The organism is Pantoea sp. y20 (genome assembly GCF_054903455.1).
Genome location: NZ_CM142816.1, coordinates 3,682,990 through 3,740,660, shown reverse-complemented (window position 1 = coordinate 3,740,660; position 57,671 = coordinate 3,682,990). Strand labels below are relative to the sequence as shown.

Annotated in this window: 53 protein-coding genes and 3 tRNA genes (2 of these 56 only partly in view); 38 read left to right on the top strand and 18 right to left on the bottom strand. The window is 55.1% G+C overall.

Annotated features, from left to right (window positions below):
* The 5 genes from accC to msrP form a co-directional block, all read right to left on the bottom strand.
* A protein-coding gene (gene accC / locus ACYAC5_RS17285; RefSeq protein WP_008101999.1) for an acetyl-CoA carboxylase biotin carboxylase subunit crosses the window boundary here: on the bottom strand, positions 1–420 show its start. Its footprint begins 930 nt before the window's first position; only the first 420 of its 1,350 coding nucleotides appear in the window; it begins with the start codon at positions 418–420; its stop codon lies off the left edge, out of view.
* 11 nt (positions 421–431) lie between these two features.
* The gene (gene accB, locus ACYAC5_RS17280; protein WP_101762834.1) at positions 432–902 is read right to left on the bottom strand and encodes an acetyl-CoA carboxylase biotin carboxyl carrier protein; all 471 of its coding nucleotides are present in this window, start codon (positions 900–902) and stop codon (positions 432–434) included.
* 21 nt (positions 903–923) lie between these two features.
* The gene (gene aroQ, locus ACYAC5_RS17275) at positions 924–1,376 is read right to left on the bottom strand and encodes a type II 3-dehydroquinate dehydratase (RefSeq protein WP_101762835.1); all 453 of its coding nucleotides are present in this window, start codon (positions 1,374–1,376) and stop codon (positions 924–926) included.
* A 232-nt stretch (positions 1,377–1,608) separates the two neighbouring features.
* Complete coding sequence (msrQ, locus tag ACYAC5_RS17270; protein ID WP_462062055.1) at positions 1,609–2,211, bottom strand: protein-methionine-sulfoxide reductase heme-binding subunit MsrQ; 603 nt, start codon at positions 2,209–2,211, stop codon at positions 1,609–1,611.
* Positions 2,212–3,216 (bottom strand): protein-methionine-sulfoxide reductase catalytic subunit MsrP, encoded by a 1,005-nt coding sequence (gene msrP / locus ACYAC5_RS17265; RefSeq protein ID WP_101762837.1) that lies wholly within the window; start codon positions 3,214–3,216, stop codon positions 2,212–2,214.
* Between the two features lie 324 nt (positions 3,217–3,540).
* Here msrP and csrD point away from each other — a divergent pair, with 324 nt between their 5' ends.
* The 8 genes from csrD (at position 3,541) to tldD (ending at position 15,953) form a co-directional block, all read left to right on the top strand.
* Positions 3,541–5,487 (top strand): RNase E specificity factor CsrD, encoded by a 1,947-nt coding sequence (csrD, locus tag ACYAC5_RS17260; protein WP_137386621.1) that lies wholly within the window; start codon positions 3,541–3,543, stop codon positions 5,485–5,487.
* A 310-nt stretch (positions 5,488–5,797) separates the two neighbouring features.
* On the top strand, positions 5,798–6,841 hold the full coding sequence (gene mreB / locus ACYAC5_RS17255; RefSeq protein ID WP_007891976.1) for a rod shape-determining protein MreB: 1,044 nt from the start codon (positions 5,798–5,800) through the stop codon (positions 6,839–6,841).
* Between the two features lie 156 nt (positions 6,842–6,997).
* Positions 6,998–8,032 carry a rod shape-determining protein MreC gene (mreC, locus tag ACYAC5_RS17250; RefSeq protein ID WP_008101989.1) on the top strand — a complete coding sequence of 345 codons (1,035 nt, stop codon included), beginning with the start codon at positions 6,998–7,000 and terminating at the stop codon, positions 8,030–8,032.
* Positions 8,029–8,517: a rod shape-determining protein MreD gene (gene mreD, locus ACYAC5_RS17245; RefSeq protein ID WP_101762839.1), complete on the top strand. Its 489-nt coding sequence runs from the start codon at positions 8,029–8,031 to the stop codon at positions 8,515–8,517. Before mreC ends, mreD begins: the two co-directional genes overlap by 4 nt.
* A gap of 8 nt (positions 8,518–8,525) precedes the next feature.
* Positions 8,526–9,119, top strand: coding sequence for a Maf family protein (locus ACYAC5_RS17240; protein ID WP_192412295.1), 594 nt, complete (start codon positions 8,526–8,528; stop codon positions 9,117–9,119).
* Entirely contained in the window at positions 9,109–10,578 is a 1,470-nt protein-coding gene (gene rng / locus ACYAC5_RS17235; protein WP_101762841.1) for a ribonuclease G, read from the top strand. Before ACYAC5_RS17240 ends, rng begins: the two co-directional genes overlap by 11 nt.
* Before the next feature lie 46 nt (positions 10,579–10,624).
* Positions 10,625–14,443 (top strand): AsmA2 domain-containing protein YhdP, encoded by a 3,819-nt coding sequence (gene yhdP / locus ACYAC5_RS17230; protein ID WP_309832954.1) that lies wholly within the window; start codon positions 10,625–10,627, stop codon positions 14,441–14,443.
* Positions 14,444–14,507: 64 nt separating this feature from the next.
* Complete coding sequence (gene tldD / locus ACYAC5_RS17225) at positions 14,508–15,953, top strand: metalloprotease TldD (RefSeq protein WP_110867445.1); 1,446 nt, start codon at positions 14,508–14,510, stop codon at positions 15,951–15,953.
* A 41-nt stretch (positions 15,954–15,994) separates the two neighbouring features.
* On the opposite strand, the gene aaeR is transcribed toward tldD, so the two are convergent.
* Positions 15,995–16,912, bottom strand: a complete 918-nt coding sequence (gene aaeR, locus ACYAC5_RS17220; protein ID WP_101762846.1) for an HTH-type transcriptional activator AaeR — start codon at positions 16,910–16,912, stop codon at positions 15,995–15,997.
* 258 nt (positions 16,913–17,170) lie between these two features.
* Here aaeR and aaeX point away from each other — a divergent pair, with 258 nt between their 5' ends.
* The 5 genes from aaeX to ACYAC5_RS17195 all read left to right on the top strand — a co-directional run bounded on the left by aaeX (position 17,171) and on the right by ACYAC5_RS17195 (position 22,139).
* Positions 17,171–17,374, top strand: a complete 204-nt coding sequence (aaeX, locus tag ACYAC5_RS17215) for a p-hydroxybenzoic acid efflux pump operon protein AaeX (RefSeq protein ID WP_021508145.1) — start codon at positions 17,171–17,173, stop codon at positions 17,372–17,374.
* A gap of 10 nt (positions 17,375–17,384) precedes the next feature.
* Positions 17,385–18,314 (top strand): p-hydroxybenzoic acid efflux pump subunit AaeA, encoded by a 930-nt coding sequence (gene aaeA, locus ACYAC5_RS17210; RefSeq protein WP_101762847.1) that lies wholly within the window; start codon positions 17,385–17,387, stop codon positions 18,312–18,314.
* An 11-nt stretch (positions 18,315–18,325) separates the two neighbouring features.
* Complete coding sequence (gene aaeB / locus ACYAC5_RS17205; RefSeq protein WP_222234931.1) at positions 18,326–20,278, top strand: p-hydroxybenzoic acid efflux pump subunit AaeB; 1,953 nt, start codon at positions 18,326–18,328, stop codon at positions 20,276–20,278.
* 111 nt (positions 20,279–20,389) lie between these two features.
* On the top strand, positions 20,390–21,844 hold the full coding sequence (locus ACYAC5_RS17200) for an NAD-dependent succinate-semialdehyde dehydrogenase (RefSeq protein ID WP_350261198.1): 1,455 nt from the start codon (positions 20,390–20,392) through the stop codon (positions 21,842–21,844).
* A 25-nt stretch (positions 21,845–21,869) separates the two neighbouring features.
* Positions 21,870–22,139, top strand: a complete 270-nt coding sequence (locus tag ACYAC5_RS17195; protein ID WP_217549797.1) for a barstar family protein — start codon at positions 21,870–21,872, stop codon at positions 22,137–22,139.
* 50 nt (positions 22,140–22,189) lie between these two features.
* Here ACYAC5_RS17195 and yhcN (ACYAC5_RS17190) read toward each other — a convergent pair whose 3' ends face one another.
* From yhcN (ACYAC5_RS17190) to argR, 4 genes are all read right to left on the bottom strand, one after another.
* Positions 22,190–22,456, bottom strand: coding sequence for a peroxide/acid stress response protein YhcN (gene yhcN / locus ACYAC5_RS17190; protein WP_008101968.1), 267 nt, complete (start codon positions 22,454–22,456; stop codon positions 22,190–22,192).
* A gap of 101 nt (positions 22,457–22,557) precedes the next feature.
* Positions 22,558–22,824: a YdgH/BhsA/McbA-like domain containing protein gene (locus ACYAC5_RS17185; protein ID WP_462062054.1), complete on the bottom strand. Its 267-nt coding sequence runs from the start codon at positions 22,822–22,824 to the stop codon at positions 22,558–22,560.
* Positions 22,825–22,914: 90 nt separating this feature from the next.
* Entirely contained in the window at positions 22,915–23,178 is a 264-nt protein-coding gene (gene yhcN / locus ACYAC5_RS17180) for a peroxide/acid stress response protein YhcN (protein ID WP_101762851.1), read from the bottom strand.
* A gap of 489 nt (positions 23,179–23,667) precedes the next feature.
* Entirely contained in the window at positions 23,668–24,138 is a 471-nt protein-coding gene (argR, locus tag ACYAC5_RS17175; protein ID WP_008101964.1) for a transcriptional regulator ArgR, read from the bottom strand.
* 424 nt (positions 24,139–24,562) lie between these two features.
* Between argR and mdh the strand changes: the two genes are divergently transcribed.
* Positions 24,563–25,498 (top strand): malate dehydrogenase, encoded by a 936-nt coding sequence (mdh, locus tag ACYAC5_RS17170; RefSeq protein ID WP_097095873.1) that lies wholly within the window; start codon positions 24,563–24,565, stop codon positions 25,496–25,498.
* 52 nt (positions 25,499–25,550) lie between these two features.
* On the opposite strand, the gene mscM is transcribed toward mdh, so the two are convergent.
* The 3 genes from mscM to rsgA all read right to left on the bottom strand — a co-directional run bounded on the left by mscM (position 25,551) and on the right by rsgA (position 30,935).
* Entirely contained in the window at positions 25,551–28,886 is a 3,336-nt protein-coding gene (gene mscM / locus ACYAC5_RS17165; protein WP_462062053.1) for a miniconductance mechanosensitive channel MscM, read from the bottom strand.
* A gap of 15 nt (positions 28,887–28,901) precedes the next feature.
* Positions 28,902–29,798 (bottom strand): archaetidylserine decarboxylase, encoded by an 897-nt coding sequence (gene asd / locus ACYAC5_RS17160; RefSeq protein WP_101762854.1) that lies wholly within the window; start codon positions 29,796–29,798, stop codon positions 28,902–28,904.
* 93 nt (positions 29,799–29,891) lie between these two features.
* On the bottom strand, positions 29,892–30,935 hold the full coding sequence (rsgA, locus tag ACYAC5_RS17155; protein WP_101762855.1) for a small ribosomal subunit biogenesis GTPase RsgA: 1,044 nt from the start codon (positions 30,933–30,935) through the stop codon (positions 29,892–29,894).
* Positions 30,936–31,038: 103 nt separating this feature from the next.
* Between rsgA and orn the strand changes: the two genes are divergently transcribed.
* From orn to ACYAC5_RS17135, 4 genes are all read left to right on the top strand, one after another.
* Positions 31,039–31,587, top strand: a complete 549-nt coding sequence (gene orn / locus ACYAC5_RS17150) for an oligoribonuclease (RefSeq protein ID WP_462062052.1) — start codon at positions 31,039–31,041, stop codon at positions 31,585–31,587.
* A 299-nt stretch (positions 31,588–31,886) separates the two neighbouring features.
* Positions 31,887–31,962: transfer RNA gene (locus tag ACYAC5_RS17145), tRNA-Gly, on the top strand.
* 28 nt (positions 31,963–31,990) lie between these two features.
* Positions 31,991–32,066, top strand: a tRNA-Gly gene (locus ACYAC5_RS17140).
* Positions 32,067–32,263: 197 nt separating this feature from the next.
* Positions 32,264–32,339, top strand: a tRNA-Gly gene (locus ACYAC5_RS17135).
* A gap of 435 nt (positions 32,340–32,774) precedes the next feature.
* On the opposite strand, the gene queG is transcribed toward ACYAC5_RS17135, so the two are convergent.
* Positions 32,775–33,914: a tRNA epoxyqueuosine(34) reductase QueG gene (gene queG / locus ACYAC5_RS17130; RefSeq protein ID WP_192236113.1), complete on the bottom strand. Its 1,140-nt coding sequence runs from the start codon at positions 33,912–33,914 to the stop codon at positions 32,775–32,777.
* Here queG and nnr point away from each other — a divergent pair.
* The 15 genes from nnr to ACYAC5_RS17055 all read left to right on the top strand — a co-directional run bounded on the left by nnr (position 33,913) and on the right by ACYAC5_RS17055 (position 52,047).
* Positions 33,913–35,430 carry a bifunctional ADP-dependent NAD(P)H-hydrate dehydratase/NAD(P)H-hydrate epimerase gene (gene nnr / locus ACYAC5_RS17125; RefSeq protein WP_462062051.1) on the top strand — a complete coding sequence of 506 codons (1,518 nt, stop codon included), beginning with the start codon at positions 33,913–33,915 and terminating at the stop codon, positions 35,428–35,430. The genes queG and nnr overlap by 2 nt on opposite strands.
* Positions 35,431–35,433: 3 nt before the next feature.
* Entirely contained in the window at positions 35,434–35,910 is a 477-nt protein-coding gene (gene tsaE / locus ACYAC5_RS17120; protein WP_101762859.1) for a tRNA (adenosine(37)-N6)-threonylcarbamoyltransferase complex ATPase subunit type 1 TsaE, read from the top strand.
* A complete protein-coding gene (amiB, locus tag ACYAC5_RS17115; protein ID WP_137386609.1) occupies positions 35,907–37,565 on the top strand; it encodes an N-acetylmuramoyl-L-alanine amidase AmiB in 1,659 nt (552 codons plus the stop codon). The genes tsaE and amiB overlap by 4 nt, the downstream gene beginning before the upstream one ends.
* Positions 37,566–37,608: 43 nt before the next feature.
* Positions 37,609–39,462, top strand: coding sequence for a DNA mismatch repair endonuclease MutL (gene mutL / locus ACYAC5_RS17110; RefSeq protein ID WP_192412265.1), 1,854 nt, complete (start codon positions 37,609–37,611; stop codon positions 39,460–39,462).
* Complete coding sequence (gene miaA / locus ACYAC5_RS17105; protein WP_110867436.1) at positions 39,455–40,396, top strand: tRNA (adenosine(37)-N6)-dimethylallyltransferase MiaA; 942 nt, start codon at positions 39,455–39,457, stop codon at positions 40,394–40,396. The genes mutL and miaA overlap by 8 nt, the downstream gene beginning before the upstream one ends.
* A gap of 110 nt (positions 40,397–40,506) precedes the next feature.
* Positions 40,507–40,824, top strand: coding sequence for an RNA chaperone Hfq (gene hfq / locus ACYAC5_RS17100; protein WP_101762863.1), 318 nt, complete (start codon positions 40,507–40,509; stop codon positions 40,822–40,824).
* Positions 40,825–40,904: 80 nt separating this feature from the next.
* Positions 40,905–42,185 carry a ribosome rescue GTPase HflX gene (gene hflX, locus ACYAC5_RS17095; RefSeq protein WP_007892011.1) on the top strand — a complete coding sequence of 427 codons (1,281 nt, stop codon included), beginning with the start codon at positions 40,905–40,907 and terminating at the stop codon, positions 42,183–42,185.
* 227 nt (positions 42,186–42,412) lie between these two features.
* Positions 42,413–43,648 (top strand): FtsH protease activity modulator HflK, encoded by a 1,236-nt coding sequence (gene hflK, locus ACYAC5_RS17090; protein ID WP_101762864.1) that lies wholly within the window; start codon positions 42,413–42,415, stop codon positions 43,646–43,648.
* Between the two features lie 3 nt (positions 43,649–43,651).
* Positions 43,652–44,656, top strand: coding sequence for a protease modulator HflC (gene hflC, locus ACYAC5_RS17085; protein WP_101762865.1), 1,005 nt, complete (start codon positions 43,652–43,654; stop codon positions 44,654–44,656).
* Between the two features lie 57 nt (positions 44,657–44,713).
* Positions 44,714–44,911, top strand: coding sequence for a DUF2065 domain-containing protein (locus ACYAC5_RS17080; protein WP_008103612.1), 198 nt, complete (start codon positions 44,714–44,716; stop codon positions 44,909–44,911).
* A gap of 180 nt (positions 44,912–45,091) precedes the next feature.
* Complete coding sequence (locus ACYAC5_RS17075; RefSeq protein ID WP_192412263.1) at positions 45,092–46,390, top strand: adenylosuccinate synthase; 1,299 nt, start codon at positions 45,092–45,094, stop codon at positions 46,388–46,390.
* Between the two features lie 191 nt (positions 46,391–46,581).
* Entirely contained in the window at positions 46,582–47,025 is a 444-nt protein-coding gene (gene nsrR, locus ACYAC5_RS17070) for a nitric oxide-sensing transcriptional repressor NsrR (protein ID WP_008103609.1), read from the top strand.
* A 16-nt stretch (positions 47,026–47,041) separates the two neighbouring features.
* On the top strand, positions 47,042–49,492 hold the full coding sequence (gene rnr, locus ACYAC5_RS17065; protein WP_192412261.1) for a ribonuclease R: 2,451 nt from the start codon (positions 47,042–47,044) through the stop codon (positions 49,490–49,492).
* Positions 49,493–49,600: 108 nt separating this feature from the next.
* Positions 49,601–50,335: a 23S rRNA (guanosine(2251)-2'-O)-methyltransferase RlmB gene (rlmB, locus tag ACYAC5_RS17060; RefSeq protein ID WP_101762868.1), complete on the top strand. Its 735-nt coding sequence runs from the start codon at positions 49,601–49,603 to the stop codon at positions 50,333–50,335.
* Positions 50,336–50,418: 83 nt separating this feature from the next.
* Positions 50,419–52,047 (top strand): isovaleryl-CoA dehydrogenase, encoded by a 1,629-nt coding sequence (locus ACYAC5_RS17055; RefSeq protein WP_462062050.1) that lies wholly within the window; start codon positions 50,419–50,421, stop codon positions 52,045–52,047.
* On the opposite strand, the gene bsmA is transcribed toward ACYAC5_RS17055, so the two are convergent.
* Positions 52,021–52,347 (bottom strand): biofilm peroxide resistance protein BsmA, encoded by a 327-nt coding sequence (gene bsmA, locus ACYAC5_RS17050; protein WP_192236131.1) that lies wholly within the window; start codon positions 52,345–52,347, stop codon positions 52,021–52,023. The two genes, ACYAC5_RS17055 and bsmA, sit on opposite strands and share 27 nt — an antisense overlap.
* A 54-nt stretch (positions 52,348–52,401) precedes the next feature.
* Positions 52,402–54,333 (bottom strand): methyl-accepting chemotaxis protein, encoded by a 1,932-nt coding sequence (locus tag ACYAC5_RS17045; protein WP_192412257.1) that lies wholly within the window; start codon positions 54,331–54,333, stop codon positions 52,402–52,404.
* Between the two features lie 158 nt (positions 54,334–54,491).
* On the opposite strand from ACYAC5_RS17045, the gene yjfP reads away from it, so the two are divergent.
* Positions 54,492–55,241, top strand: coding sequence for an esterase (yjfP, locus tag ACYAC5_RS17040; RefSeq protein ID WP_110867431.1), 750 nt, complete (start codon positions 54,492–54,494; stop codon positions 55,239–55,241).
* A 46-nt stretch (positions 55,242–55,287) separates the two neighbouring features.
* Here yjfP and ACYAC5_RS17035 read toward each other — a convergent pair whose 3' ends face one another.
* A complete protein-coding gene (locus ACYAC5_RS17035; protein ID WP_192412255.1) occupies positions 55,288–55,497 on the bottom strand; it encodes a hypothetical protein in 210 nt (69 codons plus the stop codon).
* A gap of 386 nt (positions 55,498–55,883) precedes the next feature.
* Here ACYAC5_RS17035 and rpsF point away from each other — a divergent pair, with 386 nt between their 5' ends.
* Genes rpsF through rplI form a run of 4 tightly spaced genes read left to right on the top strand, consistent with a single transcriptional unit; the run spans position 55,884 to position 57,324 of the window.
* On the top strand, positions 55,884–56,279 hold the full coding sequence (gene rpsF / locus ACYAC5_RS17030) for a 30S ribosomal protein S6 (protein WP_101762874.1): 396 nt from the start codon (positions 55,884–55,886) through the stop codon (positions 56,277–56,279).
* Between the two features lie 6 nt (positions 56,280–56,285).
* Positions 56,286–56,603, top strand: a complete 318-nt coding sequence (priB, locus tag ACYAC5_RS17025; protein ID WP_007892027.1) for a primosomal replication protein N — start codon at positions 56,286–56,288, stop codon at positions 56,601–56,603.
* A 4-nt stretch (positions 56,604–56,607) separates the two neighbouring features.
* On the top strand, positions 56,608–56,835 hold the full coding sequence (rpsR, locus tag ACYAC5_RS17020; RefSeq protein ID WP_002210155.1) for a 30S ribosomal protein S18: 228 nt from the start codon (positions 56,608–56,610) through the stop codon (positions 56,833–56,835).
* A 39-nt stretch (positions 56,836–56,874) separates the two neighbouring features.
* Positions 56,875–57,324: a 50S ribosomal protein L9 gene (rplI, locus tag ACYAC5_RS17015; RefSeq protein WP_008103594.1), complete on the top strand. Its 450-nt coding sequence runs from the start codon at positions 56,875–56,877 to the stop codon at positions 57,322–57,324.
* 179 nt (positions 57,325–57,503) lie between these two features.
* Here the strand turns inward: rplI and ACYAC5_RS17010 are convergent, their stop codons facing one another.
* A protein-coding gene (locus tag ACYAC5_RS17010; RefSeq protein WP_158238609.1) for a LysM-like peptidoglycan-binding domain-containing protein crosses the window boundary here: on the bottom strand, positions 57,504–57,671 show its 3' portion. Its footprint extends 486 nt past the window's final position; the window shows 168 of its 654 coding nt (coding positions 487–654); its start codon lies beyond the right edge, outside the window; it ends in the stop codon at positions 57,504–57,506.

Sequence of the window (57,671 nt, the reverse complement as noted above, 5' to 3'; positions counted from 1 at the left end):
GTCGGTCAGCGAGCCATCAGAACCTGGCACGGTGGGTACGCCTGCTTTCTTCATGGCGGTGATGGCAGACACTTTGTCGCCCATCAGGCGAATGGTGTCGGCTTTCGGGCCAATGAAGATAAAGCCTGAACGCTCAACCTGCTCGGCGAAATCGGCGTTCTCAGAGAGGAAGCCGTAACCCGGGTGGATCGCGACCGCGCCGGTAATTTCAGCGGCGGAGATCAGTGCCGGGATGTTCAGGTAGCTTTTGACTGAAGGTGGCGGGCCGATGCAGACGGTCTCGTCTGCCAGCAGCACGTGCTTCAGGTCACGGTCCGCGGTGGAGTGCACGGCAACAGTCTTAATGCCCAGCTCTTTGCAGGCACGCAGAATGCGCAGCGCGATCTCACCACGGTTAGCAATGACAATTTTATCCAGCATGCTTCGCCTCGTTATTCGATGATGACCAGCGGCTCGTCAAATTCAACCGGTTGGCCGCTTTCGACCAGAATCGCCTTCACAACGCCGGATTTGTCGGCTTCGATCTGGTTCATCATTTTCATCGCTTCAACGATGCACAGGGTATCGCCGGCATTCACTTTCTGGCCAACTTCAACGAAAGCTTTCGCGTCTGGGCTTGGCGTGCGATAGAAAGTGCCGACCATTGGTGAACGCACGATGTGGCCACTGATTTCTGGTTTAGCGGCTTCTGCTGCAACCGGTGCGGCAGGCGCCACCGCGGTGGACAGCGCAGGCTGCTGCTGCATCATTGGCGCAGCATAAGCCTGCTGCATCATTGGGTAGCCGGCATTTGCAGGTGAACGGCTGATACGAACGGACTCTTCGCCCTCGGAGATTTCCAGCTCGGAGATGCCAGACTCTTCAACCAGTTCGATCAGTTTCTTAATTTTACGAATATCCATGAGTGTGGTTCCGTACTCTGTTTAATTGGAATGTGACAGGCGTTTTACTGCCGTTTGTAAAGCCCACGCGTATCCATCAGCGCCAAGTCCACAGATGACGCCGGCAGATACATCGGAAAGATAGGAGTGATGTCGGAACGGTTCGCGTGCATGCACGTTCGAGAGATGCACCTCAATAAAAGGAATGCTAACCGCCAACAGGGCATCACGCAGTGCAACGCTGGTATGCGTGAACGCAGCAGGATTGATGATGATGTAATCCACGTTGCCGCGGGCTTCGTGAATACGGTCAATCAACTGAAACTCTGCGTTCGATTGCAAATGACTCAATTTCACATGGTGCTGATCGGCCTGTTGCGTTAGATCGCCGACGATTTGCGCCAGCGTAGTGTGACCATACTTATCAGGCTCGCGCGTTCCCAGTAGATTCAGGTTGGGACCGTTCAAAAGCAGTATGTGAAATTTGTGCGCCATCTTGCTGCTATCTCCTGCAATCAGTAAGGCATCGCGTAAAATACCGCGACATCTTGCGTTTGTCACCCTTGCGGATGAAAAACCAGACTTCGCTTGCAATAAAGCCGGGCATTATATCCGTTTCGTCGACATTCGCAGCAAAATACTGGTCTTATCTGCGAAGTTGATCGAATGCGGCCCGAAGGCCACACTTTTTAACAGATCTCGCGGGAGGAACACAACCGTGCGGGAATTATCTGGGGAGACGTTTACGCAACTTATTGTAACGCCACGCTAACAGCGCAATGGCCAGCACGGCGTAGATCACCGGCTGCGGGGAGAGCACTTTCACTGACCAGATATAGTGTATCGGCACGAGGATCGCGACCAGATAGACGCCGTTATGCACCGTTTGCCAGCGACGACCCAGTTTGCGCTGCATGCGCTGAAATGAGGTGATGGCGAGGGCGAAGAGAATAATCCAGCTGATCATCCCCAGTAACAAATAAGGACGCGAAACCAGCTCGCTGCCGAGTAAACGCAGATTATCGTAGCCAAGTTCCAGCAGGTAGTAGCTGGTAAGGTGCAAACTGGCCCAGGCGAAACACCACACGCCGAGCAGGCGGCGAGTGCGAATCAGCAGCGGCTGTTTCAGGTAGCGTGTCAGCGGGCTGACCAGCAGCGTGGCGAGCAGCAACTTTAGCGCCATTCTGCCGGTAAAATGCTGGATATCTTTCGCCGGATCAGCGCTCAGCCAGCCCTGACTCGCTGCCATAAACAGATAAACAAACGGCAGAAAAGCCGCCAGATGCAGCACCACTTTTAACGCGGTGATGTGGCGTAAAGAGAGGCGCACTCAATAGTTCTCCCGTAAATCCAGGCCGCGATACAGCGACGCCACCTCTTTCGCGTAGCCGTTGAACAGCAGCGTAGGTTGGCGATCAACCTTCAGAATGCCGCCCGCACCGATAAAGCGCTCGGTTGCCTGCGACCAGCGCGGATGATTCACATGCGGGTTCACATTGGCGTAGAAACCATACTCATTGGCGGCGATCTGGCTCCAGGTCGTTGGCGGGCGATCGTGCGTCAGCGTAATCTTCACAATCGATTTAATCCCTTTAAAGCCATATTTCCACGGCACCGTCAGGCGAATCGGTGCGCCATTCTGCGGCGGCAGCGCTTTGCCATACACGCCGGTACTCAGCAGCGTCAGCGGATGCATCGCTTCATCAAGCCGCAAGCCTTCCACATAGGGATAATCCAGCCCGCCGCCGATAAAGCGATCTTTCTGACCCGGCATTTGGTCAGGTGCGTACAGCGTTTCAAACGCCACAAAGCGCGCATTGCTGGTGGGTTCAGCCAGTTTGAGCAGCTTGTTGAGTTCAAAACCGACCCACGGAATCACCATCGACCAGGCTTCGACACAGCGCATGCGGTAGATGCGCTGCTCCATGGCAAAACGCTTGAAGATGTCATCCATATCCAGCGTGATCGGTTTGGCAACTTCGCCTTCGATACGCAGCTTCCACGGATCGGTTTTCAGCGTGCCAGCGTTGGCAGCAGGATCGGCTTTATCAAGGCCAAATTCATAGAAGTTGTTATAACCTGACACCTTATCAAACGGCGTGAGCGGCAAATCGGCTTGCCATTCAGCCGGTTTAGTAAAATCTAAATCACGGCCAGCGGGCGCGGGCGGACGATCATTGCCTTTAAACCAGCTCAGCACATCGGCTTGCGCGGTGCCGGGTAAACTGGCTGCTGCTGCGCCTAATCCCAACGCTTTCAGCACCTGACGGCGGCGCATATTAAAGACGCTTTCTGGCGTGACGTCGGCTTCTGTGAGCAAGTGCTTCAGGTTCATGACGTTCTCCTGTGAATAGTAAATTATGACCAGCATGCTCAACTTCAGTGTCAGGCGCGAACTTGCGGGGAAAAATGTGAAATTTCCTGGCGCATCGCCCTCTTTGAGAATAGGACGAAAAAGCCCATAGCAAAGTCAGGCCATCACGGTTTAACGCTATACTCGCGCCGTAGCGCTTATCATGCTGTGTTATGTGCGATTTTGATGCCAGTCTGGCGCTGAATCACACCTTGATTTGTGCTATTTTGCTCAGGTTTGCGCCAGGGGTAAGCGTGGCGCCGACGGATTAACACCGTTCATAACCGCAGTGATGCAGGCACAGGGATGCGATTAACAACTAAATTTTCTGCGTTTATCACCTTATTAAGTTTACTGGCGATGATATTGATGCTGGTGGGCTGCGCTTTTAGTTTTATCTGGCTATCGCAGCAGCGCGTGGAAACGCGGATGCAAACGCTGGCGACTGAAGTGGATAAAGCACTGGCTTCACAATCGCCGCAGGAAATCACGCAGTGGCTGACGCGCATGATGCCGGTGGTCAATGCCGAACAGGTGCAACTGCTGAACGGCGATACGTTAGTGTTCAGTTTAGCCCGCCATGAAAATCCGATGTTAGAAGATGAGCCTAATCGCTTTGTGCAGTTCGATTTGCCCCTGACGCATTCGCCGGGCCTCGAACTGCGCGTGGTGGTGCTGGATCCGGCCAAAACGCTGTTTCGCTCCTTTACCGGCACTTATACGCTGGTGGTCCTGTTTACGGTCGTCGCGATCATGTGCGTGCTGCTGGTCATGACCAACCGTTGGCTCAAGCGGCGCTGGCAGGATATGGAACAGTTAGAAGCGCGCGCCGATCGCATTCTGACCGGTGAACGTCATTCGCAGGGTGACCATGCGGCGGAATGGCCGCCGAAAGCCAGTCGCGCCATCGATGCGCTGCTGGGCGATTTGCAGGAAGCGGGCGAGCAGCGTTTACGCATCGATACCTTAATTCGCACCTTTGCGGCGCAGGATCCGCGTACCGGCCTGAACAATCGTTTGTTCTTTGATAACCAATTGGCGACATTGCTGGAAGATCAGGAAGATGTCGGCACGCACGGCGTGGTGATGATGGTGCGTCTGCCGGACCTCGATATGCTGCACGAAACCCTCGGCCCAACGCTGGTGGAAGAGTATCTGTTTGATTTGATTAATATGCTATCGACCTTTGTGCTGCGCTATCCGGGCGCGCTGCTGGCGCGATATTTCCGCAGTGACTTCGCCGTCTTGCTGCCGCATCGCACTTTAAAAGAAGCCAACAGCATTGCCGATCAACTGATTAATGCCGTCGATTCACTGCCGCCGATGCGCATGGTCGATCGTGATGATTTGATCCACATCGGCATCAGCGCGTGGCGCAGCGGTCAGAGCGTGTCGCAGGTGATGGAAAATGTGGAGATGGCTACGCGGCGTGCGGCATTGCAGGGCGGTAATAGCTGGTCGGTTGGCGAAGGCAATACGCTGGATATGGGGCGTGGCAGTGTGCGCTGGCGGACCTTGCTGGAGAACACGCTCAATCGTGGTGGTCCGCGACTGTACCAAAAGCCGGCGGTGTTGCTGGATGGAAAAGTCCATCATCGTGAATTACTGACGCGTGTGTTTGATGGCGACAAAGAAGTGGTGTCGGCTGAGTTTATGCCGCTGGTATTGCAGCTGGGTATGACTGACAGCTGGGATCGTCAACTGGTGACGCGCATCGCGGCGCTTTCGGAAGTGTGGCCGGACGAAACTCTGGCACTTCCCGTGAATATTGATTCGCTGTTGCAGCGGCCTTTTCAGCGCTGGCTGCAAAAACTGCTGCTGCAGTGCAGCAAATCGCAAAGAAAACGTTTTTTATTTGAACTTGCTGAGGCCGACGTTTGTCAACACATCAGCCGTTTAGTGCCGGTTTTTCACATGTTAACCGCATTTGGCTGTCGCATTGCGGTGGATCAGGCTGGTTTGACGGTGGTGAGCAGCGCTTATATCAAACAATTCCCGATAGAAGTGATTAAACTTGCGCCGGGTTTGGTACGCAATATTGAACGACGCACCGAGAACCAGCTGTTTGTGCAGAGCTTGCTGGAAGTGTGTAAGTCATCGCCAACTCAAGTTTTCGCCGCGGGTGTGCGAACACGCGCGGAGTGGCAAACGCTGTCGGGATTAGGTGTTTCGGGCGGGCAGGGCGATTTCTTTGCGCCTTCGTTGCCGGTCAACAGTAATGTAAAGAAACACTCGCAACGTTATCGAATTTAGACCTTCAGCGCGCGAAGTGCAGGCTGATGGCTGTTTTTATCGCTTATTAGTGCCGGAGCGCGCGATGCTGGCGGCTGGAAATGTTAGATTTTATGTCGAAATTCGCCGGCTAGCGCCGGGGCAATTTAGGTTAAAACGGCGAGTTAACGCCATTTAACTGCGGCAAAAGACCCTACGATCAGGCCAAAAAAGTATTCAGCGTATTTTTTCACCGAAGCCGAACGTTTTTGCGCCTTGTAGCGGCTTCGCGTGGTTGGTAAAGTAGGCGGATTTTATTTTCCGCCCCCAGCTTGCAGGATTATCCCTTAGTATGTTTAAAAAATTTCGTGGCATGTTTTCCAATGACTTGTCCATTGACCTGGGTACCGCGAATACCCTGATTTACGTGAAAGGACAAGGCATCGTGTTAAACGAGCCTTCTGTGGTTGCCATTCGTCAGGATCGTGCCGGCTCCCCAAAGAGCGTAGCGGCTGTCGGTCATGACGCTAAGCAGATGCTGGGCCGTACGCCGGGCAACATCGCTGCTATCCGTCCTATGAAAGATGGCGTGATCGCCGACTTCTTCGTTACCGAAAAAATGCTGCAGCACTTCATTAAGCAAGTGCATAGCAATAGCTTTATGCGTCCAAGCCCGCGTGTGCTGGTCTGCGTACCGGTGGGTGCGACCCAGGTTGAGCGTCGCGCCATCCGTGAATCTGCACAGGGTGCAGGCGCACGCGAAGTGTTCCTGATTGAAGAGCCAATGGCGGCGGCGATTGGTGCAGGTCTGCCGGTTTCTGAAGCAACCGGTTCTATGGTGGTGGATATCGGTGGTGGTACCACTGAAGTAGCAGTGATCTCGCTGAACGGCGTGGTTTACTCCTCTTCTGTGCGTATTGGTGGTGACCGCTTCGATGAAGCTATCATTAATTATGTTCGCCGCAACTACGGTTCACTGATTGGTGAAGCGACTGCAGAGCGTATCAAGCATGGTATCGGTTCTGCTTATCCGGGCGATGAAGTACACGAGATTGAAGTTCGCGGCCGTAACCTGGCAGAAGGTGTGCCACGTGGCTTTACCCTGAACTCGAACGAGATTCTTGAAGCGCTGCAGGAACCGCTGACCGGCATAGTGAGCGCGGTGATGGTTGCACTGGAACAGTGCCCGCCAGAGCTGGCCTCTGACATCTCCGAGCGCGGTATGGTGCTGACCGGAGGTGGCGCATTGCTGCGTAACCTCGATCGCCTGCTGATGGAAGAGACCGGTATTCCGGTGGTCGTGGCAGAAGATCCGCTGACCTGCGTAGCACGCGGCGGTGGTAAAGCGTTGGAAATGATCGACATGCATGGCGGCGATTTGTTCAGCGAGGAGTAATTCCTCAACGGCTGAGGCCCTGGTCAAATTGCGCAGGGAATAGCGCCTATGCTGACGCTGCTGCTGCAACGCACGACGGCGAAATGCGTCCAGCCCTGAGGCGTTGGTGATTTAGGCTAACGCTTCTTCCCTGATGTCGAGGAACACGCAGAATTTATGAAGCCGATTTTTAGCAGGGGACCTTCCCTGCAGTTGCGCCTCTTTCTGGCAGTCATTGTGGCTATCGCGATTATTATCGCCGATAGCCGCGTGAGCTCCTTTTCCCAGATCCGCAACTACCTGGACACATCGGTCAGTCCATTTTATTTTTTGGCCAACGGGCCAAGACAACTTCTTGATGGCGTTTCCGAAACCCTGGCGTCACGTCAGCAATTGGAACTGGAAAATAAAGCACTGCGCCGTGAGCTCTTCCTGAAAAACAGTGACTTGCTGATGCTGGGGCAATATAAGCAGGAAAACGCGCGTCTGCGCGAACTGCTTGGCTCGCCGCTGCGCCAGGATGAGCACAAGATGGTAACGCAGGTGATCTCCACCGGCACCGATCCTTATACCGATCAGGTGGTTATCGACAAAGGCAGCGTAAACGGCGTTTACGAAGGCCAGCCGGTGATCAGTGATAAAGGTGTAGTCGGTCAGGTGGTCGCGGTCGGTCAGGTGACCAGCCGCGTACTGTTGATTTGCGACGCGTCGCATGCGTTGCCGATTCAGGTGCTGCGTAATGATATTCGTGTTATAGCCGCCGGTAATGGCTGCAGCGAAGATCTGCAGCTGGAGCATCTACCGGGCAACACCGATATTCGCGTGGGCGATGTGTTAGTCACGTCTGGCCTGGGCGGCCGCTTCCCGGAAGGTTATCCGGTTGGCGTGGTCTCTTCGGTGAAAGTCGATACGCAGCGCGCTTACACGGTGATTCAGGCGCGTCCAGCCGCTGGCTTGCAGCGATTGCGCTATCTGCTGCTGCTGTGGGGCGCGGATCGCAACGGCGTCGCACCGATGGCACCGGACGAAGTGCATCGCGTGGCCAACGAACGTTTAATGCAGATGATGCCGCAGGTGCTGCCGCCAGCAGGCGAAATGGGCCCACCGGCACCGGATACTTTGCAGTCTTCGCAGCAAATGGGGCCACCGCAACCCGCTAACAGCAGTCGTTCGCAAGGGAATTCTGCGAACACACGCGGAGGCCAGCCTTGAGTCGATATCGCAGCCAGGGCCGATGGGTTATCTGGCTGTCCTTTCTGATTGCCCTCATCCTGCAAATCATGCCGTGGCCGGAACAGATCTATATGTTCCGGCCATCATGGCTATTGCTGATCCTCATTTATTGGGTGCTGGCGCTGCCGCATCGGGTGAATGTTGGTACCGGTTTTTGTCTTGGTGCCATTATGGATCTGGTGGCGGGTTCAACGCTGGGCGTGCGCGCATTAGCCTTTAGCATCATCGCGTATCTGGTGGCCTTTAAATTTCAGTTATTCCGAAACTTAGCGTTGTGGCAGCAGGCATTAATGGTTATGGTGCTGTCCCTTGCGGTGGATGTGATTGTTTTCTGGGCAGAATTCCTGGTGATCAACGTCTCTTTCCGCCCGGAAATCTTCTGGAGTAGCGTGGTCGACGGCGTCCTGTGGCCCTGGCTATTCTTATTGATGAGAAAGATTCGCCGTCAATTCGCTGTTCAGTAAGGAATACTATGATAAGCCTGTACCTCGCATCCGGTTCACCGCGTCGACGTGAGCTGTTAACGCAGCTTGGTCTGCAATTTGAACGCCTGATTACCCACGTAGAAGAGCAGCGTCAGCCTGAAGAAGCGGCTGACGCTTACGTGCGTCGTCTGGCGTCAGATAAGGCGCGCGCGGGCGTTGCGGTGGCACCGCAGGATCTGCCGGTGCTGGGTGCTGATACCATCGTGGTGCTGAACGGTGAAGTTCTGGAAAAACCGCAGGATGCCGCGCACGCCGCCGCGATGCTGAGCAAGCTGTCGGGACAAACTCATCAGGTGATGACCGCGGTGGCGCTGGCCGATACGCAGCGTGAGCTGGATTGTCTGGTGACCACGGACGTGACCTTCCGCACGATGACGGCGGAGGAAATTTCGCACTATATTGCCAGTGGCGAGCCGATGGATAAAGCCGGCGCGTACGGAATTCAGGGCCTTGGCGGCAATTTTGTCCGCAAGATTAATGGAAGTTATCACGCCGTGGTGGGATTGCCGCTGGTTGAGACCGGTGAGCTGCTGAGTCGTTTTCAGTCACTGCGGGCGTTAAGGGGACAAGATGACGGCTGAACTGCTGGTAAATGTGACACCTTCAGAAACCCGTGTTGCCTACATTGATGGCGGCATTCTGCAGGAAATCCACATTGAGCGTGAAGCACGACGTGGCATCGTGGGCAACATCTATAAAGGACGCGTCAGTCGCGTCTTACCTGGCATGCAGGCGGCCTTTGTCGATATCGGCATGGAAAAAGCCGCCTTTCTGCACGCTTCCGACATCATGCCGCACACCGAATGCGTGGCGGGTGATGAGAAGAAAAATTTTGTGGTGCGCGACATTGGCGAGCTGGTGCGTCCCGGCCAGGATCTGATGGTGCAGGTGGTGAAAGATCCGCTGGGCACCAAAGGTGCGCGCCTCACCACCGACATTACTTTGCCCTCGCGCTATCTGGTGTTTATGCCTGGCGCGTCACACGTCGGCGTCTCGCAGCGTATTGAGAGCGAGGCCGAGCGTGAACGACTGAAAACGGTGGTTGCAGCGCACTGTGACGATCTCGGCGGCTTTATTATTCGTACCGCTGCGGAAGGCATTGGTTCAGAAGAGTTGTCGCAGGATGCCGCTTTCCTGAAACGTTTGTGGACCAAAGTCAGCGAGCGTAAAAAGCGTAATCAGACGCGCTGCCTGCTCTACGGTGAACTGGCATTAGCGCAGCGCGTGCTGCGTGATTTCGCCGGTGCCGCGCTGGATCGCATTCGCGTGGACTCACGTTTGACCTGTGATTTGCTGGTGGAATTTACCAGCGAATATATTCCGGAAATGGCCAGCAAGCTGGAGCTTTACAGCGGCAAACAGCCGATTTTTGATCTGTTCGACGTTGAGAACGAAATCCAGCGTTCGCTGGAGCGTAAGGTCGAGCTAAAATCCGGCGGCTATCTGATTATCGATCAAACCGAAGCCATGACCACGGTGGATATCAACACCGGTGCGTTTGTCGGACACCGCAATCTCGACGAGACCATCTTCAACACCAACATTGAAGCGACGCAAGCGATCGCGCGTCAGCTGCGACTGCGCAACCTCGGCGGCATCATCATTATCGATTTCATCGACATGAGTAACGACGAGCATCGCCGCCGCGTGCTGCATTCGCTGGAGAGCGCGCTGAGCAAAGATCGGGTGAAAACCGGCATCAATGGTTTCTCGGCGCTCGGTTTGGTGGAGATGACGCGTAAACGCACGCGTGAAAGTATTGAACATGTGCTGTGCGCCGATTGCCCGGTGTGTAAAGGGCGCGGCACCTTGAAAACGGTGGAAACCGTCTGCTATGAGATCATGCGTGAAATTGTGCGCGTGCATCACGCCTACGATTCCGACCGTTTCCTGGTGTACGTTTCCCCGGCGGTGGGCGACGCGCTGAAGGGCGAAGAGTCACACGCGCTGGCGGAAGTGGAGATTTTCGTCGGGAAACAGGTCAAAGTTCATGTTGAACCGCTCTATACCCAAGAGCAGTTTGATGTCGTCATGATGTGATTTTGAGGTTGAGTTCCGCAAGCCAACGGACAGCAAGGAGAGGTGTGTGAGGCGGTTGCCGAGGATTTTGTTACTGCTGCTCGCCGCAATCATCGTAATTGTGGCGCTGCTGGTCAGCGGGTTGCGCCTCGTGATGCCGCACCTCAACAGTTATCGCAGCGATATTCTGCAGACGATCTCACGCGTCAGCGGCGTCACGGTGACGGCCAGCGAACTGCAGGGCAAATGGGAGAATTTTGGCCCGACGCTGCAGATGCGCAATCTCAACGTCGCGATGCAGGAAGATGGGCAACTGACCATCGGCCGCGTCAATCTGGCGCTCAATGTGTGGCAATCGCTGCTGCACTGGCGCTGGCAATTCCGCGATCTCACCTTCTGGCAGCTGCATCTCGAAACCAACCATCCGCTGTTCACCAGTGACGAACAGAAGAACAGCTTCAAACCGGCGCAAATTAACGATCTGTTTTTGCGTCAGTTCGATCACTTCGATCTGCGCGACAGCAGCATCCGTTTTCTGACGCCGTCCGGCCAGCATGCTGAACTGGCGATTCCACGCCTTACCTGGCTGAACGAAAATACCCGTCACCGCGCCGAGGGCGAAGTGAGCCTCTCCAGTTTTACCGGCCAGCATGGCGTGGTGCAGGTGAGGCTCGATCTCAACGACAGCAACGGTTTACTCAGCGATGGCCGCATCTGGATGCAGGCCGATGATGTGGATGTGCGACCGTGGATTGGTCCGTGGCTGCGTGATAACACCAGCCTTGAAAGCGCGCGCTTCAGTCTGGCCGCGTGGGCGAATTTGCGCGATGGCGATCTCTACGCCGGTGATTTGCTGTTGAGCAAAGGTGGCGCGCGCTGGCGCGGCGAGCAGGGCGATCATCAATTAGAGGTTGATGGCTTAACCGCGCACTTGTCGCGCTACCAGAATGGCTGGAGCCTTTCGGTACCGCAAACCCGCTTGAGAACGGATGGCATCGCATGGGCGCCAGGACATTTTTCCCTGCTGTGGAAGCCAGAAGATAAGCAGATGCTCGGCGCCAACAGTGCGCCGGAGATGCGCGTGCGTGCCACGCAGCTGGATTTAGAACGTCTGGCGCCCGTCGTTCCGCTGTTTGCACCGCTTTCCCCAACCTTGCTGGATAACTGGCGTGCGCTACAGCCACGCGGCCACATTGATGCGCTGGCGCTGGATATCCCGCTGCAGCAGCCTGAGCAAACGCGTTTGCAGGTGAAATGGCGCGATCTCGCCTGGCAACAGTGGGAATTACTGCCGGGTATCAGCAATCTCAGCGGGAGCGCCAGCGGCAGCTTAAACAACGGCTTGCTGGATGTGGCGATGGGCCAGGCGGAAGTACCGTACGGCGATATGTTTCAGGCTCCGCTGCAGATTAAACAGATCACTGGCCAGCTCAACTGGCTACGCGATGCTAACGGCTTAACGCTGGATGGACATCAGCTGGATGTGCAGGCCCGTTCGCTGTGGGCACGCGGCGATTTCCGCTACCAGCAGAATTTGGGTAGCGCGCCGCGCCTCGATATTCTCGCCGGAATTCGCGTTACCGATGCTGGCGATGCGTGGCGCTATTTCCCGCAGCAGCTGATGGGCCACGATCTTACTCACTATCTCAGTGACGCGATTAAAGGCGGGCAGGTGGATAACGCCACGCTGCTGTTTGCTGGCGATCCCTCGCTGTTCCCGTTCAAACACAATGACGGCATGTTTGAAGTTTGGGTTCCGCTGCGCAATGCCACCTTCCAGTTCCAGCCCGGCTGGCCAGCGCTGGAAAACCTCGACATCAATCTCGACTTCCTCAACAACGGTTTGTGGATGAAAGCCGATAAAACCAGGCTCGGCGAGGTTGATGCGCGCAACGTCAGCGCGGTGATCCCGGATTACCTAAAAGAGAAGTTGATCATCGATGGCGATATCAGCGGCGAAGGCAAAAAAATCGCTGACTATTTCGAGCAAACACCGCTGAAACCGACGCTCGGCGCGGCGCTGCAGGAGCTACAGATTGGCGGCAATGTGCGCGGCACGTTGAATCTTGATATTCCACTGGATGGCGAGCAGGTGCACGCCAGCGGCAATGTGATGCTGAACAACAACAGCCTGCATATCAAGCCGTTAAATACCACGCTGAACAATCTCACCGGCCGCTTCCGTTACAATAACGGCAATCTGGAGAGTGAAGAGCTGCAGGCCAACTGGTTCGGACAGCCAACCGGCGTGAGTTTCAGCACGAAAGAGAATCCCAATGATTTTGGCGTGAACGTCAAACTGCTGGGCGATTGGCAGCCAGGTAAACTCAAGGTGCTGCCGGATGCCATCACGCGTCAGTTAGACGGCTCTTTACCGTGGCAGGGCAATGTGGATATCACGCTGCCGCATAAAGGCGGCGCAACCTACAAAGTGGCACTGCAAGGCGAGGGCAAAGCAGTAAGCAGTCACTTACCAGCACCGCTGGATAAAGCGGCTGGTGAAGCGATGCCGATTACCATCAACGCGGATGGCGATCTGAAAGGCTTTACCTTGAGCGGCAGCGTGCGCGAGCGCCATCGTTTCAATAGCCGCTGGATTCTGGAGCCGCAGCTGCGCGTTGATCGCGGGATCTGGCTGAATGATGCGAAAAGCACACCGAAGCTGCCCGAGAAGCGCGGCATGGAGCTGAATCTCCCGCCGCTGAATGGCGAAGCCTGGATGGGGATGATGGCTGGCGCGGGCAGTGCGCGTAACGCTCAGGGCGAGCCGGAAGTGGGCGGCGCGGCGCTGCCGGGCGACTTTATTCTGCGCACACCGGCGCTGACGCTTGGTGGTCAGCAATGGCACGACGTTAACGCTACCGTTACGCAGGGGCCAGCCGGCAATACCCACTTGCAGCTGGAGAGCCGTGAAGCACGTGGCAGTTTGCAGACGGCGCAGCGCTCTCCGTGGCAGATCAACCTGAGCTATCTTTACTACAATCCTGAATGGGCTGAGAAAAGCGATGGAAAATCATCGCCGTTTGGCGGCAACAGCAGAAACATCAACTTCAGCAGCTGGCCAGCGTTGCAGCTCAACTGTGATGAGTGCTGGATTCGCGGGCAGAAGTTTGGCCATATGCAGGCGAAGCTACAGCCGCAAGGCGATACGTTAGCACTTACTAACGCCTCGATTGATTCTGGCAGCTCTAAATTAAATGTGGCGGGTGAATGGGTGAATAAACCCGGCGATCAGCGCACTTCGCTGAAGGGCAGCCTGAGCGGCGACAACATCAATGACGCGGCTAACTGGTTTGGCATGAATACGCCGCTGCGCGATGCACCGTTTAAACTCGATTACGATCTGCACTGGCGTTCTGCGCCGTGGCAGCCATCGGAAGAGACGCTAAGCGGTACGCTGAAAACCCACTTTGGCAAAGGTCAGATCGCCGATGTGAACACCGGCCGTGCCGGGCAGTTGCTGCGCCTGTTTAGCTTTGATGCCTTGCTACGCAAGATGCGCTTCGATTTCAGCGACACCTTTAGTGACGGTTTCTATTTCGATTCGATCAACGGCACCGCGTGGATTGAAAACGGTGTGATGCGTACCGATAACCTGCTGGTGGATGGCCTGGAAGCGGATATCGCCATGAAGGGCAACATCGATTTGGTGAAGCGCCAGATCGACATGGAAGCGGTGGTCGCCCCGGAAATCTCCGCGTCGGTTGGCGTCGCCACTGCATTCGTCATCAATCCGGTGGTCGGTGCTGCGGTCTTCGCCGCCAGCAAAGTGCTGGGACCGCTGTGGAATAAGATTTCACTGTTGCGCTACCACATCAGCGGACCGCTGGATAAGCCGGAAATCAATGAAGTACTGCGCAAACCGCGTGAAGACGAGAAGAAGTGAATTTGACGCCGTCGGGTAATTGCCGCAGGCTATGACTATCCGAGCACATAATGAGTGAGAAACGATGACTCTGAATCTGGTAAGTGAGCAGTTGCTAACTGCGAACAGCATTAATCAGCAGGACCTTTATTCCCTGTTAGGGCAGCTTTCAGAACGTCGTCTGGATTATGCCGATCTCTATTTCCAGTCCAGTTTCCACGAATCCTGGGTGCTGGAAGACAAAATTATTAAAGATGGTTCTTACCATATCGATCAGGGCGTGGGCGTCCGCGCCGTGAGCGGCGAGAAAACCGGTTTCGCCTACGCTGACCAGATTTCCCTGAATGCACTGCGTCAGTCGTCTGAAGCGGCGCGCAGCATCGTGCGTGAACAAGGCAACGGTAAAGCGCATACCTTATCGGCGGTGCTGAACCGTTCGTTGTATGCGCCCGTTAATCCGCTGGATAGCCTGACGCGCGAAGACAAAATTGCCCTGCTGCACCGTGTTGATAAAGTGGCGCGTGCTGCCGATCCACGTGTGCAGGAAGTGAATGCCAGCTTGAGCGGTGTTTACGAACAGGTGCTGGTCGCCGCAACTGACGGCACGCTGGCCGCAGATATTCGTCCGCTGGTGCGTCTTTCCATCAGCGTGCAGGTGGAAGATCAGGGTAAACGCGAACGTGGCTCAAGCGGCGGCGGCGCGCGTACCGGTTATGAATTCTTCCTCGCTGATGAGAGCGGTGATGTGCGTGCCGATGCCTGGGCGCGCGAAGCGGTGCGCATGGCGCTGGTCAATCTCTCCGCCGTGGCGGCACCCGCTGGCATGTTGCCGGTGGTGCTGGGCGCAGGTTGGCCGGGTGTGCTGCTGCACGAAGCAGTTGGACATGGTCTGGAAGGTGACTTCAACCGTCGTGCGACATCGGTATTCAGCGGCAAAATGGGCCAGCTGGTGGCTTCAGAGCTGTGTACCGTGGTTGACGATGGCACCATTGAAGGTCTGCGCGGTTCACTGGCGGTCGATGATGAAGGCGTGCCGGGCCAGTACAACATGCTGATCGAAAATGGCGTGCTGAAAGGCTACATGCAGGACAAGTTGAATGCGCGCCTGATGGGCGTCAATCCAACTGGCAATGGTCGCCGTGAATCTTACGCGCACTTGCCAATGCCGCGCATGACCAACACTTACATGCTGGCAGGCAAATCGACGCCGCAAGATATCATTGAAAGCGTAGAGTACGGCATTTACGCGCCAAACTTCGGCGGCGGCCAGGTTGATATCACGTCCGGCAAGTTCGTGTTCTCCACCTCAGAAGCTTATCTGATCGAGAACGGCAAAGTGACGACGCCCGTGAAAGGCGCCACGCTGATTGGCTCCGGCATCGAAGCGATGCAGCAGATCTCGATGGTCGGCAACGATCTGGCGCTGGATAAAGGCGTCGGCGTATGCGGTAAAGAGGGACAAAGCGTACCGGTTGGCGTGGGTCAGCCAACGCTGAAGCTGGATAAAATCACCGTAGGTGGTACCGCCTAACGTTGTCAGGTCGCCATGTATGGCGACCTGAACATCTGCCCTCAACCTTTCCGATGCTGCTGATACTGCTGCGCTACCTGCCTGAAATACTCGGTCAGATAATCAATGCACACCTGCACTTTCAGCGGCAGCTTGTCTTTCTCAGTATAGAGCGCATAGACCGGGCGCGGCTCCGAGTGATATTGCGGGAACAGAATATCGATCTCCCCCGCATTGATCTCATCAATCACCCACATCAACGGCACATAGGCGATACCGCAACCTGCTTTAAGCCAGCGAATCAGCGTCTGCGAATCGTTGGTGACGAAACGGCCTTGCGGCGTAAGGCGGGTAACCAATCCTTCCGGCGCAACCAGTTCAAAAGTGTTATCCGGCCGCACGCTATATTCCAGCCACGAAAAATTATCGATCTCGCTGGGTTTTTCCGGCGTGCCATGCTGCGCCAGATAGCTCTTCGCCGCGCACACCACCATCGGCATTGCACCCAGCCGACGCGAGAACAAGTTCGAATCCTGCAGCGCGCCCACGCGCACCACCAAATCCAAACCGTTGGCAATCAAATCGGGAGCAGGAATGCCCGTCACCAGATTGACGCCCAAACCCGGATATTCGCGTAACATTTCGCTGGTCATCGCCGATAACACATTCTGCGCCATCGTCGATGAGCAGCCGATCCGTAGAATACCGATCGGCGTGTTGTTAAAGGCGTACAGCTGCTCGTGTACCTGCGACGCCTCCGCCAGCATGCGGCGACAGCCCTGAAAATAGATCTTTCCGGCCTCAGTCAGGCCAATGCTGCGCGTGCTGCGATTAAGCAATTTAACCTGTAACTCATCTTCCAGTTTGGCGACAATCTGGCTGATAGATGAAACGCTAAGCTGTAGCTGGCGCGCCGCGGCGGTAAATGAACCCAATTCAACCACTTTGGCGAAAATGGACATGCTTTTAAGTCGATCCATTGTTTACTCTGGCTAAAAAGTGATTTAGCTCACAATATGTAGAAAACGTATAGTCAAGCGCGTTACTATACGCGCGCTGGGTCTCTTCACTGCACCTGAACACGGCTGTGTTAGCCCGATGATACGCTATGATTAGCTCAACGCGGCCTGAATGTTGCCATCAGTTTATCCGTCATCCCCTGATCGTAAACCCAACGTGCTACACGGCACGTGGGCAGGTATCGGTGCAATCCGGCAAGGTCGAACTAAGGATCCGAAATGAGTGTGCTTCCGGTATTTGTCGTATTCGGGCTGAGTTTTCCGCCCATCTTCATTGAACTACTGGTTTCACTGGCGCTGTTCTGGCTGGTGAAACGCGTGCTAACGCCTAGCGGGATCTACGATCTGGTTTGGCATCCGGCACTGTTTAACACTGCGCTATATTGCTGCGTGTTTTACCTTGTATCCCGTTTATTCGTCTGAGGTTTTTTAAGTGAAAGCGCTAATAAGAAAAATCGCGCGATACGCGATTACACTCCTGCTGGTTGTCATCGCCATCGTGATCATCTTCCGCGCCTGGGTGTTCTACACCGAATCACCGTGGACGCGTGATGCCAAATTCTCTGCCGATGTGGTGGCGATCTCGCCTGACGTCACCGGCATCATCACTGACGTGCCGGTGCACGACAACCAGCTGGTGAAAAAAGGCGACACGCTGTTTGTGGTTGACCGTCCGCGCTACCAAAAAGCGCTGGACGAAGCCCAGGCGGATGTCGAGTATTACCAGGCTTTGGTGAGTGAAAAACGCCGTGAAGCCAGTCGCCGCAATCAGTTGGGGACCAGCGCGATGTCGCGTGAAGCGATTGAGCAATCCAATAACGATCTGCAAACCAGCGAGCATCAGCTGGCGAAGTCTGTGGCCACGCGCGATCTGGCGGTGATTGACCTCGATCGCACCACTATCAAAGCGCCATCTGACGGCTGGGTCACCAACCTCAATGTCTATCAGGGCGAATTCATCACGCGCGGCTCGGTAGCCGTGGCGTTGGTGCAACAGCACTCCTTCTATGTGCTGGCCTATATGGAAGAGACCAAGCTGGATGGCGTGCGTCCGGGCTTCCGCGCACAAATTACCCCGTTGGGGAGCAACGCGGTACTGCGTGGCACCGTTGACAGCATCGCGGCGGGCGTAACCAACAGCAGCAGCACCAGCGACAGCAAAGGCATGGCGACCATCGACTCGAATCTGGAGTGGGTGCGTCTTGCGCAGCGTGTGCCGGTGCGTATTCGTCTCGACGAGCAACCGGGCAACCGCTTCCCGGCGGGGACCACGGCGACGGTGGTGATCACCGGTGCGCAGGATCGCGAAACCAAAGTCTCGCCGCTGGCACAGTTGTTCAATCGCCTGCGTGAGTTTGGTTAAGCGAGGGCGATATGATTGAGTTTTTGCGTTTCCCGGTAAAGCTCACCTTCGCGCTGGTTGCGGCGTTGATGATTGGCTTTCACTTCAATCTGGAAACGCCGCGTTGGGCGGTAATGACCGCCGGCATCGTGGCCGGTGGTACCGCCTTTGCTGCGGGGGGCGATCCCTATTCTGGCGCGCTGCGCTATCGCGGCATTCTGCGCATCATCGGTACTTTTATTGGCTGTATCGCCGCGCTCACCATCATGATTGCCACGGTGCGCGCGCCGGTGGTGATGCTGCTGCTGTGCTGTATGTGGGCCGGCATGTGCGTGTGGCTCTCTTCGCTGATCAAAGTCGAAAACTCCTATGCGTTGGGTCTTGCCGGTTACACCGCGCTGATCATCGTGGTGACGGCGGATGCCAGCGGCGGCTTGACGCTGGCTCCGCAGTACGCGGTTGAGCGCTGCAGTGAAATCGTCATCGGTATTCTGTGTGCGATCCTCGCCGACATGCTGTTCTCGCCGCGTTCGATCAAAAAAGTGATTGAGCAGGAAGTGGACGCGCTGCTGGTGGCGCACTACAAATTGCTGCAGCTGTGCGTCGCGCATGAAGACAAAGAGGAAGTGGATAAAGCCTGGAGCGCGTTAGTGCGTCGCACCACGGCACTCAACGGCATGCGCGGCCAGCTGATGATGGAATCCTCACGCTGGAAAAACTCCAGCCGCCGCCTGCAAATGCTCAACACCTTATCGCTGACGCTGATCACGCAGGCCGCCGAAACTTTCCTGATTCAAAACTCGCGTCCGGAATACATTCCACCGCACTATCGTTTGCTGATCGAAAAAGAGGTCAACAGCGTCAACGATGTGCATAAGCGCATGAAGGTGATGCGTCGCCTGATTGGCGTGAGCAGCAAAACCGTGCCGGTGACGCTGGCGAGTTGGGTCGGCGCGGCCACTGAATATCTGCTGCTGATTAATGGCATTAAAAGTAATAGCCGCATCACCACGCTGGAAGAGAGCATTCTGCAGCGCGAGGTAGTAATTCAGGCGCGCTCTGCGGAAACCCATCACGCGATGATCAACGGTATACGTACCTTTGTCGCCACCGCGCTGGGATCGCTGTTCTGGCTGTATACCGGCTGGACATCAGGCAGCGGCTGCATGGTGATGCTGGCGGTGATTACCGCGCTGGCGATGCGTATGCCGAATCCGTTAATGATGGCGAAAGACTTCCTTTACGGCATGACGGTTGCGGTGCCGCTCGGCGCGCTCTACTTCATCTTTATTCTGCCCGCGACCCAGCAAAGTGCGCTGCTGTTGTGTATCGCCATAGGCGCGCTGGGTTTTATCGGCGGCATCTTCGTGCAGCGTCGTCAGTTGGGTACGCTGGGTGCGTTGATTGGTACCATCAACGTGCTGGTGCTGGATAACCCGATGAAGTTCGAGTTCAACGTATTCCTCGATAACGTGCTGGGCCAGGTGATTGGCTGCTTTGTAGCGATGATGGTGATTCTGCTGATTCGCGATAAATCCAAAGAGCGTACCGGACGTAAACTGCTGAATCGCTTTATGTATGCCGCAGTTGCTGCGCTGACCACTAATCAGGCGCGTCGTCGTGAAAATCACTTGCCGGCGCTGTATCAGCAACTGTTTTTGCTGCTCAACCTGTTCCCCGGCGATATCGATAAATACCGTATCGCGCTGACGCTGATTATCGGCCATCAACGCCTGCGCAATGCCGAAGTGCCGGTGAATGCAGATCTCTCGGCCTATCACCGCCAGCTGCGCTACACCGCCGACCGCATTATCTCCGCGACCAGCGATGATAAGCGGCGCTATTACTTCGAGCGGCTGCTGAAGGAGCTGGATGTGTATCAGGAAAAGCTGCAGCACTATGCTGCGCCTGATAACGTCACCGAGCCGGTGAAACGTCTGGCGCTGATGCTGGATAAGTATCAGAACACCTTAATACAAATCTGAAACTGGCCGCTGCAACCTGCAGCGGCCTTTTAGATCCCACGCTGACACAAAAACCTCTGATATTGGCATCTATACTTTCCTGACAGGACGCAAACTGACAGGAGAAAACCGATGTCCACTTCCCTGCAACAACACGAATTATTCAAGACCGGCTATTTTGCTGATGGTCAATGGCATAACGCCAGCGCCACCTTTGAGGTGACCAATCCTGCCACCGGCGAAGTTATCGCTAACGTGGCGAAAGCCGGCCAGCAAGAAACCGAACAGGCGATTGCCGCCGCGCAGCGTGCGTTTCCCGCCTGGCGCGATAAAACCGCCAAGGCGCGTGCCGAAATCCTCTATCGCTGGTATCAGCTGATCATCGAGAACAAAAGCTGGCTCGGCCAGTTGATGACGGCCGAGCAGGGTAAACCGCTTAAAGAAGCCGAAGGTGAAGTGGAATACGCCGCCAGCTTTATTCAGTGGTTTGCCGAGCAGGCGAAACGCGCCAACGGTGAAATCATCCCGCCGGCTAAACCAGGCTCGCGCATTCTGGCGACGCGGGAACCAATTGGTGTGGTCGCGGCGATCACGCCGTGGAATTTCCCAATGGCGATGCTGACGCGCAAACTTGGCCCCGCATTGGCCGCGGGCTGTACCGGCATCATCAAACCCGCTAACAACACACCGCTGAGCGCCTTCGCGTTGCTGGCGCTGGCGCAGAAAGCCGGTGTGCCTGATGGCGTACTCAATGCGGTGGCGGGCGATACGCATGCCATCAGCGACGCGATCATGGCCAGCAAGGCGGTGCGCAAAATCTCCTTTACCGGTTCCACCGCGGTGGGCAAAACGCTGATGCGTAATGCGGCTGAAACCATGAAAAAGGTCTCGATGGAGTTAGGCGGCAACGCGCCTTACATCGTGTTTGATGATGCCGATATTGATGCGGCGGTGCAGGGCGCGATTGCCAACAAATTCCGCAACGCCGGGCAGGTGTGCGTCAGCGTCAACCGCTTCTATGTGCACAACGCGGTGTACGATCGCTTCGTTAATCAACTGGCCGATGCGGTGGGCAAACTAAAAGTCGGAAATGGCGTGGAAGAAGGGGTGATCGTTGGCCCGCTGATTGAGCCGTCCGCGCTGGAGAAAGTGGAAGAGCACGTCAAAGATGCATTGAGTAAAGGCGGCAAATTGCTGGTCGGCGGCGAACGTCATCCTCTTGGCGGCAACTTCTGGCAACCAACGGTGATTGGCGAAGCGCATGAAGAGATGAAGCTGGCGCAGGAAGAGACGTTTGGTCCGGTTGCGGCTTGCTTCCGCTTTGACGATGAAGCCGAGGTGATTGCGCGTGCCAACAATACCGAATTCGGCCTGGCGGCTTACTTCTACACGCAGAATCTGCAGCGGGTATTCCGCGTCTCAGCGGCGCTGGAAGCGGGCATGATCGGCATTAACGAATGCGCGGTATCCACTGAGCTGGCACCGTTTGGCGGCGTGAAAGAGTCTGGACTGGGACGCGAAGGATCGGTGTTGGGGATGGAAGAGTATCTGGAAGTTAAAGCGTTGCACCTCGGCGGGCTCAGCTAGCCGCAACAACCAAGAGGGCGTCATGATGAGAACCGAGCGTTTCGATTTCGACGAGATTGTCGATCAAGCCCATTTTTATCGACAGTTTAGCGATCGTTTTGCGTTAGCCGATCTCGCCATCAACGATCTTGACGATCTTTGGGATGCGATTATAGGTGAGCAACTGCCGTTGCCGCTGGAGATTGAATTTGTAAATCTGGGGAAAGGGCAGAAACGCCGGTATGGCGCATTGATCCTGCTATTTGATGAAGCAGAAGAGGAGCTGGAAGGCCAGCTCCGCTTCAATATAAAGTAAAAAGGGCCCCGGCGAGCGGGGCCAAAGGGTTCGTCTTAATTGACGAGGAATTACTTATACAGCTCAGCTGTCACGTGGTAGCTGTCGCCGGTTTTCGCTTCAATCACTTTGTAAGCGCTGGCACCTTGCTCATCCGCTTTCTGAGAAAGCTCGGCACGATAGTCCATTGGCGAACCGCCGGTTCCGCTGATTGAAATGGTGCTGCCGGTAGGTTGCAGATTCTGCGCCTGTTGTTCGGTGACCAGTTGTGCTGCAGAAGCACCAAAGGCGAACAGGGAAAGCAGGGTAGCAGTTGCGATGGTTGTTTTGATTTTCATAATTTTCTCCTCGTTTAATCAACAACCTGCGGCAGAAAAGGGGTGGCGGGTCGTCGATCTATTGCCTGGCGCCATCAAGGCACCGGACGTTCAATTAGTGATTATTTGTACAGTTCAGCAGTTACGTGGAAAGTATCGCCACGGTTGCTTTCGATGATGCGGTAATGGCTGGCACCCTGCGCATCGGCTTTCTGTGACAGTTCCTGACGCACGTTGGTCTGGTCGCCGTTAACACCGCTCACGCTGATGGTTTGGTTCAGAGATTGCAGCTGTTCAGCTTGTTGGTTTGAAACCAGGCTGGCGGCACTCGCGCCAAAAGAAAGAACAGAAGCCAGGCCCAGTACTGCGATAGCTAATTTACTTTTCATGATTCACTCTCCTGAAATGGGGGCCGGCAACCTGAGAGGCAAGAGCGTCTCAAACGGGTCGCCGTTCACATTGCTTTTCAAGCCAATAACTTATTTGTACAGCTCAGCGGTTGCGTGGTAGCTGTCACCGGTATTCGCCTCAACCACGCGATAGGCTTTCGCACCTTGCTGGTCGGCTTTATCGTTTAACTGCTGACGGATATCCATTGGAGAACCGCCCACGCCGCTGACGCTGATGGTGCCCGCAGGTTGCAGATTCGCAGCCTGTTCAGCATTAATAGAATCTGCTGCAAAAGCACCAAATGACAGGGCAGAGAGAACACTTAAAGTCGCGATAGTAGTTTTAACGTTCATGGTATTTTTCCTCGTCGTCTATTTTTATCTTTTTCTTTCGTGTGATTTGCATCACGAAAACAAGTATAGATCTAATCACCCATGAAATTAATACCGAGCTAATAATGTTTGGTTGTAATTCTTTATCCTTATGGCACTTTTTTAGAACCTGAAGTTATAAAAAACGCCTGGATCTTAACCATAGGTGGTTATTTCACCGTAAAAACAATGATCTACATCAAATTATCTTTTAGTGCGAAAGATCGTGGTTGATCTCGTTGGCTGATAAAGATAGAGAAGGGAAAGACACTGAGCACAATGTGTAAAGCAGCGTAAAATAGCGCATAAGGTTAAATAGGCACAAAGGTCGTACCAATAATAGCGGCTGAAAAGAACCGCCAGGCATATGGATAACTTATTATTTACAAAGGGATTTGTAACAGAATGGTTACGAATGAAGCGCAAAGGGCAAGATTACCGGCAGAGGAACTGCCGGTATGCAGCAGGGTTTTATAGCTCTTGTTCGAATAAAACCAGTATCGCGTCGTACAGCTGTTTTACCGAGAAGGTGCGCGCGGGGGTAATAAAGATGGTGTCATCACCGGCAATGGTGCCGAGAATGCCTTCCGCTTTGCCCAGCGAATCCAGCAGGCGCGCAATCAGCTGCGCCGCGCCCGGACTGGTGTGAATCACCACTAACGCATCGTTGTAATCGATATCCAGCACCAGATTTTTCAGCGGGCTGGTGGTGGTGGGCACGCCGAGTTCAGCAGGCAGGCAGTAAACCATCTCCATCTTGGCGTTGCGCGTGCGCACCGCGCCAAACTTGGTCAGCATGCGAGAAACTTTGGACTGATTAATATTCTCGAAGCCGTCTTCCTGCAGCGCCTGCACGATTTCGCCCTGGGAGCTGAATTTCTCTTCCTTCAATAAGGCTTTAAACGCCTTAATCAAGTCGTCTTGTTTCGATGGGTTTCGCATAAGCTACCAATTAAAAAGGGGTTGCAGAGGGCAACAGGCCCACGGCAGATAAATTATTATGCATTTAGATGAATTTTTATGCAATAAGTCTGGTAAGAGAATCGCGGTAATGACCTGCGGGGCGGGCATCATAACAGAATATGATGTTGCACCAAAATCGCGGGTGGACGCGCAAAGCGAAGGTTGCAAAGTTGTTATATTATTGAAGTGGTAACAACAATATCGATGATCATTGCCGTCCATTGTCTTCTGGCTGCGAATGAATCATTCAGGCGACTTCTGAAGTGGAGATGTCTCGGGAGCCGATTGCGGCGTAGTGTTTAGTGCGCGACAGGTTTAGTCGCTATCGCCTGAGAAGTTGATTAAACTCGTAACCTGATGGATTTTCGGCATATCTCTGCCCCACCTTAATAAGGAGTTCAGGATGAAAGTTGCCGTTCTCGGTGCCGCTGGTGGTATTGGCCAGGCGCTCGCACTGCTGCTCAAAACGCAATTACCCGCAGGCTCAGCTCTCTCACTTTACGATATCGCCCCGGTAACGCCCGGTGTGGCGGTCGATCTCAGTCATATCCCAACGGCAGTCACCGTGGAAGGGTTTAGCGGTGAAGATGCTACGCCTGCGCTGCATGGTGCTGATGTGGTGCTGATCTCCGCGGGTGTGGCACGTAAGCCGGGCATGGATCGCGCCGACCTGTTTAACGTCAACGCCGGTATCGTGCGTAACCTGATCGAGCAGGTTGCCAGTACCGCGCCAAAAGCGCTGATTGGCGTCATCACCAATCCGGTGAATACGACGGTGGCGATTGCGGCCGAAGTGCTGAAAAAAGCCGGCGTGTATGACAAGAATCGCCTGTTTGGCGTTTCCACCCTCGATATCATCCGTGCCAATACCTTTGTCGCGGCGCTAAAAGGCAAGCAGCCTAACGAGATTGAAGTGCCGGTGGTGGGCGGGCATTCCGGCGTAACGATTCTGCCGCTGCTGTCGCAGGTGAAAGGCGTGAGCTTCAGCGAGCAGGAAGTGGCGGATCTCACCAAACGTATCCAGAACGCGGGCACCGAAGTGGTGGAAGCCAAAGCCGGTGGCGGATCGGCGACGCTGTCGATGGGACAGGCAGCGGCCCGTTTTGGCCTGTCATTGATTCGTGCCCTGCAAGGCGAAGCCAACGTGGTGGAGTGCGCGTATGTGGAAGGCGATGGCGAATATGCCCGCTTCTTCTCGCAGCCGCTGCTGCTGGGCAAAAACGGTATCGTTGAACGCCGTCCGCTGGGCACGCTGAGTGCCTTTGAACAGCAGGCGCTAAACGGCATGCTGGAAACGCTGAAGAAAGATATCGCGCAGGGCGAAGAGTTTGTGAAGTGATAAACTCCGAGCGGCAATAAAAAACGCCCGGCATCTGCCGGGCGTTTTGTTTTTATAATCCGCCAGATTTGAAGGTCTTATTGGCGGGCGCACCGTTAGTCGCGGGGTTTTGCTTTCCTAACGTCTCCATGCGTACCTGGAATGGTGGGAACGGCATCTCAATGCCGTGCTCCTCAAAGCCGCGCAGAATCAGCTGATGCAGTTCATGGCGCAGCGGCATGCGATGCCCCATCTCCGCCGCATGCACGCGCAGTTCAAACAGCTGAATACCTTGCTGCAGATCGACCAGGAACACATCCGGCGCCGGCATATCGAGCACGTAGGTGCAGCGATCGGCCGCTTGCTTAAGAATGTTGGTCACTTCATCACTGTTGACTCTGGCGGGCGCTGGAATCGTCAGCACCACACGCGTCACTGAATCCGACAGCGACCAGTTCACGAACTGCTCAGTAATGAAAGCCTTATTCGGCACGATGATCTCTTTGCGGTCCCAATCGGTGATGGTGGTGGCACGCGTGTTGATGCGCGTAATGCTGCCAGTCAGGTCGCGAATGGTCACGGTATCGCCAATACGGATCGGTTTCTCAAACAGGATAATCAGGCCGGAGATAAAGTTAGCGAAAATCTCCTGCATCCCGAAGCCCAAACCCAGACCCAACGCAGCAACCAGCCACTGCAGCTTCGACCACTCAATGCCCATCATTGAGAAGCCAATCAAGCCGCCAATCAGCATCAAAGCATACTTGGTCAAAGTGGTAATGGCGTAACCGGTGCCCGGCGCCAAACTGAGATGCTGCAACAGCGCCAGTTCCAGCAACGCGGGCATGTTACGCACCAGCTGCGTGGTGATGATCAGCACCAGAATCGCAATCAACACCGCACCCAGCGTAATCGCCTGCACGCTGTCCACACCCTGAATGGTGGTGCTGGCATTCCACAGCGGAATGTTATCAAGGAAGCTAAACGCCGAGTGGATTTCTGACCACAGCACAATCACCGAAACCAGCGCAATCAGCGTCAGGATTGAACGCACCAGACGCAGCGACTGTGCGCTGATCTCATCAAGATCAATGCTTGGCTCATCGATTTCGATGGTGTCGGCATTCGCTGGCGTTGATTGCTCTTTCTCTTCTTCGCTGCGCGCGCGGTTGGCCAGCATATCGGCACGACGCTGACGTGCACGGTCAAAGGCGATGCGGCGGCGCTGAATCAGCATCCAGCGGCGGATGATGTGATACACCACCAGCAGGAAGAACCAGATGCCCACCGAGGTTTCCAGACGCGCCAGCAGCGCCTGCGCGGTGGCGAGATAACCGATGCAGGAGGCGAGGGCAGCCACCAGCGGCAGGGCAATCATCAGGTTCCACAAAATGCGGTTTACGAAGTTATCGCCGTTGCCCTCTTTATCCAGATAGAGCGGAATACCGGCGCGTTTCAGGCTAACGGTAACGATACTCAGCGCGCCACAAATCAGGATGAAGCACACGCGTCCCAGCGTGCCGGAGAATTGCGGATCGTCGAGATTGGCAAAGGCGATCAGCAGCATGATCAGCGGCACAATCAGCCCCACCGACAGCGAGTAATAGCGCATGGCACGCGCCACGCGCGCTTGCGGCCAACGGAAATGCACCACAAACAAGCCATCGGGACGTGCAAACGCGGCGCTGATCATAAAGGCCCACAGCAGCGGCAGCGTGGCGGTGATGCCATCGCCAATCGCCACGGCGAATGGATAAGGCCAGGCATGCTGTAAACCGTAACCGAGCGCGGCCCACAATACCGGCAGCGGCACCGCCACCAGAATCGACCAAAATACCGTGCGCAGCGTCAGGCTGAAGCGGTCCTGCGTCACTTTACCGACGCGGCTGGCGGAGCGCTCCATAAAGGCGTTGTAGTGACGACGTGAGCTGATGCTGAAGCCAACCAGCAGAATCGCACCAATAATCGGTAACACGGTTTCGCGATTGGTAAACATCATCGCCAGCGCTTTGCCGAGCTGGCCGGCGGTATCCAGCGACAACAGACGCTTGAGATCCTGCGCCATCTCCACCGGGAAATTCAGGCCGATGGTATTAACGTCAGCGGTCCAGAACAGATAGCGATGCGTCGCATCTTTAATTTCGGCTAAGGCATCCTGCAACTGTGTATTGGAAACTTTGAGCTTGGTGATTTCCAGAATCAGCGTATCGCAACCGGAAATCAGTGAGTTCAGCAGTTCGTGCTGGGTTTTAAGTTGCGCTTCGAGGATGCGTACCTGATCGCTGCTGAACGGCGTGCCGTCATCCTGTTTGGCTTTGCGCAGTTCCTGCTGGCGCTCCAGCAGATCCTCATAATGCAGACGCTGCACCCGCAGCTGGCCCATTTCGCTGTCGATCTGCTGAGATTTCGGCATCTCCGGCAGACGGGCAACCTGCGCACGCAAGGCTTCGCCCAACAGATTGGACGCCCCCAGCCATTGCGACTGCTCACGCAACGTGCTCAGCGCCTGACGCACCTGCAAGGTCTGATTGGTGGCCAGACGCTGCTGCGAAGCGACTAAATCCATGCGCTGCGCTTGTTGATTAAGGTCTGCGGAGAGTTCGCGGTTAACGCGGAACTGATCGCTGATCGAACTCGGCAGATCGCCGCTGTTTTCCGCCAGCTGCTCGGTGCGCTCAAGCGCCAGTTCAGCTTCGCGCTGGCGCTGATTGTTGAGCTGATTGCGCAGCGCCTGCAGATAGTTATCCAGTTGAGTCGCTTTGCGCTGATGCACCTCAGCGCGCATACGCGCCAGTTCCTGACGGTTATTCGCCGAAAGCTGCGCCAGCTCTAACTCGTCCACGCGCGCTTTGTTGGCGGCGTTTTCCGCCTGACGCGCGTAAATCTGCGCCTGCGCCAGCGGCGTAGTCGCCGTCGAAGCGCTCTGCGCGCGACGATCGCTTTCGGTCATCGCCCGGCGTGCATCGGTTTGCTGCTGCGGCAGCTGCGACAGTGAATCGCTGATCTCGCGCGCGCGATCCTGCTCCTGCTGCGCCTGACGGCCTTCCTCCAGCAGCTGGCTGCTAACCTGCAACAGCTCCTGATCCAGCTCGGCGCTGCTCATATTGCTGCGCACCGCCTTGCTGCTGTCCGTCAGCGTGGCGATCTGCTGACGTAATTCGCGCGCCAGCCGCGGGAAATCATCAATCACCTGCTGATACTGCTTCGCGCGCTCCAGCGACTCATCGCGCTCGTTGAGGAAATTGATCGCCGATTCGAGCGCCTGCACCTGCTCGGTTTGCGCGGGTGAGGTTTTCGCCGATTTAGCCGCATCCAGTTCCTGCTTTAGCTGGCTGGATTGCGGAACGGTGGCTGCAAATACAGAACTGCTGAGCACAAGGCTCAGCAGCAAGGAGAGGAAAACACGCACGGGAGAGATTCCGGGTTATTTGCTAAGTGAGACGCTGTCGCCAGGCTGAGGCAGGGCGATGGCCAGCGGCTGACCGAGGCGGGTTTTGCTTTCGGCTTCAAGGCTTTCTGCCAGCTTCACGCGATTTGGCGCGAACAGGTTGATCACCGTTGAACCCAACTTGAAGCGACCCATTTCCTGGCCTTTCAACAGCACCACCGCACCATCATGATCGGCAGACGGATAGCGCCAGCGTTTAATCACACCTTCGCGCGGTGGCGTAATGGTGCCCGCCCACACGGTTTCGATGCTACCCACAATGGTGGCACCGACAAGGATCTGCACCATCGGGCCATGATCGGTATCGAATACGCAGATCACGCGCTCGTTACGCGCAAACAGATTCGGAATGTTACGTGCGGTCAGCGGGTTGACGGAGTAGAGATCGCCCGGCACATAGATCATTTCGCGCAGGATGCCGTTACACGGCATATGCACGCGGTGATAATCGCGCGGGGCGAGATAAGTGGTAACAAACTCGCCGTCATGAAACTGATCCGCCAGATCGTCGTTACCGGCCAGCAGCGCCTGCAGGCTGTAAGTGTGGCCTTTGGCCTGGAAGATCTGATCGCCGGCAATGCGGCCCAGCTGGCTGATCGCGCCATCGGCGGGCAGCGCCAGTAAAGAGGCATCAGTATCGATCGGACGCGCGCCCTCTTTTAACGGACGCACGAAGAAATCATTGAAGGTGCGGTAGCTGCCGGTATGTGGCTTGCTGGCTTCCGCCATATCCACTTTGTAGTACCAGACAAATAGGTCGATGACCGCTTTAGTGAGCCAGCCACCACGGCGGCTGGCACCCCAACCGGCGAGCTCGGTGAGCCCTTTTTTAGGCAAAATATGATTCAGGCCGAGTTTAAAACGATCAAACACCGTTGCCTCCTGGCTTAATTACGTGTCGTTAACAAAAAAGGGGGCGGATTGTAGCAGCGCCCCAGCGCGTTGGCGAATGTGCCGTTGTACTGCTTAATCTGCGTCGGAGGAAAAGTTTTTACGCGTCTTTACCTGCGCCATACTTTCCAGAATTCGGTGGTAGTTATCGAAGCGGGAGATATCAATCTTGCCCTCTTCTACCGCTTCGCGAATGGCACAGCCAGGATCGGTATCGTGCTTACAGTCGCGGAAACGGCAACCGCCAAGGAATTCACGGAATTCGACAAAGCCGCGCGTCACTTGTTCTGGCTCCAGATGCCATAAACCAAACTCACGCACGCCCGGTGAATCGATCACATCGCCGCCCGCCGGGAAGTGGTAAAGGCGTGACGCGGTAGTGGTGTGCTGGCCTAATCCAGAAACGTTCGACACATCGTTGGTCAGAATTTCAGCCGCTACCTCCAGACCAAGCAGGTTATTCAGCAGGCTCGATTTACCCACGCCAGATTGGCCGGCAAAGATGCTGACGCGGCCGGTTAAGGCGCTTTCCAGTTCAACCAGGCCATCTTTGGCGTGGCTGGAAACCATCAAAACGCGATAACCAATGTTGCGATAGATCTCCATCTGCTCATCAACAAACGCGCGGCCTTCGGCATCTAAAAGGTCGGTTTTGTTGAGCACCAGCAGCGGTTCCACGCCAAGAGTTTCGCTGGCGACCAGGTAACGATCAATGATGTTGAGTGACAGCTCTGGCAGGATCGCCGAAACGATAATGATCTGATCGATGTTGGCGGCGATCGGTTTCACGCCGTCATAGAAGTCTGGGCGCGTAAGCACCGTCTTACGTTCGTGTACCGCTTCGACGATCCCTTTGCCGCCGCCAATGGCAGCGCGCCATAAAACGCGATCGCCAGTGACCAGCGAGCGAATAGTGCGGCGGATGTTACAGCGATGCACAACGCCTTCGCTATCTTCCACGTCTGCGTGCATGCCGAAACGGCTGATCACCACGCCATCAGCCGCTTCTCCAAACAGACTATCATCCGGCTCCGGCTTATCGCTCCGTTGCTGCAGACGACGCTGATGGTTGGCGCTTACGCGACGTTGTTGACCTTTCGACAGTTTGTTTTTACTCACGCATCCTCTCACGGCTTTCGCCAGGTTTCGCCCTGCTGGGCAAAACGTCTATGATACACCTGAAATGAGTTTAATGACGACTTTGGCAACAGGCGGGAAACGCATGACAGCTGGAAATGAAAACAACCTGATTTGGATCGACCTCGAAATGACCGGATTGGATCCGGAACGCGATCGCATTATTGAGATCGCTACCATCGTGACCGATGCCAACCTTAACATCCTGGCAGAAGGCCCGGTGTTCGCGGTGCATCAATCTGACGATCAGTTGGCGTTGATGGATGACTGGAACGTGCGCACGCACACCAATAGCGGATTGGTGGCGCGCGTCAAAGCCAGCGAGCACGATGACCGTGCGGCGGAACTGGCCACCATCGAGTTCCTGAAACAGTGGGTGCCGGCGAACACCTCGCCGATTTGCGGCAACAGTATTGGTCAGGATCGTCGCTTCCTGTTTAAGTACATGCCTGAACTAGAAGCCTATTTCCACTATCGCTATCTTGATGTCAGCACGGTGAAAGAGCTGGCGCGCCGCTGGAAACCAGATATCTTGCCAGGTTTTAAAAAGTCCGGTAGCCATCAGGCGCTGGATGATATTCGCGAGTCCGTCGCTGAGTTGGCGTACTATCGCGAGCACTTCCTGCAGCTTTAACCGCCGCGGGTGCGCAGGAAATCATCAGGTTGTCGATAAAAGCAGCGAACGCGCGGAAAGCGCAAAATTTTGCTTTTAGACTCTTGCGACTGAAAGGATTTCTCGTATAATGCGCACCCCGTACCGGTGAAGAATTTCATGCGGAACGGAGAAGTAAAGTAGTACGACGAAGTTCAGAATCGAGTAGTTGAGTTGGGTACAAGGCGGCAACTGAGCGAATATCTGGGAGCTTACTTCAGTAAGTGACCTGATTGAGTGAAGGCAGCCAACGCAGTAACCAACACAAATACGATGATTATGCGGGAATAGCTCAGTTGGTAGAGCACGACCTTGCCAAGGTCGGGGTCGCGAGTTCGAGTCTCGTTTCCCGCTCCAAACTTTCGTTGAGTAGTAAACCTCTAATGCGGGAATAGCTCAGTTGGTAGAGCACGACCTTGCCAAGGTCGGGGTCGCGAGTTCGAGTCTCGTTTCCCGCTCCAGAGTTTGTAGTAAACCATCCAAATCACGGATTTAGTCGTTAGCGTGATTGTTGTGACAAAAATACGAAGAGTCAGAATCGAGTATTTTAGTTTGCAACAAGGCGGCAACTGAACGAATCCCTGGGAGCTTACATGAGTAAGTGACCTGGGTGAGTGAAGGCAGCCAACGCAGTAGCAGACTAAAATACGAAGATTATGCGGGAATAGCTCAGTTGGTAGAGCACGACCTTGCCAAGGTCGGGGTCGCGAGTTCGAGTCTCGTTTCCCGCTCCAGATTTTCATATTCACTAATGTTATTTGCCCTTAGGCGCAATCAGAATTAAAACAGCTGCAGATCTTTTTTGATCGCATGCGACATCGTTTTTTTCTGGAAATTTTGCACGCCTCGCTAGCAGCGATAATGCTTGTTGTCTGATGCAGTTATCTTACAGGTTATCCACAATGCGCCTGCAAGCTTCTGACGGCGTTTTCCCCGTTGTTTAAAACTGTTTTGAACAGAGTTATCCACAAGCTCTGGACAAACCCCTGCGCGCTAAATACGACGTGAATATTTACAATAATCGCTTAATTGATTGATTTGTAAGTGGTTATAACTATTTCAGACTGTGATCTTGCCCTTAAGACGAAATTACGATCTCCGTCACGATTCAGTGGGAAAATTTTATTCACAGCATGTGGAAAAGCGTTTTATCCTGTGCGACTGCTCAATCACGCATCACGTTGCAGGCCTTTTTCGACCGCGCGCACCAGCCGCTGTTTCTTCGCTGGCTGCACTTCTACCGCTTGCGCCGCGCGTTTCTGCAACTGCTGTGCAATCGCCCATTCAATATGCTCATCAAGCAGGGGATGTTCGCCGCTGCGCAATGCTAATGCCGCCATATTTTCTTCTGCCCAGGGCGCATTGCCCAATGCCACCGCAATATTTCGCAACCAGCGCAAATGCCCAATACGCCGAATCGCTGAACCTTCGGTGATGCGCAGAAATTTGGCTTCATCCCATTTGAACAGATCGGTGAGCGGCGGCGCATGCAACACCGCGCGCGGCGAGAAATCATCTTCATCGGTTAACTGGCCGTAACGATTCCACGGGCAGATCAGCTGGCAATCATCGCAGCCATAAATTCGATTACCAATCAGCGGACGGAACTCTTCAGGAATTGCGCCTTCCAACTCGATGGTGAGATAGGAGATGCAGCGACGCGCATCGACCACGTAAGGTTCGACGATAGCGGAAGTGGGGCAGATAGTGATACAGGCGACACAGCGTCCACACTGCTCCTCCTGTGGCTGATCGACCGGTAACGGCAGATCAATCAGCAGTTCGCCGAGGAAGAACCACGAACCCGCTTCACGGTTGAGGATCAGCGAATGTTTGCCGGTCCAGCCTAAACCGGCTTTAGCGGCAATCGGGCGTTCCAGAATCGGTGCGGAATCGACGAACGGACGAAAATTGAGTTCGCCACAGTGCGCCTGGATCATTTCTCCGAGCTTTTTCAGTCGATTGCGCAATACTTTGTGATAGTCGCGGCCCAGCGCATAGCGGCTTACATAGCCCAGCTGCGGATTTTTTAAGGTGCTGGCAAAGGCGGCTTTAGCTGGAAGGTAATTCATGCGTACGCTAATCACGCGCAGCGTGCCAGGTAGCAGCTCATGCGGCCGCGCACGCATCATGCCGTGGCGCGCCATCCAATCCATCTCGCCGTGATATTGCTTATCCAGCCACGCCTGCAGTTTGGGCTCTTCGGCGCTCAGATCGGTATCGCAAATACCCACCTGCTGGAAGCCGAGGTCGCGTCCCCACTGTTTAATTTGTTCAGCGAGCTGTTGAAGATCGAGAGGATATGACATGAGAAACCAGGCAATTGAAGCAAACGCGCGCAGTTTAACACACTCTGTCTGGCCTGCGCAGGCGATGGCGCAACTGGAACGCGATGCCGCCGATAGCCTGGGCTTAACGCTGTTTGAGCTGATGCAACGTGCGGGCCAGGCCAGCTATGAATTAGGCCGCCAGCTGTGGCCGCAGGCGCAGCATTGGTTGATCCTGTGCGGGCACGGCAACAATGGCGGCGATGGTTATGTGGTGGCGCGACTGGCGCAGGCAGCAGGATTGAACGTGACGCTGCTGGCGTGCGCGGGCAGTAGAGCCCTGCCAGAAGAGGCGCAGCAGGCGCAAGACGCATGGCTGGCGGCGGGCGGTGTGATTCACGCGGCGGATGCGCCCTGGCCGGAGCAGGTTGAGGTGATTGTCGATGCGCTGCTCGGCACCGGCCTGAATCGCGCGCCCGCCGATCCCTACGATCGCCTGATCGCACTCATCAACGCGCATGCCGCACCGGTGCTGGCGATCGATATTCCCTCTGGTTTGCTGGCGGCTAATGGCACGGCGCCGGGCGAAACGGTCATCGCCGATCACACGTTGAGCATGATTACGCTGAAACCCGGCCAACTGACCGGCAAGGCGCGCGATTACGTTGGCGTTCTGCACAACCATGAGTTGGGCTTGTCGGCGTTCCTTGCCGCTGAGCAGGCACCGATTTCACGCTATGACGCCGGGGATTTAACGCGCTGGCTGAAACCACGTCGCGCTACTTCACATAAAGGTGATCAGGGGCGGCTATTGGTGGTCGGCGGTGACAGCGGCACGGCGGGCGCGATTCGCATGACCGGTGAAGCCGCCCTGCGAACCGGCGCCGGACTTGTGCGCGTGCTGACACATGAAGATAATATTGGTCCGATTCTCACCGCGCGACCGGAGTTAATGGTTGATGCGCTGAGCGATGAACGGCTGGATCAGGCGCTGGAGTGGGCGGATGTGATCGCCGTTGGACCGGGGCTCGGCCAGCGCGATTGGGCTCAGAAGGCACTGAAAAAGATCGCGGTCAGTGAAAAGCCGATGCTTTGGGATGCGGATGCGCTTAACCTGCTGGCAATCAAGCAGGATAACCGTCAGAATCGCATCATTACGCCGCATCCCGGCGAAGCTGCGCGCTTGCTGGGGGTGAAAACCAGCGAGATTGAGAGTGACCGCTTACACGCTGCGCGTGCCCTGGCGAAACGCTATGGCGGCGTGGTGGTTCTGAAAGGCGCGGGCACGGTGATTGCCAGCGCGGCGGGTGACATCGCCATTGCCGATGTGGGCAACGCGGGCATGGCGTCTGGCGGCATGGGCGATGTGCTGAGCGGGATTATTGCCGCTCTGCTCGGCCAGAAACTGACATTACTTGATGCAGCCTGCGCAGGCTGTGTCGCGCATGGGGCAACAGCCGATGCCGTCGCGCGTCAGCGCGGTACTCGCGGCATGTTAGCCACTGATTTGTTCGAGCTGCTGTGGCAGTTTGTTAATCCAGAGATGATCCAACAATAAAGCATGAAGACCTGTGTTATCCCTTTGCCCGATGAGGCGGCAACCCTGAATCTGGGTGCGCAATTGGCGCGCGTCTGCAACAGCGCGCTGGTGATCTATCTTTATGGCGATTTGGGTGCCGGTAAGACCACCTTTAGCCGTGGTTTTCTGCAGGCGCTCGGCCATCAAGGCAATGTAAAAAGCCCAACGTATACGCTGGTCGAACCCTACGAGCTCGGCTCTCGCACGCTGTACCATTTCGATCTTTATCGTCTTGCCGATCCCGAAGAGCTAGAGTTCATGGGCATCCGCGACTATTTCGCCGGCGATGCGCTCTGTCTGGTGGAGTGGCCGCAGAGGGGCACCGGCGTGCTGCCTGAGCCCGATTTAGCGCTGACGTTGCGCTACGTGGATGCGGCGCGTGAAGCCGAAATAAGCGCGGTTTCCGCCACGGGCGAAGCGCTGTTAACCCAATTCCAGCAAGGCAGGGATCCGGCATGATGTCACGGATGAAAATCATTGTACTGGGCTTGCTGTGCCTGTTTTCTGCCTCGGCGTTGTCTGCCACGTTATCGGATATCAAAGTCGAAAATGGCGATAGCCAGGCTACCGTCACGCTGAGCTTTAACGGTCAGCCCGTATATGGCTTTTTTCCGCTGCACAATCCCAATCGTGTGGTGCTGGATATTCGTCAAAGCGGCGCGATTAAAGGTTTGCCGCTCAATTTTAGCGGCGAAAATATTGTGCAACGCATTCGCCATAGCCAGCCGAAGGATAAGCAAAGCCTGCGTCTGGTGTTCGAACTGACGCAGCCCGCGCAGACGCGCGCCAGCACGCAGCGCGATGGCAGTAATTATCGCGTGGTGTTCACCATTCGTGGGACGCAGCCAGCGAAGCGCCCGGCCGCTGCCGCGCCTGTTACCACCGCGCGTGAAAGCCAGCCGAGCAGCAGCAGCCAGGGCAATCCGTTCAACGCCAATCAGGTGACAGCGGTGACCAGCAGCAATACCACCGTGCGTCCCGGCAACTCGGTTAGTCGCAACGATGTGGTAATTGTGGCGATTGATGCCGGGCACGGCGGTCAGGATCCCGGCGCATCCGGCCAGCACGGTTTGCACGAGAAAAATGTCACCATCTCAATTGCGCGTAAGTTGAAAGCGCTGATGGATCAGGATCCGATGTTCAAACCGGTGCTGACGCGTAACGGCGACTATTTCATCTCGGTAATGGGCCGCTCAGAAGTGGCGCGTAAAGAGAACGCGAACCTGCTGGTATCCATTCACGCCGACGCCGCGCCAAATCACTCAGCCACCGGCGCATCGGTTTGGGTGCTGTCTAACCGCCGCGCCAATAACGAAATGGCGAACTGGCTGGAACAGAAAGAGAAACAATCTGAGCTGTTAGGCGGCGCAGGCGATCTGCTGGCGAACAGCCAGGCCGATCCCTATCTTAGCCAGGCAGTGCTGGATTTGCAGTTTGGTCATTCACAGCGTGTAGGTTATGACGTCGCCGTCAAAGTCTTGCAGCAGTTGCGCGGTATTACGCCGCTGCATAAGCGTCTGCCGGAACATGCCAGCCTTGGCGTTTTACGTTCCCCGGATATTCCCTCTTTACTGGTCGAAACCGGCTTTATTAGTAATGCCGCGGAGGAGCGGCTGCTTGGCAGCAGCGCGTATCAGGAGAAGATTGCGCAGTCGATTTATAAAGGCCTGCGCAATTATTTCCTTACGCATCCGCTGCAATCGATCCCAAAGGAGGAAAACCGGCCGCTGGACAGCGCACCAGCGGTTAGCGTCGCCAGCAACCCGGCGACCGGTACGGTGCAATATACCGGCGCAACGCAGCGTCATACCGTCACGCGTGGCGAAACGCTGTCGGGCATCGCGGCAAAATATGGCGTGAGCATGGCGACGTTACGTGAGATGAATAGCCTGAAGCGCGATGTGGTTTGGGTGGGACAGCGCCTGAAGGTGCCCGCGAAATCCAGCGTCAGCGTGGCGGCGAGTCGTCCAACCCGGCATAAAGTGGTGCGCGGTGATTCCCTCACGGCGATTGCCGCGCACTATGGCGTGAGCTCGAAAGCCATCATGCAGGCGAATAATATGAAGTCGAGCAATGTGATGCTGGGGCAAAACTTAAAAATTCCGCAATCCTGATTGTTGGCTCCCCGTGAGCCAACCAGCCAGAAGGATCACCACCATGCCAATACAGATTTTACCGCCGCAGCTGGCGAACCAGATTGCCGCAGGCGAAGTGGTTGAGCGCCCGGCGTCGGTCGTAAAAGAGCTGGTGGAAAACAGCCTTGATGCCGGCGCCACGCGCATTGACGTCGATATTGAGAAAGGTGGCGCGAAGCTCATCCGCATTCGCGACAACGGCTGCGGTATCGCCAAAGCCGAGCTTGCAATGGCATTGGCGCGGCATGCGACCAGCAAAATTGCTTCGCTTGATGACCTTGAGGCGATCATGAGCCTCGGCTTTCGTGGCGAAGCGCTCGCCAGTATCAGTTCCGTTTCTCGTTTAACGCTGACTTCACGCACCGCCGACCAAAGCGAAGCCTGGCAAGCCTACGCGGAAGGGCGCGACATGGATGTGACGGTGAAACCGGCTGCGCATCCGGTAGGCACCTCGCTGGAAGTGCTCGACCTGTTTTATAACACGCCCGCTCGCCGCAAATTCATGCGCACTGAAAAGACCGAGTTTACCCATATCGATGAGGTGATTCGTCGTATTGCGCTGGCACGTTTTGACGTCGCTATTTCGCTTAGTCACAACGGTAAGTTAATGCGTCAGTATCGCGCGGTCAGTGAAGATGCGCAGCGGGAGCGGCGTTTAGGGGCCATTTGCGGCACCACGTTTATGCAGCACGCTTTACGCATTGAGTGGCAGCACGATGATTTAGCGCTGCGCGGTTGGGTCGCCGATCCTCACGGTTCGCGCCAGGTTACCGATCTGCAATATTGCTACGTCAACGGACGCATGATGCGCGACAAGCTCATCAATCACGCGATTCGTCAGGCTTATCAAACGCAGCTTGGCGACGATCAGCAACCGGCTTACGTGCTCTATCTGGAGATCGACCCGCATCAGGTGGATGTCAACGTCCATCCGGCTAAGCACGAGGTGCGTTTTCATCAGTCGCGTCTGGTACATGATTTTATCTGGCAAGGCGTGATGAGTGCGCTGCAAGCCAGCCGCGCGCCGGAATTGCCCATCGCCCACGCCGAAGAACCTGCGCCGAAGTGGCAGCCAGAAAACCGTCAGGCGGCAGGCGCGAACCACTTTGCACAACCCAGCAACACGCCACGCAGCGGCGGGGCTTCTGCGGCCGCGAATGCGAATTGGCAGAATAAAGAGCCGGTTTACAGTGCGCGTGAAGGTAATGCCTATAAGCAGTTGATGAAAACGCCGATGGTAGAAACGCCGCGCGCGGCGCCAGTTCCTGCCGCGGCTCCGGTGCGTTTGCCGGAAAAGCGTGAAGCGCCGCTGGCCGCTCATGCGCAAAGTTTTGGCCGCGTGTTAAGCGTTTTGAAGGATCGTTATGCGCTGCTGGAACGTGGTAGCGCATTGCAATTGTTATCGCTGGCCGTGGCGGCGCGCTGGCTAAAACAGGCCCAGCTTGAACCAGGGGAAGAGGGTTTAAAACCGCAGCCGCTGCTGATCCCGGTGCGCCTGAAAATTGCTGCGCCCGAGCTGGCTGCCATCGCCGTTCATGCCGCGCTGCTGAGCCAGATGGGCATTGATTTACAACGAGAAGGGCAGCACGTGACGCTGCGCGCGGTGCCTTTACCGTTACGAACACAAAATTTACAAATCTTGATTCCAGAACTGTTAGGCTACCTGGCCCGGCAGCAAGAGGTTTCTGCATCCACGTTGGCCCAATGGCTGGCGCGTCGAGATGATGCAGAAGACGCTCACTGGAATCACTCGCAGGCGATTGCACTGCTGGCAGAGCTGGAAAGGCTTTGTCCGCAACTGCTTAAGTCGCCGCCTTCAGGTCTGTTGCAGACCATTGAGATTGAGAGCGCGCTAAACGCGTTGAAGCATGAGTGAACTAAACCAGGCTAGCCGGCCAAAGGCAATTTTTTTGATGGGGCCTACCGCCTCCGGTAAGACGGCATTAGCGATTTCGCTGCGTCAGCAACTTCCGGTGGAACTTATTAGCGTTGACTCTGCCTTAATCTATCGCGGGATGGATATTGGCACGGCGAAACCGTCGGCAGAAGAGTTAGCACTGGCGCCCCATCGTTTGCTGGACATTCGCGATCCGGCGGAAGCGTATTCCGCCGCAGAATTTCGTCGCGATGCGTTGGCAGAAATGGCGGATATCACCCGGAAGGGGAAGATTCCGTTGCTTGTTGGTGGAACCATGCTCTACTTCAAGGCATTACTTGAAGGATTGTCGCCGTTGCCCTCGGCCGATCCCGAGGTGCGTCAGCGAATAGAGCAAATGGCGGCGGAGAAAGGGTGGGAAGCCTTGCACCGTCAGCTGTGTGAAATCGATCCGGTCGCCGGTAGTCGTATTCATCCGAATGATCCGCAGAGACTTTCGCGAGCACTGGAAGTTTTTTTTATTTCGGGTAAAACTTTAACGGAACTGACAAAAACCTCCGGCGAAGCGTTACCCTACGACGTGTACCAGTTTGCTATCGCACCTGCGAGTCGTGAACTGATACATCAACGCATTGCGTTGCGTTACGACCAGATGCTAGCGTCAGGATTTGAAGCGGAGGCTCGTGCACTGTTTGCGCGAGGTGATTTGCATACGGACATGCCTTCCATTCGTTGTGTCGGTTATCGCCAGATGTGGTCTTATTTGTCGGGTGAAATCGATTACGACGAAATGGTTTATCGGGGAATTTGCGCCACTCGGCAGCTCGCTAAACGCCAGATGACCTGGTTACGTGGCTGGCCTGAAGTACACTGGTTAAACAGTGATGAGCCAGAGTTAGCGCGTAATGCGGTGCTTAAGGTAGTTAGTGCGTAGCAGGGATGATTGTGTACAATTGGTCCGTTATCGTGCGCAAATTTTTACGCAGTTTTTCTGAACCACGGTTCTTAAAGCAACAAACAACAAGCATATAAGGAAAAGATAGAATGGCTAAGGGGCAATCTTTACAAGACCCGTTTTTGAACGCATTGCGTCGTGAACGTGTACCGGTTTCGATCTATTTGGTGAATGGTATTAAGCTGCAAGGGCAAATTGAATCCTTTGATCAGTTCGTCATTCTGTTAAAAAACACGGTCAGCCAGATGGTGTATAAACACGCCATCTCTACAGTGGTTCCTTCTCGTCCAGTGTCGCACCATAGCAATAACGCGGGCGGCAGCGGTGGTAGCAGCAACTATCATCACAGCGGAAGCAATCAAAGCGCTCAGTCGCAGCCACAACAAGACGGCGATAACGCAGAATAATTTTGCGCTGCCGTAAAGCCAGGGCTGGAGAACGAGCACGTTTTCCTGTCCTGGTTATTTTATTTTAGCGAGGTTATAGCTTGTTTGACCGTTATGATGCCGGTGAGCAGGCCGTACTGGTACACATCTGGTTCTCCCAAGACAAAGAGCTGGAAGATTTGCAGGAGTTTGAAACTCTTGTCTCTTCTGCGGGCGTTGAAGCGCTGCAAGTCATTACGGGCAGCCGTAAAGCGCCACATCCCAAATATTTTGTCGGTGAAGGAAAGGCAGTTGAAATTGCCGATGCGGTAAAAGCGAGTGGAGCATCGGTCGTTTTATTCGATCATGCCTTAACTCCTGCTCAGGAACGTAATCTTGAACGGCTGTGCGAATGTCGCGTAATCGATCGCACCGGCTTAATTCTCGATATATTCGCCCAGCGCGCCCGCACCCATGAGGGTAAATTGCAGGTCGAGCTGGCACAACTACGCCATTTAGCAACCCGTTTGGTTCGCGGATGGACGCACCTTGAACGCCAGAAAGGCGGTATCGGTTTACGTGGTCCGGGTGAAACTCAGCTGGAAACGGACCGACGCTTGCTGCGTGGCCGTATCAGTCAGATTCTCTCCCGTCTTGAACGCGTCGAAAAACAGCGCGATCAGGGCAGACAAGCGCGTGCCAAAGCTGACGTGCCAACCGTTTCGCTGGTGGGTTACACCAACGCCGGTAAATCCACTCTGTTCAACGCGATTACCTCTGCGGATGTGTACGTAGCGGATCAACTGTTCGCGACACTTGATCCGACATTGCGCCGTTTGAATGTGGCGGATGTAGGTGAAGTGGTTTTAGCAGACACCGTTGGTTTTATCCGTCATTTGCCGCACGACTTAGTCGCGGCGTTTAAAGCCACGCTGCAGGAAACGCGTCAGGCGACATTGCTGCTGCATGTGATTGACGCCGCCGATTTGCGTGTGAATGACAACATTGATGCAGTAAATGAAGTTCTGGAAGAGATTGAAGCTGACGAAATTCCGGCGCTGTTGATCATGAACAAAATCGATATGCTTGAGGACTTTGTGCCGCGTATCGATCGCAACGAAGAGAACCAGCCGATTCGTGTGTGGTTATCTGCACAGAGCGGCGTGGGTCTGCCGTTGCTGTGGCAGGCGCTCTCTGAGCGTTTAGCCGGTGAAATCGCGCAGTACGATTTACGTCTGCCGCCGGAAGCGGGCCGTTTGCGCAGTCGTTTTTATCAGTTGCATGCTATAGAAAAAGAATGGAATGAAGATGATGGCTGTGTGAGTTTGCACGTGCGTATGCCGATAGTTGATTGGCGTCGTCTGTGTAAACAAGAGCCGTCGCTAGCCAGTTATATTGTTTGAAATTGCCCAAACGCCTTTACTCAATATCTTTTAGATTGTCGTCATTATCGTTGCAGGCCGTATGTGCAGGATTTACCCGAATATTTCGGATTCCAGCAAGGCGGCAACTGAGTGAATCCCCAGGAGCTTACATCAGTAAGTGACTGGGGTGAACGAAGGCAGCCAACGAAGCTGCAATCCGAAAGATGAAGGGTAAAAAACGTAAATACAATAAATGGAGTAGAAACATGGCGTGGAATCAGCCCGGAAATAACGGACAGGACCGCGACCCGTGGGGAAGCAGCAATAATCAAGGCGGCAACTCTGGGGGAAATAAAGGAGGTCGCGATCAGGGACCACCTGATCTGGATGATATCTTCCGAAAGTTGAGTAAAAAACTCGGCGGACTGGGCGGTGGCAAACAGAATGACAATGGCCAGCGCAGCGGCGGTAGCGGTGGCAAAGTGGTTGGCATTGTTGCCGTAGCGGCAGTCGTTATCTGGGCGGCTAGCGGTTTCTACACCATCAAAGAAGCGGAACGTGGCGTCGTCACGCGCTTTGGCAAATTTAGCCATCTGGTTGAGCCAGGCCTCAACTGGAAACCGACTTTCGTCGATCAGGTTCGCGCCGTAAACGTAGAAGCCGTACGTGAACTGGCGGCGTCTGGCGTGATGTTGACGTCGGATGAGAACGTAGTGCGCGTTGAGATGAACGTGCAGTATCGCGTGACGGATCCTGAGCGTTATCTGTATGCCGTGACCAGTGCCGACGACAGCCTGCGTCAGGCCACCGACAGCGCCTTGCGTGGCGTGATTGGTCGCTCAACTATGGACCGCATCCTGACGGAAGGTCGTACCGTGGTACGTAGCGAAACTCAGCGTGAGCTTGACGAGACCATCCGTCCGTACAACATGGGAATTACCCTGCTGGACGTAAACTTCCAGGCGGCACGCCCACCAGAAGAAGTAAAAGCCGCGTTTGATGATGCGATTGCCGCGCGTGAAAACCGTGAACAGTATGTTCGTGAAGCTGAAGCTTATTCGAACGAAGTTCAGCCGCGTGCTAATGGTCAGGCGCAACGTATCCTCGAAGAGGGTCGTGCTTACAAAGAACGTACGGTGTTAGAAGCGCAGGGTGAAGTGGCGCGTTTTGCTCGCTTGCTGCCTGAATATAAAGCTGCACCAGAAATCACGAAAGAGCGTCTCTATATTGAAACCATGGAACGTGTGCTGAGTCATACCCGCAAGGTATTGATCAGCGATCGTGGTAATAATTTGACGGTCCTGCCATTGGATCAACTGATGCGCGGTGGTCAGGCATCTGGCCAGGGCGGTCAGAAAATGACGAATCTAATGAAGTCTCCTTCGTCGTCCGATAGTAATGCGAGCCGTGGAGATTCTTCATCTTACAGTCCAGACAGCATCATGGATCAGCGTCGCGCCAATGCGCTGCGCAACGATACCCAGCGCCAGGGGAGGGAGTAATCGATGCGTAAGCCAATCATCGCCGTAATTATTGTAGTGCTGGTGGTGCTTTACGCGTCACTGTTCGTGGTGCAGGAAGGCCAACGCGGCATCGTGCTGCGCTTTGGTAAGGTTCTGCGTGATGACGAAAACAAACCGCTGGTGTACGCACCGGGTCTGCATTTCAAAATTCCGTTTATCGAAACCATGAAATCACTGGATGCGCGCATTCAGACCATGGATAACCAGGCTGACCGCTTTGTTACCAAAGAGAAAAAAGACCTGATCGTTGATTCTTATATCAAGTGGCGCATCAGTGACTTCAGCCGTTACTACCTGGCAACCGGTGGTGGCGACGTTTCTCAGGCAGAAGTGCTGCTGAAACGTAAGTTCAGTGACCGTCTGCGTTCTGAAATGGGTCGTCTGGATGTGAAAGACATCGTGACCGATTCACGTGGCCGTTTAACCACCGACGTGCGTGATGCCCTGAACACCGGCAGCGCTGGCAATGATGATGACGTTCAGACGCCAGCAGCGGATGATGCGATTGCGAGTGCGGCAGCACGTGTAGAACGTGAAACCAACAGCAGTGAGCCGGCACCAAACCCGAACAGCATGGCTGCGTTAGGTATTGAAGTTGTCGACGTGCGCATCAAACAGATCAACCTGCCGACTGAAGTGTCTGACGCGATCTACAACCGTATGCGCGCCGAGCGTGAAGCGGTAGCGCGTAGTCAGCGTTCACAAGGTCAGGAAGAGGCAGAGAAACTGCGTGCACAGGCCGATTATCAGGTTACGCGCACGCTGGCAGAAGCACAGCGTGAAGCGCTGATTTCGCGCGGTGAAGGTGATGGTGAAGCGGCAAAACTGTTTGCTGATGCCTTCAGCCAGGATCCGGATTTCTATGCCTTTATCCGCAGCCTGCGCGCCTATGAGAATAGCTTCTCAGACAATCAGGATGTGCTGGTGCTGAGCCCGGATAGCGATTTCTTCCGCTATATGAAAGCGCCCTCTAACGCCACGCGTTAAGAACTGATATAAAGTCCAGGCCGACAATGTTGTCGGCCTTTTTTTTGGGAAAAAATCATGAACTCAACCATCTGGATGGCGCTGGCTTTGGTTTTGGTGCTGGAAGGACTTGGACCGATGTTTATGCCACGTGCGTGGCGGCGGATGATTCTGGCGATGACGCAGTTGCCCGATCGTCTCTTGCATCGTTTTGGTGGCGGTTTAGTGGTGGCCGGCGTGGTGATTTACGCCATGATCAGCATGCATGCGCGTTAATCAGCCTGAAATTATGTGAGGCCGCCCGACTCAATTGTGTCTGTTGGCCGCTGTTCCCCCAACATGTTGTGAGCTGAGCAAAACTCAGGCAAAAAACAGCGCAATCGTATGCTAAAAGTGCTGAAAGAGTAAAAGTCAGGTGGTAGAATCCATTTTTAAGCAATCGGTGATTTTGAAAAAATGGGTAAGAACGTCGTCGTACTGGGCACCCAATGGGGTGACGAAGGTAAAGGTAAGATCGTAGACCTTCTGACAGAGCGCGCGAATTACGTCGTGCGTTACCAAGGTGGCCATAATGCAGGCCACACACTTGTCATCAACGGTGAAAAAACCGTCCTCCACTTAATTCCATCTGGCATTCTGCGTGAAAACGTTATCAGCATCATTGGTAACGGCGTTGTCCTGTCGCCTGAAGCGCTGATGAAAGAGATGAAAGGTCTGGAAGAGCGCGGTGTGCCGGTACGTGAACGTCTGTTGATCTCTGAAGCCTGCCCATTGATTCTGCAGTACCACGTAGCAATGGATGTGGCGCGCGAAAAAGCGCGTGGCGCTAAAGCTATCGGCACCACCGGTCGCGGTATCGGTCCTGCCTATGAAGATAAAGTGGCACGTCGCGGTCTGCGCGTGAGCGATCTCTTCAACAAAGAAACCTTTGCGGTGAAGCTGAAAGAGATCGTCGATTTCTACAACTTCCAGCTGGTTAACTATTACAAAACCGACGCAGTTGACTACGAAAAAGTGCTGAGTGATACGCTGGCGGTGGCCGATATCATTACCAGCATGGTGGTTGATGTGTCTGATCTGCTGGACGGCGCGCGCAAGCGTGGCGACCTGATCATGTTTGAAGGTGCGCAGGGTACGCTGCTGGATATCGACCACGGTACCTATCCATACGTGACCTCCTCAAACACCACCGCAGGTGGCGTAGCGACGGGTTCAGGTATTGGTCCACGCTATGTTGATTACGTGCTGGGTATCGTGAAAGCCTACTCAACGCGCGTGGGTGCCGGTCCATTCCCGACCGAACTGTTCGATGAAACCGGCGAGTTCCTGTGTGCTCAAGGTAACGAGTTCGGCGCGACCACCGGTCGTCGTCGTCGTACCGGCTGGCTGGATGCGGTTGCCGTTCGCCGTGCCGTACAGATCAACTCCCTGTCAGGTTTCTGCATGACCAAACTGGACGTGCTGGATGGCCTGAAAGAAGTGAAAATCTGTGTGGCTTATCGCATGCCAGATGGCCGCGAAATGACCACCACGCCGCTGGCAGCTGAAGGCTGGGAAGGCATTGAGCCGATTTACGAAACCATGCCAGGCTGGAGCGAGACCACATTCGGCGTTAAGACGCTGGAAGGTCTGCCGCAAGCTGCACGTGACTACATCAAACGTGTAGAAGAAGTGACCGGTGTGCCGATTGATATTATTTCTACCGGCCCAGACCGCAGTGAGACCATGATTCTGCGCGACCCGTTCGACGCATAATCTCCTCAGGCCGGACTCTGTCCGGCCTTTGTATTTCTAATCTTTGACTCCACTCACTCTATTTTTTCTTGCAAATATCGATACTTGCCGGAAAAAAACGCACCGGCCACCACGCTCTGGTTTATCATCATATTTAAACATCACGCCGACCGGCGCATAACCATAACGTTCGATGATTCACTGAGGTATATGTGCAGCTAACAAGTTTTACCGATTATGGTCTGCGTGCCCTGATTTACATGGCGACGTTACCGGAAGGTAAGCAGACCAACATTACCGAAGTCACCGATACCTACGGGGTGTCGCGTAACCATATGGTTAAAATCATCAATCAACTTAGCCGGGCTGGCTTTGTCGCCGCAACACGCGGTAAAAACGGCGGAATTCGTTTAGGCATGGACCCGGAAAAAATCGTCATTGGCGATGTGGTGCGAAGAATGGAGCCATTGCAGCTCGTGAACTGCGACGAGTGTGTGATCACGCCAGCCTGTCGTTTGCGTAAAGCATTGCACGATGCGGTCCAGCTATTCCTCAAGGAACTGGACAAGTATACGCTGGCCGATTTGGTCAAAGATAACGATTCGCTGTACCAACTTTTATTGTCCGAACCGCCGGTGGCAATCCAAATTAAATGACATCGGAGGAACCGTAATGTCAAAAGATCCTTATCAGGATAGAGAAGCTGAAAAATACGAAAACCCAATTCCAAGCCGCGAATTTATTCTGGCACTGCTGGAAAAACGCGAAAAGCCGACCAGCCGCGATGACATCGCGCAGGAATTGAATATCACCAGCGAAGAGCAGCTGGAAGCGCTGCGTCGTCGTCTGCGCGCCATGGAGCGTGATGGCCAGCTGGTGTTTACTCGCCGTCAATGTTACGCCCTGCCAGAACGTCTTGATCTGCTTCGCGGTAAAGTGATTGGCCATCGCGATGGCTATGGCTTCCTGCGCGTAGAAGGTCAGAAAGATGATTTCTATCTCTCTGCTGAGCAGATGAAATTCTGCCTGCACGGCGACGTGATTCTGGCGCAGCCAGGCAGCGCCGATCGTAAAGGTCGTCGTGAAGCGCGCGTGGTGCGCGTGCTTGAGCCACGTAACAGCCAGATCGTCGGCCGCTACTTTACCGATGCAGGTACCGGTTTTGTGGTGCCGGATGACAGCCGCCTGAGTTTCGACATCCTGATCCCGCAAGAAGAAACGCTTAACGCGCGTATGGGTTCAGTGGTGGTGGTTGAAATCACCCAACGTGCGACGCGTCGCACCAAAGCGATCGGCAAAGTGACCGAGCTGCTGGGTGACGATATGGGCACCAGCCTTGCGGTCGATATGGCGGTGCGCACCCATGAAATCCCGCACACATGGCCGGAAGAAGTTGAGAAGCAGATCGCTAAGCTGAAAGAAGAAGTACCGGAAGAAGCGAAGCTGGGACGTGTTGATTTACGTAAGTTGCCGCTGGTCACCATTGATGGTGAAGATGCGCGTGACTTTGATGATGCGGTTTTCTGCGAGAAGAAACGCGGCGGCGGCTGGCGTTTATGGGTGGCGATTGCCGACGTCAGCTATTACGTGCGTCCGGGCACGCCGCTGGACGATGAAGCGCATCAGCGCGGCACCTCGGTCTATTTCCCGTCGCAGGTTATCCCGATGCTGCCGGAGATTCTCTCCAACGGCTTGTGCTCGCTGAATCCGCAGGTTGATCGTTTGTGCATGGTGTGTGAGATGACCATCTCCTCCAGCGGCAAACTTACCGGTTTCAAACACTATGAAGCGGTGATGAATTCCCATGCGCGACTGACCTACAACAAAGTGTGGAACATTCTGCAAGGTGATGCCGATCTGCGTGAACAATACGCGGCGCAGGTTCCCCATCTGCACGAGTTGCACAACATGTATCAGGTGCTGGAAACCGCGCGTGAGCAGCGTGGCGGCATTTCGTTTGAGACCGATGAACCCAAGTTCATCTTCAACGCCGAGCGTCGCATTGAGCGCGTTGAGCGCACCTCACGCAATGATGCGCATAAGCTGATTGAAGAGTGTATGATTCTCGCCAACATCGCCTCAGCGCGTTTTGTTGAGAAAAATGAAGAGCCTGCGCTGTTCCGCGATCACGATCGTCCAAGCGAAGACAGCATCAAAAGCTTCCGTACCGTACTGAACGAGCTGGGCTTAAGCCTGCCGGGTGGCACTAAGCCACACCCGACCGATTATGCCGCCTTGCTGAAGCAAGTGGCCGATCGCCCAGACGCAGAAATGCTGCAAACCATGCTGCTGCGTTCGATGAAACAGGCGGTTTACGATCCTGAGAACCGGGGTCACTTCGGCCTGGCGCTGGCGTCGTATGCGCACTTCACCTCGCCGATTCGCCGCTATCCGGATTTGCTGTTGCATCGCGCCATCAAATATCTGCTGGCAAAAGAGCGCGGCGAAGTGGACGGCATCACCACGCCGACCGGCGGCTATCACTACGACATGCAGCAGATGCTGCAGCTGGGCCAACACTGTTCACTGACCGAGCGCCGTGCTGATGAAGCCACGCGCGATGTTGCCGATTGGCTGAAGTGTGACTTCATGCAGGATCAGGTTGGCAACGTGTTCAACGGCGTGATCTCCAGCGTGACCGGCTTTGGTTTCTTCGTACGTCTTAACGAACTGTTTATCGATGGTTTGGTGCACGTCTCCTCGCTGGATAACGACTATTATCGCTTCGATGCGGTGGGTCAGCGTCTGATTGGTGAATCCGGCGGCCGTACTTATCGTCTGGGCGATGCGGTGGAAGTGCGGGTTGAAGCCGTGCATATGGACGAGCGTAAAATCGACTTCGCGCTGATCTCCAGCAAGCGTGTACCGCGCGGCGAAGGCAAAACCGAACGTGAGCGTGAGAAACGCGGCGGCAAGCCGCCAGCCAAGCGTCGTCGTGATGCCGGCAAGAAGGGCACTTTCGAACCTGATTCAGCGTTCCGCGGCGAAAAGAAAAAGCCTGCTGTTGCTGAAAAACCGGCTAAAACCGAGAAAAAAGGCAAAAAAGTCTCCGAGAAAACCCGTAAAATCGCCGCCGCCACCAAGTCTAAGCGCGCGTCGAAGAAGCAGCCTGACGAAGCCTGATAGTTTGGTCGCCTTGCAGGGCGACCTGACGAAACCGTTGTAGGGTGCGCATTCATGCGCACCTGAATCTCCGTATTCAACGATCTAAATCCAACCTTGAGCAAAGTAATGAGTGAAATAATTTTTGGTATTCATAGCGTGCAGGCGCTGCTGGAGCGCGATCCTCAGCGTTTTCAGGAAGTCTTTATCCTTAAAGGCCGCGACGATCGTCGCCTGCAGCCGCTGATCCTCGCACTGGAAGCTCAGGGAATCCCGGTGCAGGTGGCGAACCGTCAATGGCTCGATAGCCAGGTTGAAGGCGGCGTGCATCAGGGCATCGTGGCGCGCGTGAAGCCAGGCAAGCAGTATCAGGAGGGTGATTTACCGGATCTGCTGCAGAGCCTTGAGAAGCCGTTCCTGCTGGTGCTGGATGGCGTTACCGATCCGCACAACCTCGGTGCTTGCCTGCGTAGCGCGGATGCCGCGGGCGTGCATGCGGTCATCGTGCCAAAAGACCGTGCAGCACCGTTGAATGCCACCGCGAAGAAGGTGGCCAGCGGCGCAGCGGAAAACGTGCCGTTGATTCGCGTCACCAACCTGGCGCGCACCTTGCGCTTGCTGCAGGAATACCACGTCTGGGTGGTTGGTACCGCAGGCGAAGCCGATCACACCGTTTACCAAAGCAAAATGACCGGCCCAATGGCGCTGGTGATGGGCGCGGAAGGTGAAGGTATGCGTCGTTTAACGCGTGAGCATTGCGATGAGCTGATCAGCATCCCAATGGCAGGCAGCGTCTCGTCACTCAACGTGTCAGTTGCCACCGGCGTGTGCTTGTTCGAAGCCGTTCGTCAGCGTCAGGCGTGATCCCCGCCGCAAAAAATTTTCCAGGCCAGGCATAACTGCACATCCTCTTCATACTTGAAAAATGAGTATGAGGAGGACGTTATATGATTTGGACCACTCACACCGTATTTAATCAGCCCCATCCACTCAGTAACAGCAATCTGTTCACGCGCGATATCGCCCTGTGCGAGGCCGTTGCACGCGAAGGTGCCAGCTGGGATCGCGAATGGCTGGCTTCCGTCGGCTTGCAACTTGGCAGCGCCGAATCCCTTGAACTAGGCCGCTTAGCTAACGTCGAAGCGCCTGAACTGCTGCGCTACAACGCGCGCGGTGAACGCCTCGACGAAGTGCGTTTTCATCCCGCCTGGCATCTGCTGATGCAGGGATTATGCGCCAGTCGGATTCACAATCTCAGCTGGCAGCCCGACGTTCAGCCACAGGCGATGGTGGCGCGTGCCGCACGATTTATCCTGCATGCCCAAGTGGAAGCCGGCTCGCTCTGTCCGGTGACGATGACGCACGCCGCCATTCCGCTGCTGCAAAATCATCTGCCTGAACCCTACGCTGACTGGCGCGAAGCGCTGCTCAGCGATCGGTACGATGCGCATCATCTGCCGGGCAATAAGAAACGCGGCCTGCTGATTGGCATGGGCATGACGGAAAAACAGGGCGGCACCGATGTGTTGAGCAACACCACACGCGCCGAACCGCTCGGCGTGCGCGGGGCGGGCGAAGCGTATCGCATCACCGGCCATAAATGGTTTTTCTCGGTCCCGCAAAGCGATGCGCATCTGATTCTGGCGCAAACGTCACAGGGATCGAGTTGCTTCTTCCTGCCACGCTTGCTGCCGGACGGCACGCGCAACGCCATTCGCATCGAACGCCTTAAAGACAAGCTCGGCAATCGCTCCAACGCCAGTGCGGAGGTGGAATTTCAGGACGCTATCGGCTGGCTGATGGGCGAAGAGGGCGAAGGTGTGCGGCTGATCCTCAAGATGGGCGGCATGACGCGCTTCGACTGCGCGCTGGGCAGCCACGGACAGATGCGCCGTGCGCTGTCGATTGCCGTGCATCATGCGCAGCAGCGTCAGGTGATGGGCAAGAACCTTATCGATCAACCACTGATGCGCGCGGTGCTGGCGCAACAGGCGCTACAGCTGGAAGGGCAAACCGCACTGCTGCTGCGGCTGGCGCGCGCCTGGTCAACACCGGCCAGCGAACATGAGCGCTTATACGCACGCCTGTTCACACCCGCCGCCAAATATGTGATCTGCCAGGCGGGCATGCCTTTTGTGGCAGAAGCGATGGAAGTGTTGGGCGGCATTGGCTATTGCGAAGAGAGCGAGCTGCCGCGTCTTTATCGTGAGATGCCAGTGAATAGCATCTGGGAAGGCGCCGGCAATGTGATGTGCCTGGATGTCCTGCGGGTGCTCGGACGTCACGCCGAGGTGATGACCATGCTGCATGATGAGTTTGAGGCGGTGAAGGGCAGTAATCGTCACTTTGATCGCCGCTGGCGGCAATTACGCTTGCAGCTCGCGAACCCGCGCGAAGGGCAGGCACGCGAAATTACGCGCGAATTACTGCAGCTGGCGAGTGCCGCGATTTTGCTGAAAGTGGCAGAGCCGCCGCTGGCCGATGGCTGGTGTCAGCAGCAGCTTGATCTGCGCGGCACACGGGCATTAAGCGACGATCTCTGCGCGCGCTTACTGTTGCGCTGCAGCGCCGGTTGACGGCGCGCCATACAGAATGGCAGTGGCGTACCAGAAGCTGGGAAGGGTGGTTTCATCCAGCATCAGAATTTGATAGTAAACCGCCCCCGCCTGGTTGGCTTTCGCGGCAATAGCGCGCTGCGCATCATCCGGCGAGCCGCGTGTGGTGGTGGTGATAGTGCCGAGCTTCGGCAGGCCAATACTCTGCGCGCGTGAAATCTCCTGCGCGTGCTGCGTGGGCGGCGGCGGAGCTTGTGGCGTGGTGGTGAAAGCGGCGCAGCCGCTGAGCAGCAGCGTTAAGGCCAAATAGAGAGTACGCATAGCAACTCCTGAAGCAGGAAGATGGCTCAAGTGTAAGCCATCTTCCTGTGGCTTTTAGTCTTTCAAATGAAAAATGCTCACCAGCTGCGTCAGATGATGCCCTTTCTTACTCAGATGATTGGCGGTGGTTTCTGACTGGTTAATCATATCGCTGCTTTGATGCGTGGCCTGGCTGATGTGATTCATCGCCAGATTCACCTGACCAATGCCCGCCGCCTGTTCCTGCGCGGCAATATTGATCTCACCCATCAGCGTTTTAACCTGCTCGATGTGATTGACGATATGGCTCATCGCATCGCGCGTCTGCTCAGATAACGTATGGCCGGCCGCCACTTTATCGATGGAGCTGGCAATCAATCCATCAATCTCTTTGGCTGCCGTAGCACTGCGCTGTGCCAGCGCGCGCACTTCCGCCGCGACCACCGCAAAGCCTTTACCGTGTTCACCGGCGCGAGCGGCTTCAACCGCGGCATTAAGCGCCAGAATGTTGGTCTGGAAGGCGATCGACTCAATCACATGGGTGATATCGGCGATGCTCTGCGACGCCACGCGAATCTCCGACATGGTTTCCACCGAACGTGCCACGGTGCTGCCGCCTTGATTCACGGTATTAGCCGCTTCACCGACCAGCGCCATCGCCTGTCGCACGTTGGCAGCGGTTTGTGCCACGGTGGCGCCAAACTGCTCCATGCTGGCCGAGGTTTCCTCCACGCTGCTGGCCTGACGGCCAATCTGCTCGCTGATGCTGGAGCTGCTGGCGGCGATGGTATCGGTGCCGCTGCTGATTTCCCGCGCCGCCGAACGTACCTGACTAACGACTTTCTCCAGTCCATCGCCAATGCCGTTGATCGCGCTGACCAGCTGACCAATCTCATCACGACGTGAAGAGTCGAGATGTGCCTGCAGATTACCAGCGGCGTACTGTTCTGCCAGATGGATCACCTGCTGCAGCGGACGTGTGATGGCACGGCGGCTGTACCACATAAAACCAATGGCAAACGCGATCACCAACGCCAGGCCAATCGCCATAAACAGGTTACGGCTGTGCGTGATTGGCGCCAGCAGGCTGGCACGGCTCACTTCACCGGCGATAATCCAGTTCCAGCCTGGCAACTGCTGCCACGCCAGCAGTCTGGTTTCGCCATCCAGTTCAATCGCCACTAATCCCTTCGGCTGGCTAAGCAATTGCTGCTGCGTGGCGTTATCCCAGCGCGGCAGTTTGCCTTCAGCGTGACGATCAAACAGATATTGGCCCTGGCTGCTGCCCGGCGTCCCATTCAACACCGAGAAGGTGCCGCTGTCACCAAGATGGCGCGCCAGCACTTTGTCACGCATCAGCGCGTACTGCGCGTCGATCTGTACCCCGACGAACAGAATAGCGATTACCGCGCCGCTGCTATCCTGCACCGGCTGATACTGCGTGATGTAACGATGGCCAAACAGCGTCGCCAGGCCGCGATAGACCGTGCCCTGATTGACGCTGCGCCAGGCGGCGCTGCTGCGATCCAGTTTGGTGCCCACCGCGCGGCTGCCATCCTCTTTTTTCAGCGAGGTGGCGATGCGGATGTAATCTTCGCCGTCACGCACGAAGATGGTGGATACCGCACCAGTACGATCGAGAAAATCATCTACCGCGATCTGATCGAGGTTGAGGGTTTTCAATCCCGCTCGCAGCGTTGGCGTGCTGAATTCACCTACCTGCACACGTTCGCTGTCGTCACGACTAAAACGTTTTGGCAGGAAGCTTTGGAACAGTTTGGTGTAATTTGCCACCTCTTCCGACAGCGTGGCGTTGAACATGGTGGCCATTTCATTAATGCCTTGCACCTGATTCTGCATATCATCGGTTGCCAGCTGCTCCAGCTGACGTGCCGCGTTATGGCTCAGGGTCAAGGTCAGCGTAAATAGCACAATTGCCACGCTCAAAGACGTCAATACAGACAGCTTGATTCCGAGACCCATGGCGCTGAGAGAAAGACGCTTCATAAAGTACCTTTTGAGATTATTGAAGGGGTACAAGATCAACGGCAAAGTGGGCTAAATGTTTAGGGCAGAAATTATTCAAACTTAATGTGAAGTGGCTCGCATTTTGTCAGGCAGCGCTTACACTGAGTCCAGTGATAATCATTCTCAATGGAGGCGGTATGATTGAGTTGGCAACGGAGAATCTGGCAGGCATTGAATGTATTCATGCATCACCGGCCGGGCAGCGCCAGGCGCGCTTGCCGACGGTGTTGTTCTATCACGGTTTTACCTCATCGAAAGAGGTTTACAGCTACTTTGCCGTGGCGCTGGCGCAGGCCGGTTTCCGCGTGATTATGCCCGATGCGGACATGCACGGCGCACGTTACAACGGCGATACCGACGCGAGGATGACCCACTTCTGGGAGATCCTTAAACAGAACATCGATGAAGTGCCGTTGCTGGAAAAGGCGCTGCGTGATAACGACTGGATTGCGGATGAGCGTTTTGCCGTGGCAGGCGCCTCAATGGGCGGCATGACCGCGCTGGGCGCGATGGCACGCTATCCACAGATTCACAGCGTGGCGTGTTTGATGGGTTCCGGCTATTTCATGCAGCTGAGTCATACGCTGTTTCCGCCGCTGGTGGCGCGCACGCCAGAGCAGAAAGAGGCTTTTGCCGCGCGTTTAGCACCGCTGGCGCCGTATGATCCCAGCGAACAACTGGAGAAACTGGCGAATCGACCTTTACTGTTGTGGCACGGCGAAGCGGATGAAGTGGTGCCCTTTGCTGAAACGGCGCGTTTGCAGAAAGCCTTAGGCGAGGCAGAACTCGATCACCATGTGACCACGCTATCTGAAAAAAACATCGGCCATAAAATCACGCCTGCGGCCCTGACGGCGCTGGTCAGTTTCTTTAAACATCATTTATAAAAATGCGGGTTGGCGTGATTGGCGCCAGCCCGTTTAGGTTGCCGAATCAGAGTTGTGATGACAACCGTTCGGCGGCGCTGGTATTGGCACTGACTGGGTTACTGCTTGCAGGCGCATCCAGCCGATTGACGTAGACATAGCCTGATGCCGCGTTGCTGCTGTGACTTCTCATCTGCTGCGCGAAGTCAGCGGAGCTGGCAAGAGCGGGTGTAGACAGGAAGAGACCCAGTAAAGTGGCGAAAATGATCTTTTTCATTATCGACTCCTCACTCCAGGGATTGCACTCTCAGACGCGGCGAAAAGCGGAATTCGTTGCGCCTGTAAACAGTGTAGTTCTTAACCAATTTGCCGCCAGATCGTCCCTTTGAACGCCTTCTTCAGAGAATTTGATAAAACCTTCTCTAACTCACTGATGCATTTCACTTAGCACGAAAAGCCGCATCAGCTGGCACGATAGTCGCCATTTGATGAATTGTGCGCTTGAGTTTCCGCAAGGACGCCAGTATGATTACGCGTCAATTTTTCAGCTGCATTCAGAGGTGTGTTTCATTTTTTAAATGATTCGCAACCTATAACGTTCCTTGCTTCCGTGGGCCGCAGCTGACCCTGACAGGAGGCTGAATAATCCGTAAGGAGCTATCGATGCGTCATTACGAAATCGTATTTATGGTCCACCCTGACCAGAGCGAACAGGTTCCAGGTATGATCGAGCGTTACACTGGTGCTATCACCGGTGCACAGGGCACGATTCACCGTCTGGAAGACTGGGGCCGCCGTCAGCTGGCTTACCCAATCAACAAACTGCACAAAGCTCACTATGTTCTGATGAACGTAGAAGCGCCGCAGGAAGTGATTGACGAGCTGGAAACTAACTTCCGCTTCAACGACGCCGTTATCCGCAGCATGGTTATGCGCGTTAAGCACGCGGTAACTGAAGCATCTCCGATGGTTAAAGCTAAAGATGAGCGTCGTGATCGCCGCGAAGACTTTGCTAACGAATCGGCTGATGACTCAGATGCTGGGGATTCTGAAGAGTAATCCGACATGACGGCAAATCGACTGCGCCTGTCTGGCACTGTGTGCAAGACGCCGGTTCGAAAAGTCAGTCCGTCAGGGATTCCTCATTGCCAGTTCGTGCTTGAGCATCGTTCTGTGCAAGAGGAAGCCGGTTTCCACCGGCAAGCCTGGTGTCAAATGCCGGTGATTATCAGCGGCAGCACCCATCAGGTGATTACTCAACATATAACGGTCGGCACGCAACTCACTCTCGAAGGCTTTATTAGCTGCCATCAGGCACGCAATGGTCAGAGCAGAATGGTGTTACATGCCGAGCAGATTGATTTGATAGATTCTGGAGACTAGCCAAATGGCACGTTATTTCCGTCGTCGCAAGTTCTGCCGTTTCACCGCGGAAGGCGTTGTAGAGATTGATTACAAAGATATCGCTACACTGAAAAACTACATTACCGAAAGCGGTAAAATTGTCCCGAGCCGTATTACCGGTACTCGTGCAAAATACCAGCGCCAGCTCGCTCGTTGCATCAAGCGCGCTCGCTACCTGTCCCTGCTTCCGTACACTGATCGTCATCAGTAATCGGTAGTTGTCCATTAACGACTTTAAGAGGATAAGGTAATGCAAGTTATTCTGCTTGATAAAGTAGCAAACCTGGGCAGCCTGGGTGATCAGGTTAACGTTAAAGCGGGCTACGCTCGTAACTTCCTGGTTCCACAGGGTAAAGCTGTTCCTGCTACCAAGAAAAACGTTGAGTTCTTCGAAACACGTCGCGCTGAACTGGAAGCCAAACTGGCTGACGTTCTGGCTGCTGCTAACGCACGTGCAGAGAAAATCAACGCACTGGGCAACGTAACCATCGCGTCTAAATCAGGCGACGCTGGTAAGCTGTTCGGTTCCATCGGTACCCGTGACATCGCTGATGCAGTAACTGCAGCTGGCGTTGAAGTGGCTAAAAGCGAAGTTCGTCTTCCAGAAGGCGTACTGCGCACCACTGGTGAGCACGAAGTTGACTTCCAGATCCATAGCGAAGTCTTCGCTAAACTGGTTGTGAATGTAGTTGCTGAGTAATTGTTACTCTAAATAATTCAAGGTGCAGGAAGGCGGCAAGGGAATGAATCCCCTGAGCTTACTTCGGTAAGTGACAGGGGTGAATGAGCGTAGCCAACGCATCTGTAACTTGGATTATGACGAGTATACTCGGTAATGCGAAAACGCCGGCCATGTGCCGGCGTTTTTGTTTCTGCGTTTTACTGAGCGCGGATAAAGCTGCCATCTGGCTGGCGTGTAAACAGCACCGGACCGTTGCTGCCATCCACCGTTAAACCGGTCACCACGCCTTGCGCGTTCTGACGAATCTTCACCTGCTGACCATTCTGTAACGCACTCAGCGGCTGCCCATCACCTTCGACTCGCGC

What these genes read in the sequence shown, in the direction of transcription:
- accB (WP_101762834.1), bottom strand. Translation starts at nt 902, where the DNA reads ATGGATATTCGTAAAATTAAGAAACTGATCGAACTGGTTGAAGAGTCT.
- aroQ (WP_101762835.1), bottom strand. Translation starts at nt 1,376, where the DNA reads ATGGCGCACAAATTTCACATACTGCTTTTGAACGGTCCCAACCTGAAT.
- msrP (WP_101762837.1), bottom strand. Translation starts at nt 3,216, where the DNA reads ATGAACCTGAAGCACTTGCTCACAGAAGCCGACGTCACGCCAGAAAGC.
- csrD (WP_137386621.1), top strand. Translation starts at nt 3,541, where the DNA reads ATGCGATTAACAACTAAATTTTCTGCGTTTATCACCTTATTAAGTTTA.
- mreB (WP_007891976.1), top strand. Translation starts at nt 5,798, where the DNA reads ATGTTTAAAAAATTTCGTGGCATGTTTTCCAATGACTTGTCCATTGAC.
- mreC (WP_008101989.1), top strand. Translation starts at nt 6,998, where the DNA reads ATGAAGCCGATTTTTAGCAGGGGACCTTCCCTGCAGTTGCGCCTCTTT.
- ACYAC5_RS17240 (WP_192412295.1), top strand. Translation starts at nt 8,526, where the DNA reads ATGATAAGCCTGTACCTCGCATCCGGTTCACCGCGTCGACGTGAGCTG.
- rng (WP_101762841.1), top strand. Translation starts at nt 9,109, where the DNA reads ATGACGGCTGAACTGCTGGTAAATGTGACACCTTCAGAAACCCGTGTT.
- tldD (WP_110867445.1), top strand. Translation starts at nt 14,508, where the DNA reads ATGACTCTGAATCTGGTAAGTGAGCAGTTGCTAACTGCGAACAGCATT.
- aaeR (WP_101762846.1), bottom strand. Translation starts at nt 16,912, where the DNA reads ATGGATCGACTTAAAAGCATGTCCATTTTCGCCAAAGTGGTTGAATTG.
- aaeX (WP_021508145.1), top strand. Translation starts at nt 17,171, where the DNA reads ATGAGTGTGCTTCCGGTATTTGTCGTATTCGGGCTGAGTTTTCCGCCC.
- aaeB (WP_222234931.1), top strand. Translation starts at nt 18,326, where the DNA reads ATGATTGAGTTTTTGCGTTTCCCGGTAAAGCTCACCTTCGCGCTGGTT.
- ACYAC5_RS17200 (WP_350261198.1), top strand. Translation starts at nt 20,390, where the DNA reads ATGTCCACTTCCCTGCAACAACACGAATTATTCAAGACCGGCTATTTT.
- ACYAC5_RS17195 (WP_217549797.1), top strand. Translation starts at nt 21,870, where the DNA reads ATGAGAACCGAGCGTTTCGATTTCGACGAGATTGTCGATCAAGCCCAT.
- yhcN (WP_008101968.1), bottom strand. Translation starts at nt 22,456, where the DNA reads ATGAAAATCAAAACAACCATCGCAACTGCTACCCTGCTTTCCCTGTTC.
- ACYAC5_RS17185 (WP_462062054.1), bottom strand. Translation starts at nt 22,824, where the DNA reads ATGAAAAGTAAATTAGCTATCGCAGTACTGGGCCTGGCTTCTGTTCTT.
- yhcN (WP_101762851.1), bottom strand. Translation starts at nt 23,178, where the DNA reads ATGAACGTTAAAACTACTATCGCGACTTTAAGTGTTCTCTCTGCCCTG.
- argR (WP_008101964.1), bottom strand. Translation starts at nt 24,138, where the DNA reads ATGCGAAACCCATCGAAACAAGACGACTTGATTAAGGCGTTTAAAGCC.
- mdh (WP_097095873.1), top strand. Translation starts at nt 24,563, where the DNA reads ATGAAAGTTGCCGTTCTCGGTGCCGCTGGTGGTATTGGCCAGGCGCTC.
- orn (WP_462062052.1), top strand. Translation starts at nt 31,039, where the DNA reads ATGACAGCTGGAAATGAAAACAACCTGATTTGGATCGACCTCGAAATG.
- nnr (WP_462062051.1), top strand. Translation starts at nt 33,913, where the DNA reads ATGAGAAACCAGGCAATTGAAGCAAACGCGCGCAGTTTAACACACTCT.
- queG (WP_192236113.1), bottom strand. Translation starts at nt 33,914, where the DNA reads ATGTCATATCCTCTCGATCTTCAACAGCTCGCTGAACAAATTAAACAG.
- tsaE (WP_101762859.1), top strand. Translation starts at nt 35,434, where the DNA reads ATGAAGACCTGTGTTATCCCTTTGCCCGATGAGGCGGCAACCCTGAAT.
- amiB (WP_137386609.1), top strand. Translation starts at nt 35,907, where the DNA reads ATGATGTCACGGATGAAAATCATTGTACTGGGCTTGCTGTGCCTGTTT.
- mutL (WP_192412265.1), top strand. Translation starts at nt 37,609, where the DNA reads ATGCCAATACAGATTTTACCGCCGCAGCTGGCGAACCAGATTGCCGCA.
- miaA (WP_110867436.1), top strand. Translation starts at nt 39,455, where the DNA reads ATGAGTGAACTAAACCAGGCTAGCCGGCCAAAGGCAATTTTTTTGATG.
- hfq (WP_101762863.1), top strand. Translation starts at nt 40,507, where the DNA reads ATGGCTAAGGGGCAATCTTTACAAGACCCGTTTTTGAACGCATTGCGT.
- hflK (WP_101762864.1), top strand. Translation starts at nt 42,413, where the DNA reads ATGGCGTGGAATCAGCCCGGAAATAACGGACAGGACCGCGACCCGTGG.
- hflC (WP_101762865.1), top strand. Translation starts at nt 43,652, where the DNA reads ATGCGTAAGCCAATCATCGCCGTAATTATTGTAGTGCTGGTGGTGCTT.
- ACYAC5_RS17080 (WP_008103612.1), top strand. Translation starts at nt 44,714, where the DNA reads ATGAACTCAACCATCTGGATGGCGCTGGCTTTGGTTTTGGTGCTGGAA.
- ACYAC5_RS17075 (WP_192412263.1), top strand. Translation starts at nt 45,092, where the DNA reads ATGGGTAAGAACGTCGTCGTACTGGGCACCCAATGGGGTGACGAAGGT.
- rnr (WP_192412261.1), top strand. Translation starts at nt 47,042, where the DNA reads ATGTCAAAAGATCCTTATCAGGATAGAGAAGCTGAAAAATACGAAAAC.
- rlmB (WP_101762868.1), top strand. Translation starts at nt 49,601, where the DNA reads ATGAGTGAAATAATTTTTGGTATTCATAGCGTGCAGGCGCTGCTGGAG.
- ACYAC5_RS17055 (WP_462062050.1), top strand. Translation starts at nt 50,419, where the DNA reads ATGATTTGGACCACTCACACCGTATTTAATCAGCCCCATCCACTCAGT.
- bsmA (WP_192236131.1), bottom strand. Translation starts at nt 52,347, where the DNA reads ATGCGTACTCTCTATTTGGCCTTAACGCTGCTGCTCAGCGGCTGCGCC.
- ACYAC5_RS17045 (WP_192412257.1), bottom strand. Translation starts at nt 54,333, where the DNA reads ATGAAGCGTCTTTCTCTCAGCGCCATGGGTCTCGGAATCAAGCTGTCT.
- yjfP (WP_110867431.1), top strand. Translation starts at nt 54,492, where the DNA reads ATGATTGAGTTGGCAACGGAGAATCTGGCAGGCATTGAATGTATTCAT.
- ACYAC5_RS17035 (WP_192412255.1), bottom strand. Translation starts at nt 55,497, where the DNA reads ATGAAAAAGATCATTTTCGCCACTTTACTGGGTCTCTTCCTGTCTACA.
- rpsF (WP_101762874.1), top strand. Translation starts at nt 55,884, where the DNA reads ATGCGTCATTACGAAATCGTATTTATGGTCCACCCTGACCAGAGCGAA.
- priB (WP_007892027.1), top strand. Translation starts at nt 56,286, where the DNA reads ATGACGGCAAATCGACTGCGCCTGTCTGGCACTGTGTGCAAGACGCCG.
- rpsR (WP_002210155.1), top strand. Translation starts at nt 56,608, where the DNA reads ATGGCACGTTATTTCCGTCGTCGCAAGTTCTGCCGTTTCACCGCGGAA.
- rplI (WP_008103594.1), top strand. Translation starts at nt 56,875, where the DNA reads ATGCAAGTTATTCTGCTTGATAAAGTAGCAAACCTGGGCAGCCTGGGT.